The organism is Massilia mucilaginosa (assembly GCF_011682145.1).
Lineage (GTDB): Bacteria > Pseudomonadota > Gammaproteobacteria > Burkholderiales > Burkholderiaceae_D > Telluria_A > Telluria_A mucilaginosa.
In genome coordinates this window covers 1-57,671 of sequence record NZ_WHJH01000024.1, presented here as the reverse complement: position 1 = coordinate 57,671, position 57,671 = coordinate 1, and the positions used below count along the sequence as shown (strand labels likewise).

At 59.4% G+C, this 57,671-nt stretch carries 42 protein-coding genes and 1 pseudogene (1 of these 43 running past the window's edge); 31 read left to right on the top strand and 12 right to left on the bottom strand.

Going from position 1 to position 57,671, the window contains the following annotated elements; genetic code table 11:
• Positions 1 to 3,598: the 3' portion of a DNA repair ATPase gene (locus F2P45_RS18995; protein ID WP_166878529.1), read on the top strand. 1,634 nt of this gene lie to the left of the window's left edge; only the last 3,598 of its 5,232 coding nucleotides appear in the window; its start codon lies off the left edge, out of view; the stop codon is at positions 3,596 to 3,598.
• Between the two features lie 13 nt (positions 3,599 to 3,611).
• On the opposite strand, the gene nhaA is transcribed toward F2P45_RS18995, so the two are convergent.
• From nhaA to F2P45_RS18970, 5 genes are all read right to left on the bottom strand, one after another.
• On the bottom strand, positions 3,612 to 4,856 hold the full coding sequence (nhaA, locus tag F2P45_RS18990) for a Na+/H+ antiporter NhaA (RefSeq protein WP_166878526.1): 1,245 nt from the start codon (positions 4,854 to 4,856) through the stop codon (positions 3,612 to 3,614).
• Positions 4,857 to 4,961: 105 nt separating this feature from the next.
• Positions 4,962 to 5,456, bottom strand: a complete 495-nt coding sequence (locus F2P45_RS18985) for a hypothetical protein (protein ID WP_166878523.1) — start codon at positions 5,454 to 5,456, stop codon at positions 4,962 to 4,964.
• Between the two features lie 151 nt (positions 5,457 to 5,607).
• The gene (locus F2P45_RS18980) at positions 5,608 to 8,850 is read right to left on the bottom strand and encodes a di-heme oxidoredictase family protein (protein WP_166878521.1); all 3,243 of its coding nucleotides are present in this window, start codon (positions 8,848 to 8,850) and stop codon (positions 5,608 to 5,610) included.
• A 318-nt stretch (positions 8,851 to 9,168) separates the two neighbouring features.
• Positions 9,169 to 10,236 carry an AI-2E family transporter gene (locus F2P45_RS18975; protein ID WP_229505166.1) on the bottom strand — a complete coding sequence of 356 codons (1,068 nt, stop codon included), beginning with the start codon at positions 10,234 to 10,236 and terminating at the stop codon, positions 9,169 to 9,171.
• 17 nt (positions 10,237 to 10,253) lie between these two features.
• Complete coding sequence (locus F2P45_RS18970) at positions 10,254 to 11,813, bottom strand: TerC family protein (protein WP_166878518.1); 1,560 nt, start codon at positions 11,811 to 11,813, stop codon at positions 10,254 to 10,256.
• A gap of 174 nt (positions 11,814 to 11,987) precedes the next feature.
• On the opposite strand from F2P45_RS18970, the gene F2P45_RS18965 reads away from it, so the two are divergent.
• From F2P45_RS18965 to F2P45_RS18940, 6 genes are all read left to right on the top strand, one after another.
• Positions 11,988 to 13,151: a tyrosine-type recombinase/integrase gene (locus F2P45_RS18965; protein ID WP_166878515.1), complete on the top strand. Its 1,164-nt coding sequence runs from the start codon at positions 11,988 to 11,990 to the stop codon at positions 13,149 to 13,151.
• 40 nt (positions 13,152 to 13,191) lie between these two features.
• A complete protein-coding gene (locus F2P45_RS18960; RefSeq protein ID WP_166878513.1) occupies positions 13,192 to 13,800 on the top strand; it encodes a TetR/AcrR family transcriptional regulator in 609 nt (202 codons plus the stop codon).
• A 99-nt stretch (positions 13,801 to 13,899) separates the two neighbouring features.
• Positions 13,900 to 14,706, top strand: a complete 807-nt coding sequence (locus F2P45_RS18955) for an oxidoreductase (RefSeq protein ID WP_166878510.1) — start codon at positions 13,900 to 13,902, stop codon at positions 14,704 to 14,706.
• Between the two features lie 53 nt (positions 14,707 to 14,759).
• A complete protein-coding gene (locus F2P45_RS18950) occupies positions 14,760 to 15,554 on the top strand; it encodes an SDR family NAD(P)-dependent oxidoreductase (RefSeq protein WP_166878508.1) in 795 nt (264 codons plus the stop codon).
• A gap of 38 nt (positions 15,555 to 15,592) precedes the next feature.
• A complete protein-coding gene (locus tag F2P45_RS18945; protein ID WP_166878505.1) occupies positions 15,593 to 16,663 on the top strand; it encodes an alkene reductase in 1,071 nt (356 codons plus the stop codon).
• A 28-nt stretch (positions 16,664 to 16,691) separates the two neighbouring features.
• Complete coding sequence (locus F2P45_RS18940; RefSeq protein WP_166878503.1) at positions 16,692 to 17,699, top strand: NADP-dependent oxidoreductase; 1,008 nt, start codon at positions 16,692 to 16,694, stop codon at positions 17,697 to 17,699.
• Positions 17,700 to 17,730: 31 nt separating this feature from the next.
• Here F2P45_RS18940 and F2P45_RS18935 read toward each other — a convergent pair whose 3' ends face one another.
• Positions 17,731 to 18,054, bottom strand: coding sequence for a hypothetical protein (locus F2P45_RS18935; protein ID WP_223164784.1), 324 nt, complete (start codon positions 18,052 to 18,054; stop codon positions 17,731 to 17,733).
• A 209-nt stretch (positions 18,055 to 18,263) separates the two neighbouring features.
• Here F2P45_RS18935 and F2P45_RS18930 point away from each other — a divergent pair, with 209 nt between their 5' ends.
• From F2P45_RS18930 to F2P45_RS18900, 7 genes are all read left to right on the top strand, one after another.
• A complete protein-coding gene (locus tag F2P45_RS18930; RefSeq protein ID WP_223164783.1) occupies positions 18,264 to 19,391 on the top strand; it encodes a hypothetical protein in 1,128 nt (375 codons plus the stop codon).
• On the top strand, positions 19,384 to 20,598 hold the full coding sequence (locus tag F2P45_RS18925) for a cation:proton antiporter domain-containing protein (protein ID WP_166878494.1): 1,215 nt from the start codon (positions 19,384 to 19,386) through the stop codon (positions 20,596 to 20,598). Before F2P45_RS18930 ends, F2P45_RS18925 begins: the two co-directional genes overlap by 8 nt.
• Positions 20,591 to 21,799 (top strand): YbdK family carboxylate-amine ligase, encoded by a 1,209-nt coding sequence (locus F2P45_RS18920; RefSeq protein WP_166878491.1) that lies wholly within the window; start codon positions 20,591 to 20,593, stop codon positions 21,797 to 21,799. The genes F2P45_RS18925 and F2P45_RS18920 overlap by 8 nt, the downstream gene beginning before the upstream one ends.
• Positions 21,796 to 22,461: a response regulator gene (locus F2P45_RS18915; protein WP_166878488.1), complete on the top strand. Its 666-nt coding sequence runs from the start codon at positions 21,796 to 21,798 to the stop codon at positions 22,459 to 22,461. The genes F2P45_RS18920 and F2P45_RS18915 overlap by 4 nt, the downstream gene beginning before the upstream one ends.
• Entirely contained in the window at positions 22,437 to 23,786 is a 1,350-nt protein-coding gene (locus tag F2P45_RS18910; RefSeq protein WP_166878485.1) for a sensor histidine kinase, read from the top strand. Before F2P45_RS18915 ends, F2P45_RS18910 begins: the two co-directional genes overlap by 25 nt.
• A 46-nt stretch (positions 23,787 to 23,832) precedes the next feature.
• Complete coding sequence (locus tag F2P45_RS18905; RefSeq protein WP_166878482.1) at positions 23,833 to 24,819, top strand: serine hydrolase; 987 nt, start codon at positions 23,833 to 23,835, stop codon at positions 24,817 to 24,819.
• Between the two features lie 109 nt (positions 24,820 to 24,928).
• Positions 24,929 to 25,252, top strand: a complete 324-nt coding sequence (locus tag F2P45_RS18900; protein WP_166878478.1) for a BON domain-containing protein — start codon at positions 24,929 to 24,931, stop codon at positions 25,250 to 25,252.
• 65 nt (positions 25,253 to 25,317) lie between these two features.
• On the opposite strand, the gene F2P45_RS18895 is transcribed toward F2P45_RS18900, so the two are convergent.
• The 4 genes from F2P45_RS18895 to F2P45_RS18880 form a co-directional block, all read right to left on the bottom strand.
• Positions 25,318 to 25,947 (bottom strand): hypothetical protein, encoded by a 630-nt coding sequence (locus F2P45_RS18895; protein WP_166878475.1) that lies wholly within the window; start codon positions 25,945 to 25,947, stop codon positions 25,318 to 25,320.
• Positions 25,948 to 25,955: 8 nt separating this feature from the next.
• A complete protein-coding gene (locus F2P45_RS18890; protein ID WP_166878473.1) occupies positions 25,956 to 26,657 on the bottom strand; it encodes a HupE/UreJ family protein in 702 nt (233 codons plus the stop codon).
• Positions 26,658 to 26,903: 246 nt separating this feature from the next.
• Positions 26,904 to 27,341, bottom strand: coding sequence for a hypothetical protein (locus F2P45_RS18885; protein ID WP_166878470.1), 438 nt, complete (start codon positions 27,339 to 27,341; stop codon positions 26,904 to 26,906).
• Complete coding sequence (locus F2P45_RS18880; RefSeq protein WP_370663279.1) at positions 27,308 to 27,652, bottom strand: gamma-glutamylcyclotransferase family protein; 345 nt, start codon at positions 27,650 to 27,652, stop codon at positions 27,308 to 27,310. Before F2P45_RS18880 ends, F2P45_RS18885 begins: the two co-directional genes overlap by 34 nt.
• A gap of 115 nt (positions 27,653 to 27,767) precedes the next feature.
• Here F2P45_RS18880 and F2P45_RS36790 point away from each other — a divergent pair, with 115 nt between their 5' ends.
• From F2P45_RS36790 to F2P45_RS18860, 5 genes are all read left to right on the top strand, one after another.
• Entirely contained in the window at positions 27,768 to 27,893 is a 126-nt protein-coding gene (locus F2P45_RS36790; protein ID WP_267877361.1) for a hypothetical protein, read from the top strand.
• A gap of 140 nt (positions 27,894 to 28,033) precedes the next feature.
• Positions 28,034 to 29,215 (top strand): tyrosine-type recombinase/integrase, encoded by a 1,182-nt coding sequence (locus tag F2P45_RS18875; RefSeq protein ID WP_166878467.1) that lies wholly within the window; start codon positions 28,034 to 28,036, stop codon positions 29,213 to 29,215.
• Positions 29,212 to 30,699, top strand: a complete 1,488-nt coding sequence (locus F2P45_RS18870; protein ID WP_166878464.1) for a tyrosine-type recombinase/integrase — start codon at positions 29,212 to 29,214, stop codon at positions 30,697 to 30,699. The genes F2P45_RS18875 and F2P45_RS18870 overlap by 4 nt, the downstream gene beginning before the upstream one ends.
• Positions 30,692 to 33,028, top strand: a complete 2,337-nt coding sequence (locus F2P45_RS18865; RefSeq protein ID WP_166878462.1) for a hypothetical protein — start codon at positions 30,692 to 30,694, stop codon at positions 33,026 to 33,028. The genes F2P45_RS18870 and F2P45_RS18865 overlap by 8 nt, the downstream gene beginning before the upstream one ends.
• Complete coding sequence (locus F2P45_RS18860; RefSeq protein ID WP_166878459.1) at positions 33,018 to 33,521, top strand: hypothetical protein; 504 nt, start codon at positions 33,018 to 33,020, stop codon at positions 33,519 to 33,521. Before F2P45_RS18865 ends, F2P45_RS18860 begins: the two co-directional genes overlap by 11 nt.
• A 1,039-nt stretch (positions 33,522 to 34,560) precedes the next feature.
• Here F2P45_RS18860 and F2P45_RS37280 read toward each other — a convergent pair.
• Positions 34,561 to 35,088: a transposase gene (locus F2P45_RS37280; protein ID WP_370663278.1), complete on the bottom strand. Its 528-nt coding sequence runs from the start codon at positions 35,086 to 35,088 to the stop codon at positions 34,561 to 34,563.
• A 98-nt stretch (positions 35,089 to 35,186) separates the two neighbouring features.
• Here F2P45_RS37280 and F2P45_RS37275 point away from each other — a divergent pair, with 98 nt between their 5' ends.
• The 11 genes from F2P45_RS37275 to F2P45_RS18795 all read left to right on the top strand — a co-directional run bounded on the left by F2P45_RS37275 (position 35,187) and on the right by F2P45_RS18795 (position 56,347).
• Positions 35,187 to 35,345, top strand: coding sequence for a hypothetical protein (locus tag F2P45_RS37275; protein WP_370663277.1), 159 nt, complete (start codon positions 35,187 to 35,189; stop codon positions 35,343 to 35,345).
• 852 nt (positions 35,346 to 36,197) lie between these two features.
• Complete coding sequence (gene mads1, locus F2P45_RS18840) at positions 36,198 to 36,395, top strand: methylation-associated defense system helix-turn-helix domain-containing protein MAD1 (protein WP_187367192.1); 198 nt, start codon at positions 36,198 to 36,200, stop codon at positions 36,393 to 36,395.
• A 65-nt stretch (positions 36,396 to 36,460) separates the two neighbouring features.
• Positions 36,461 to 37,501: a DNA cytosine methyltransferase gene (locus F2P45_RS18835; RefSeq protein WP_166878447.1), complete on the top strand. Its 1,041-nt coding sequence runs from the start codon at positions 36,461 to 36,463 to the stop codon at positions 37,499 to 37,501.
• A gap of 153 nt (positions 37,502 to 37,654) precedes the next feature.
• A complete protein-coding gene (gene drmD, locus F2P45_RS18830; RefSeq protein ID WP_166878444.1) occupies positions 37,655 to 40,795 on the top strand; it encodes a DISARM system SNF2-like helicase DrmD in 3,141 nt (1,046 codons plus the stop codon).
• Positions 40,792 to 45,216, top strand: coding sequence for an Eco57I restriction-modification methylase domain-containing protein (locus F2P45_RS18825; protein ID WP_166878441.1), 4,425 nt, complete (start codon positions 40,792 to 40,794; stop codon positions 45,214 to 45,216). The genes drmD and F2P45_RS18825 overlap by 4 nt, the downstream gene beginning before the upstream one ends.
• Before the next feature lie 79 nt (positions 45,217 to 45,295).
• Positions 45,296 to 46,714 (top strand): ATP-binding protein, encoded by a 1,419-nt coding sequence (locus tag F2P45_RS18820; protein ID WP_166878438.1) that lies wholly within the window; start codon positions 45,296 to 45,298, stop codon positions 46,712 to 46,714.
• Positions 46,714 to 47,709 carry an O-methyltransferase gene (locus F2P45_RS18815; protein ID WP_308613623.1) on the top strand — a complete coding sequence of 332 codons (996 nt, stop codon included), beginning with the start codon at positions 46,714 to 46,716 and terminating at the stop codon, positions 47,707 to 47,709. Before F2P45_RS18820 ends, F2P45_RS18815 begins: the two co-directional genes overlap by 1 nt.
• Before the next feature lie 26 nt (positions 47,710 to 47,735).
• Entirely contained in the window at positions 47,736 to 51,704 is a 3,969-nt protein-coding gene (drmA, locus tag F2P45_RS18810; protein WP_166878432.1) for a DISARM system helicase DrmA, read from the top strand.
• A 2-nt stretch (positions 51,705 to 51,706) separates the two neighbouring features.
• Positions 51,707 to 53,566 carry an MrfA Zn-binding domain-containing protein gene (gene drmB / locus F2P45_RS18805; RefSeq protein ID WP_166878429.1) on the top strand — a complete coding sequence of 620 codons (1,860 nt, stop codon included), beginning with the start codon at positions 51,707 to 51,709 and terminating at the stop codon, positions 53,564 to 53,566.
• Between the two features lie 31 nt (positions 53,567 to 53,597).
• Positions 53,598 to 54,329: a DISARM system phospholipase D-like protein DrmC gene (gene drmC / locus F2P45_RS18800; RefSeq protein ID WP_370663276.1), complete on the top strand. Its 732-nt coding sequence runs from the start codon at positions 53,598 to 53,600 to the stop codon at positions 54,327 to 54,329.
• Between the two features lie 230 nt (positions 54,330 to 54,559).
• Complete coding sequence (locus F2P45_RS18795; RefSeq protein WP_166878423.1) at positions 54,560 to 56,347, top strand: hypothetical protein; 1,788 nt, start codon at positions 54,560 to 54,562, stop codon at positions 56,345 to 56,347.
• On the opposite strand, the pseudogene F2P45_RS18790 reads toward F2P45_RS18795, so the two are convergent.
• Positions 56,326 to 56,785 (bottom strand): annotated as a pseudogene (locus tag F2P45_RS18790) (IS66 family transposase); the annotation flags it as partial. The gene F2P45_RS18795 and the pseudogene F2P45_RS18790 sit on opposite strands and share 22 nt — an antisense overlap.
• Positions 56,786 to 56,979: 194 nt before the next feature.
• Here F2P45_RS18790 and F2P45_RS18785 point away from each other — a divergent pair.
• On the top strand, positions 56,980 to 57,671 hold a 692-nt coding region (locus F2P45_RS18785), incomplete at its 3' end, for a hypothetical protein (protein ID WP_166878420.1).

Below are 57,671 nucleotides of genomic sequence, written 5' to 3'. Positions count from 1 at the left end.
GCTGACCGATACCGCCAGCCGCCTGTGGCAGTCGCCCGCCGACTTCATCGACGCCCTCAACGCGATCCGGCTGGCGCGCGGGCGCCTGGCCAGCCTCAAGGAACAGCGCTACATGGACGTGGCGCAGCTGGGCGTGCTCGACGCCGAACTGGCGGCCGAAGAAGCGCGCGTCTCGGGCAACACCGTCACCTTCCTGGCGCGCGACGACGCCTTTGTCCGCTTCACCGAAGAACTGGCCAAGCAACGCGCCCAGCTGCCCGAGATGCACACCACGGCCGAGCTGGTCCCGCTCAACGACACGCTCGACCAGAACGCCGCGCGCCTGGACGGCCTGACCGAACTGCTGGGGACGCTTGCGGTGGGCGACGCCACCTTGCGCACGCGTATCCTCAACACCATCTCGACCATCTACGCCGACGTCAACAAGCTGCGCGCCCAGGCGCGCCAGCGGCGCAAGCAACTCTCGCAGGGCGAATCGGCGGCCGAGTTCGCCGCCCAGTTCCAGCTGTTCGGCCAGTCGGTCGAAAGCGCGCTCGAGCAAAGCGACTCGCCCGAACGCTGCGACGAACTGCTGACGCGCCTGCTGGCCCAGCTGGAAGACCTGGAAGCCCGCTTCGCCGAGCAAGAAGATTACCTGGCCGAAATCGGCCACAAGCGCGAATCCGTGTACGAAGCGTTCGAAGGGCGCAAGCAGGCCCTGCTGGACCAGCGCGGCCGGCGCGTGCAAGCCATCGTCGAAGCGGCGCGCCGCATCCTGGCGGGCGTGCCCAAGCGCCTGGCGCAACTGAACGACGCGGCCCAGCTGGAAGCGTATTTCGCCTCCGACGCCTTGCTCGGCAAGCTACGCAACAGCATTACCGACTTGCGCAAACTGGGCGGCGCGGTCGGCGCCGACGACCTGGCCGGCCAGTTGAAAGCGCTGCGCGAGCAGGGCCAGCGCTCCCTGCGCGACCGCAACGAGCTGGTCACCGGCAACACCATCCGCCTCGGCAAGCACGCGTTTACCGTCAACCAGCAGGCGCTCGACCTGGCCCTGGTCACGCACGAGGGCCGCCCGGCCTACCACCTGGCCGGCACCGACTACTTCGCGCCGCTGGCCGACGCCCGCCTCGATGCGCTGCAAGCGTACTGGGGGTTCGAGACCGTTTCCGAAAGCAGCCAGATTTACCGCGCCGAATACCTGGCCTGGCAATTCGTGCTGGCCGCGCAGCAAGGCAACGCCGGCACGGAGTGGACTGCCTTGGTGCAGGGCGCGCGCGCCCCGCTTGAGCCGGCGCTGGAAGAGGCCGTGCGCCGCTTCGCCGCGCCGCGCTTCCACGAGGGCTACCAGAAAGGCATCCACGACCACGACGCCAGCCTGATCCTGCGCAAGTTGCTGCCGATGCTGGAAGACGCCAGGCTGCTGCGTTACAGTCCGCTGGCGCGCGCCGTCGCCCTGATCTACTGGCAACACCTGGAAGGCACGCAAGACCTGCAAGCCACGGCGCAAGCCGCAAGGCACCAGGCCCAACAGGCGGCGCTGATGCGCAGCCAGTTCGGTAGCGAACGCATGGGCAAGCAAGTGGCGGTCCAGTTCGGCAACGACCTGCGTGATTTCCTCTCGCAGCACGGGCTCGAGATCGACCCGTGGCTCGACAGCGCTACCGAAACCGTCGGCAGCCTGCTCGACCAGAGCGCCGCCTACCTGCTGGCCGAACTCGGCTCCCACGCCGCCGACGCGCACCACGCGGCGCCGCACGAATGGGTCGCCAGCCGCGCCGGCGCCGAGCTGGCGCACGGCTTGCAGCAGCACCTGGAGCGGCACGCCATCGCGCTGCCGTGGCTGAACACCACGCTTGGCTGGCGTACCCGCTGGCAACTGGCGACCGAATGGCTGCATGCCTTCATGCAGCAGGGCCAACATGACCTGGCATTGCTGCCGGAAGCGGCGGCCAGCCTCCTGTGCGGCATGGCGCGCCACGTTCAGCCGGCCGAGCTGACAGCGCGGGTCGACGGCTTGCTGGGCGAACATGCGCGGATCAACGAGCAAGCGCTGACGCTCCAGCTCAACGACTTCTTGCGGCGCCTGACCTGGCACGCCGACGTGATCGTGCCGGCCTGCGAGCAGTTGCAGCAACTGCGCCAGAGCCTGGTGCAGGAAGAAAAGCGGCGCCTGCGGCTGGAACAGTTCCAGGCCAAGCCGCTGTCGAGTTTCGTGCGCAACCGCCTGATCGACGACGTCTACCTGCCGCTGGTGGGCGACAACCTGGCCAAGCAGATCGGCGCGGCCGGCGACGCCCGCCGCACCGATTCGATGGGCATGCTGCTGCTCATTTCGCCGCCGGGCTACGGCAAGACCACCTTAATGGAATACCTGGCCGACCGCCTCGGCATGATTTTCGTGCGCATCAATTGCCCGGTGCTGGGCCACGCCATCACCTCGCTCGACCCGGCGCAGGCCGCCAACAGCGCGGCCAGGGCCGAGCTCGAAAAGCTGAATCTGGGCCTGGCGATGGGCAATAACGTCATGCTGTACCTGGACGACATCCAGCACACCAACCCGGAATTCCTGCAAAAATTCATCGGCCTGGCCGACGGCACCCGCCGCGTCGAGGGCGTGTGGCAGGGCGGCAGCCGCAGCTACGACCTGCGCGGCAAGCGCTTTGCGATCGTCATGGCCGGCAACCCGTACACCGAGTCGGGCGACGTGTTCAAGATTCCGGACATGCTGGCCAACCGGGCCGACATCTACAACCTCGGCGACGTGCTCAGCGGGCGCGAAGACGTGTTTGCCATGTCGTATATCGAAAACGCGCTGGTCTCGCATCCGGAACTGCAGCCGCTGGCGATGCGCGATCCGCAGGATGTGGTGCGCCTGATCCGCATGGCCCAGGGCGAAGCGCTGGCGACCGGCGAACTGGCGCACCCCTACACCAGTGCCGAGGTGGCCGAGATCGTCAAAGTCCTGCAACGCCTGTTCAAGGTGCGCGACGCGCTGCTGGGCGTGAACATGGCCTACATCGCCTCGGCCGCGCAGGACGATGCCTACCGCACCGAGCCGCCGTTCAAGTTGCAGGGCAGTTACCGCAACATGAGCAAACTCGTGCCCAAAGTGTCGGCGCTGATGAACGATGCCGAACTCGATGCGCTGCTGCGCGACCACTATCGCGGCGAAGCCCAGACGCTCACCACCGGCGCCGAGGAAAACCTGCTCAAGCTGGCGCACCTGCTGGGACAGCCGAGCGAGGCCGAACAGGCGCGCTGGGCCGCCCTGGTGGCCGATTTCGTGCGCCTGCGCAAGCAGGGCGGGGCCGACGCCGACGGCGCCACCCGCGTGGCCAACACCTTGTCCGAGATCGGCAAGCAGATCGCCGCGCTGGGCCAGCACATGGCGCCGGCGGTGCATGTGACCGTGCCGGAACAGGCCCGCCTGCAGGAGGCCGTGCTGCGCCTGGCCGACAGCTACGAACAGGCGTTATTGCCGTTGATCAGTTCCATGAACCACAAGATGCGGCTCGATCACAGCATCTGGGACAATGTGCGCGACAACGGCGCCGACCTCAAGGAGATCGAAAAACGCCTGGCCCGGCTGTTCCCGCCGGAGGGAAACCAGCCGTAAGGCCAGGGCCGCGTCACGCCTTCGCGGGTGACGCGGCTGGATCTTCCTCGAAATCGAGGGTATCGAGGTCGCTGTCGCCGGCCTGCGGCTTGCCGAATATCTTGAGCCACGTGAAACCGATCACGCCTGCCACCAGCGAGGCCAGCAAAATCGCCATCTTCGACGCGTTGACCACCTCGGCCTGACCAACGAAGGCCAGGTTGGTGATGAAAATCGACATCGTAAAGCCGATCCCGCCCAGCAATCCCGCGCCGAACACATGGCGCCAGGCAAGGTCCAGCGGGAGGCGGCAGATGCCCACCGTCACCGCCGCCAGGCAAAACACGGTGATGCCAAGCGGCTTGCCGATCACCAGGCCGGCCAGGATGCCCAGGCTGTTGGCCGACGCCAGGTCGGCGGTCCAGCCCGACGCGATGATGATGCCGGTGTTGGCCAAGGCAAAAATCGGCAAGATGATGAACGCGACCGGCTTGTGCAGGAAATGTTCAAGCCGGTGCGATGGCGAGTCCTGATCGTCCTGTTTGGCGGAGAAGGGAATGGCGAAGGCCAGCAGCACGCCGGCGATGGTCGCATGCACGCCCGATTTGAGCATCAGGAACCACATGATGGCGCCGCCGAGCAGATACGGCGCCAGCGCCATGATGCGCAAAAATCGGTTCATGCACAGCAGCACCCCGAACATGGCGATGGCCCCAAGCAGATACGGCACCGACAATTGCGCGGTGTAAAACACGGCGATCACGATAATCGCGCCCAGGTCGTCCATGACGGCCAGTGCGGTCAGGAAAATCTTGAGCGAGGCCGGCACGCGGCTGCCCAGCAGGGCCAGCACGCCGAGGGCGAAGGCGATATCGGTCGCCATCGGAATGCCGATGCCGGCTTGCGTGGGCGAGCCGTTATTGAAAGCAAAATGGATCAGCGCCGGCACGCAAATGCCGCCCACCGCCGCCACGATCGGCAGCAGCGCATTCTTGAAGTTGGACAGCTCGCCGTTATACAGCTCGCGTTCGAGTTCGAGCCCGATCAGCAGGAAGAAGATCGCCATCAGCGCATCGTTAATCCAGTGCTCGACGCTCATTCCGGCCAGCTTGATGTGCCAGAAAGCCAGATAGTCGGGACCGGCAGCCGAATTGGCCAGCACCAGCGATACCAGGGTGCACACAATGAGGACAATGCCACCGGCTTTGCTCGAAGCAAAGAACTCCTTGAAACTCTTGGAGAGGGATTTGGAAACAGTAGGGGAGGAGTGTGGATTCATAGGTCGCAAGAAAACCGCGTGGCGGCCCGACCATCGCAAAACCTGCCACACGGACGTGTGGACACCCAGCGCGAAGTATACCCTATTTCGGCGTGCGCCCGCTCGTCAATCGATCACCTCGACAAACGCCTTCTTTTCCATGTCCCACGCCCGGCCATTGAATGCGTAGGTGTCATAGCCCAGATAAAAGCCATCGTCCATGCGCAGGTAGTGAACCCGGGAGCCGTATTTGATTCTATTCTTCGACATATCCTTGATATTGTCGGCGACGGCGACTTGCATCAAGGAGTCGGGATAAACGCCCGTCTGCTTCTTGTAGTCATAAATGGACGCTACCACCGCTGTCGCCGCCCGTTCGACAGCGGGATTGAACATCGAGCCGACGAAGGTACTCAACACAAACCCGAACAGTCCGGTGAAAAACAGCTTCCAGTTGGCAAAGAACCGGCCTCTTGACGCCGACCCGACAATCGCGGCCAACAGCAGCAGCATCAACGCCATGCCACTGAACAGTCCCTTGAAGTTGTCCTTTACGTCATACAGCCCGAGCGCCAGGAACGCCATGACGCACGCAACATAGTTGATATACACCGGCTTCATGGATGATTACCGCGATGAAATTGTTCTGATTTGTCGATAGCATCTGTAAATATGCCGCAGAGACAGATCTTAATCGACCCGCGCCTATATAGAAAGAGCGCCGGACAGTAACCCGTCCGGCGCTCTTGCCATTGCCAGGGCGATTAAATGATTACAGCGACTTGAGGAACGCCAGCAGCGCCTCCCGGTCCTGCCCCGACAGCGCCTCGAAACGCTGGCGCGAGCGGTCGGCTTCGCCGCCGTGCCACAGGATCGCCTCGGTCAGGTTGCGCGCGCGGCCATCGTGCAGATAGCCGACCTTGCCTTCCTTGCCCATGACCATATCGGTGTAGCCGATGCCCCACAGTGGCGCGGTACGCCACATATTGCCCTTAGCCTGGCCTTCGGCGAACTTGTCCGCCAGTCCGGCGCCCATGTCATGCAGCAGCATGTCGGTGTACGGACGGATGGTCTGGTTGCGCAGCTCGGCGAACAGGTGGCCGGCACCGGTTTTCATCTGCACCGTATGGCAGGCGGCGCAGCGCATGCCCTGGAACAGCTTGCCGCCGGCGCTGATCTGCTGGGCGTCGACACGGTGCTCGTCGAGCGCCGCCACGCCCTTCGGAAAGCCGCTGGCAACGCTGCGCTGGGCCGGCACGCCGACCAGGGCCAGGTACTGCGCGATCGATTTCAGGTCGGACTCGATGATGCCCTTCTGCGCACCTTTCGTTGCGCAACCGGCTGGGTCAAAGGCGCAGCCGCGGTTCGGATACACCGGCGAGGTGACCGACATGTCGAGCAGCAGCGCGTCGGCGCTCTGGTGACGCAGGGTCGCCTTCGATGCCTTCCAGCCGAAACGCCCCAGGCGCACGGCGCCGCTTTCCGGATCGAACACGAAGTTGGCCGTGCCCTTGACCCCGTCGGCGTCGGCCGGCTGGGCCGCGCGCGCCAGGATATCGGCTTCCGGAATCGCTTCGAGCAGGCCGGTACCGATCATCGGCTGGGCCGCGCGCAGCGAAAAGGCGCTTGGCACCGGACCTTCGAAGCCGAGCGTCGGCTTGCGCAGTTCGACCGTGGTGCCGTCGGCCAGCTTGACCGAGCGCGTCTCGAAGCCGGACACGCGCGCGCCCATGCCCCAGTTCTGCGCGCTGCCGGTTGGCGACACGGCGTTCATCTGGACCGCGGTGCCGTACAGCGGATGCGGCAGTTGCTGGCCGTTGGCGCCGGTGCTTGCCACCCGCACCGACATGCTGTCGAGGCGCTGGCCCAGTGCGGCCGGTGCCGGGCTGCGGCCGTTGTTGACGTGGCAGGCGATACAGGCGGACTGGTTGTAGCGCTGGCCTTGCAGGCCGACCGCCGGCAGGTAGCGGTCGTTGCCGCCCTCGTTATGGTCGCCGCTCAGGAAGCTGGTATGCACCAGGCGCCGGCCTTCGACGAAACGCTGCATGTTCTGCATGCCGACGTTGTTGTGCGGCTGCTGGAACATGAACAGGCCGTTGTCGGTGTAGTTGTACGAAATCGAGCCCTGGCCGCCGGACAGGGTCTCTTCCGGCAGCGGCACCGAGTTCAGGCGCGGCTGCACGCCGTACCACGGTTTCAGGCCCGCGCCGACCACGTACACCCACTCGTAGGAGTAATAGCGGATGCCGCCGGTGTCGCCCTTGGCGGCCATCGACTCCTTGGTCGAGAAGAACGACGGCGAGACCTCGATGATGTCGCCGGCGACCAGCGCGCGTCCCGGCACGCTCTTACCGTTCGGCATGCCGTTGGCGTCGATGCCGCCGTGGCCCGGATAGCCCTTGACCAGCAGGGTGCAGGCGCCGTTGATGCCGTTGGCATTGGTCAGCTTGCTGTTGGCGGGGTAGGCGACCGGTGCGCACTGGGCCACGCTGCGGTCGACCAGTTCGCCGGGATTCATCCAGCCGTAGCCGGTTACGCCGGGCCGGTCGAAGGCACGGAAGAAGGCGATCCCGCCCGACAGAAAGTCGGTCTGCGTGTACTGGTTGACGATCAGCTGCGGCTTGGTGACGCCGGCCACGCGGCTGTTGTCGATGATTTCGACGCCCCAGGTGCGGTTCTTGAAGTATTGCGGCACGAAGGTGAGGTAGTTGCCCGGGCCTTTGTTGACGGCCAGGCCGGTGGCCGGGTCGACCGTTTCGTTCGGGCCTTCGCCGATCTCGTTCCAGTCCTCGCCACGCTCGCGCCCGTGACGGGCCAGGCCGCGCGCGCCGAAGCGGGTGACCAGGGTGCCGTCGGGCAGGGTGAACTGCAGCGTTTCGAGCGGTTCGGCCGCCGCTGGCAGCGGGCTCATCGCACTGCCGTTGGCGGGGAAGGGATGGGCCGAGGTGACCGCCGGCGGCACGGTGTTGTCGCTGCCCGGGCTCTTGAATTCGACTTCGAACAGCGAGTAGCCGTACTGGCTGGCGCGCGCCACGCCCTGCAGGCGGATGAAGCGGGCGTTGACACCGAGATTGAAGAACTCTTCGATGCCGCCGCGGCCATTGCTGACGCTGCGCAGAGCGGTCCAGTTCTGGCCGTCGTCCGACACGCGCAGTTCGTACTGCTTGCCGTAGGCGTTTTCCCATTGCAGCTTCATGTAGCCGACTTGCGTCTTGACGCCGAAGTCGAACGCGATCCAGGCGCCGTCTTCGGCCTTGCTGGCCCAGCGCGTGGCGGCTTTGCCGTCGATCGTCATGGCGGCCGACATGCCCTGGTTTTCCACCGGCGACGAGCTCGCGGCGACCGGCTTGATGGCCACGCCGGGCTGGCCTGGATCTGCCGGGCCGGGGGCGGGGGGCTGGGTCGGCGTCGGGGTGGTTGGCAGCGGCGAGCCCGAAAACGCCTGGATTTCAAAGATCGAATAGCCGTACTGCGAGGAGCGCTTGACGCCCTGCATGCGCAGATAGCGGCCTTTGCCGTTAAGGCCGGCGATGTCTTCGGTGCCGCCCTGGCTGTCGCTCACGGTCTTGATCGTGGTCCAGTTGGCGTTGTCGTCCGACACTTGCAAGAGGTAGGCACTGGCATGGGCGTTTTCCCAGTCGATCCGCACCCGGCTGATGAGTTCGGACTTGCCGAAGTCGAGCGTGAGCGATTCGCCGTCGCCAAAGCCGCTGCCCCAGCGCGTTTTGTCGTTGTGGTCGATGGCGGCGGCACCGGCCAGGTCGGGCCGCTCGGCCGAACTGGCGCTGGCGGTGACGGGGGTGAGGGCGGTTTCCGCCGCCGCTGCCGCGACCATGCGCGATGTGCCGCTCATGCTGCCCTGGCCCGATGGGGCCGCGTCGCCGCCACCGTTGCCATTGCCGCCGCAAGCGGCCAGCAGCAACGTCAGGGCAAGGGGAAGCCCCTGGACTGACAGCTTGCGCAGCTGTCCCTGCGACGCGCCTTGCCGGCGAGCGCCCGATGTTGAATACCTCATGTTTACCTCGTTTTGTCGGACTTCATTAAAAGTGATGCCGCCAGCGCAGGGCCGGGCGGCATGCTTCTCTTGTTTTGTCCAGGGCGACCGGCCACCCTGACGGTGTGCAGTTTCCTGATTGCACTGCATTCAATTTGCATCTTTATAACATGCACATATGACAATCTGGAAACGTTACCATCCACTTTGGTGGTTTTTTGTGAGGAAGTGTTGGAAGGGCGCGACGAATCGCGCACCCATATTGACGCTGAAGGCGGAAAACGGCGACCGTTGCGCGCGCCCGCATTCGCCGCCGGCGAGCGCCGGCGGCGAATGGAATCAGGGAACGGGTGCGTGATCCGATTCGGCCGGGACGATCATCGGTACCGGCTCGGCCTCGCCGCCGCGCAGCCACCAGAACAGCACCGCCATCATGAACGGGCCGATAAACAGGCCGAGCACGCCCATGGTCGAGACCCCGCCAAGCAAACCGAACAGCACTGCCAGGAAGGGCAGGTTGACGCGCTGGCCAATCAGTTTGGGGCGCACGAACTTATCGACCAAAAACAGCTCGAAGGCGCCCCAGCAGAACAAGCCCAGCGCCGCGCCCGCATGGCCCTGGCCCAGCAACAGCAGCGAGACCGAGGTGAATGCCAGCGGCGCACCGCCCGGAATGAGCGCAAGGTAGCCGGTGACGACGCCGAGCAGGACCGGAGCAGGCGCTCCCGCTACCGCGTAGGCCAGCCCCAGGACCAGGCCTTCGAGCAGCGCGACCGAGCACAGGCCGAGCGCGGTGCCGCGCACCGACAGCGGCAGCAGGCGGCGCAGTGCCGCGTAGTGCTTCGGCAGCAGGCGTTCGCCGGCGTGGTCGGCATAGTGCGCGACCGCAGGCCCATGCAAATACAGGATGAACAGCGTGAGGATGGCCAGGAACAGGTAGAGGGCGTTGGTCAGGATGGTGGTGCCCAGCGTTCGGGCGGTACCCGTCAGGAATGGCACGAATTCGCCCGCCGTGGTCTGGATCAGGGCGCTCAGCCCGCCCGGCTGCGCCAGGTTTTCCTGCCACCATTTCATCGCCGGTTCGGCGACCACCGGCAAGCGCGCCAGCCATTCCGGCGCCGCCACGCCGGTCTGGTTGATCTGGCCGAGCAAGCGCTCCACCGTTTCCAGTTCATTACTCAGCGTATTGATCAGGAAGATGGACGGGCCCGCCAGCGTGATCACCAGCAGCGCGACCAGCGTGCTCGCGCTGGCAACCCGCGACCAGCCTCGCTGCAACAGGCGCTCGTGCAGTGGCCAGGTAATCACCGCCAGCAGTCCGGCCCAAGCCAGCGAGCCAAGGAAGTGCTGGAGCAGGAAAGCCAGCGCGATCGCAAAGACGATCGGCAGGAAAGGAAATCTGGACATGCCTTCTACTCCGGTTTTCATGTGGCTTGCGGCTCGCCGTCCGGCGAAAGGCGCGTCACCAGCACCGTGGCGATGCGGCGCTCGACGACTTCCAGCACTTCAAAGCGCAGGCCGTCGACATCGATCGTTTCACCGGCCTGCGGCAGGGTAGTGAAGCGCTCCAGCATGAAACCGGCCAGCGAGGTGTATTCATCGTCGACCGATACCAGCGCGTCGCTGTGCAGCACCTGCTGGAGATACAGCAGGTCGGCGGTGCCATCGATTTTCCACTGGTCCTTGCCGATTGCCTGAATGACAGGCTGCTCATCCTCGTCCGGAAATTCGCCGGCGATCGCCTCCAGGATATCGATCGGCGTCACCAGGCCTTGGATCGTTCCATACTCATCGGCGATCAGGACCAGTTGCCCATGCGAGCGCTTGAGGGTGTCCATCACCTTCAGGACGCCGACCGAGTCCGGCATGATGATCGGATCGCGCAGGCTGGCCGCGTCGATTTTTCCGTGCGCGGACAGATCGGCAATCAGGTCTTTCGCCCTTGCCACCCCGACAATGTCATCGAGCTGGCCCCGGCACACCGGGAAAAAGCTGTGGGGCGTATCGAGCACCTGTTGCCGGATCGTGGCCGCGCTGGCGTTCAGATCGATCCAGGTCAGGTCCGACCTGGTCGTCATGACCGACCGCACCGAGCGCTGCGACAGGCTCAGGACGCCGCTGACCATATTGCGCTCTTCACTGTCGAAGGCGGACGCTTCGGCGGGCTCGACCGTGTTTTCCGCTTCCTGATTCACTTCCGCGCGCGTCCTGCTTCCCAGCAGGCGCAAGATGGCGTCGGCGGTGCGCTCACGCAGGGGCAGGTGCGCGTCTTTCCTGGTGAAGTTCTTGTGGGCAAGCTGGTTGAAAAATTCGATGACGATCGAGAAACCGATCGCGGCATACAGATAGCCTTTCGGAATCTTGAACCCGAGTCCCTCGGCGACCAGGCTCAAGCCGATCATCAACAGGAAACTCAGGCACAGCACGACCACGGTGGGATGGGCGTTGACGAAGCGCGTCAGCGGCTTGGACGCGAGGATCATCACCGCCATGGAAATGATCACGGCCGCCATCATCACGCCCAGCTCATCGACCATGCCGACGGCGGTGATCACGGCGTCGAGCGAGAAGACCGCGTCGAGCACGATGATCTGGGCGATAACGGCACCCAGGCTCGCGTACACGCGGGGCCCGCTGTGCACATGGGTTTTTCCCTCGACCCGCTCGTGCAGTTCCATGGTTGCCTTGAACAACAGGAAGACCCCGCCGAGCAGCAAGATGAGGTCGCGCCCGGAAACCGCCTTTCCCATCAAGGAAATGAGCGGTTCGGTCAGGGTGACCATCCAGGAAATCATGGTCAGCAAGCCGAGCCGCATCAGCATGGCCAGCGACAGGCCGATCAGGCGGGCCTTGTCGCGTTGATGGGGCGGAACCTTTTCGGCAAGGATGGCGATAAAAATGAGATTGTCGATGCCCAGCACGATCTCAAGTACCACCAGTGTCAGCAAGCCGACCCAGATATTTGGGTCAAAGAACCATTCCATATAAAACGCCTGTCGTGATGAAGTGTGTAAAAGGTCGAAGCCGATCCTGGACCGCCAGGCGGAATGGGGTGAAATTATACCTCCTGTCACGGCGCGGATGAGGCCGGAGACGGGTAGAAGGAAGCTGATCAAACTGCTATACTGTACATTCGTACAGTATTGAATCGTCCCCGCATGCACAAATTCACACCGATCAACCTGGAACCGGTGCCGCGCAGCGGTCCGCTGCCCAGCGACACCAAGCGCCCCGACATCGGCATCTTCCACGTGGCCGACGACGCCATCACGAATGCCAGCACCGACAGCGAAATCGCGCGCGAATTCATCGCCCACGGCGAACTGAGCGAAAAATCGATCGCCAACACCCAGAAGGAACTGTTTCGCTTCCTCACCTGGTGCCGCGAAGAAGCGGGCCGCTCCTTCCACCAGCTCAGCGTGGCCGACCTGAACCTGTACAAGGAATTCCTCAAGAACCCGCCGTCCGACTGGGTCGCCAGCACCAAATGGCCGCGCACCGACCCGCGCTACCGCCCGTTCACGGGGCCGCTGTCGGACGCCAGCCGGCGCCAGGCGATGATCGCCGTCAAGGGCTTGCTGGCGTTTGCCGAGCAGACCGGCTACATGCGGCGCAATCCGGCGCGCCTGGTCAAGAACGTGCGGGCGCCGGTGGCCAGCCGCATCACGCGCTACCTGACCCCGCACGCCATCGCCCTGGCGCTCGCCACCGTCTCGGTGCGTCCGGCCGAGACGCCGTCGGCCCTGCGGCGGCGCGCGCGCGACCGCTTCTTGCTGGTGGCGTTCACGCAGACGGGTGCGCGCCTGAACGAGATCGTCAGCGCCAACATGGGCGCGATCTACACCGAGGGCAACGGCCGCTGGTGGCTCGATGTGATTGGCAAAGGCAACAAGCCGCGCCGCCTGCCGGTGCCACCCGAGATGCTGGCCGCCTTGCGCGACTACCGCCAGGCCTTCGGCCTGCTGCCGCAGACCTCGCGCACTGACCGCACGCCCTTGGTGCTGTCGAGCCGCAAGCATTCGCTGGCGCGCATCACCGATGAAGCCGCCGCCCAGGCGCTCAAGGCCGTGTTCGCTGCCGCCGCCTCGGCCGCCGCCGGCCAGGGCGATACCGAAACGGCCGCCGTGCTGCGCCAGGCCTCGCCGCACTGGCTGCGCCACAGCATGCTGACCAACCACGCCAACAATGGCGTGCAGCTGAAAACCCTGCAAGACACGGCCGGGCACGCCAACATTGCCACCACGGCGGCGTATCTGCACAAGACCGATAACGAGCGGCACGACGAAATCATCGCCTCGGTGATCGGCAGGGGTGGCCCGTAATGATGTTGGCGCCGGCGTGCACCCGGTTTCAAAATGGTATATGATGACCGTCATGAAATCGAAACCCGCCAAAAGCCCGACCGCCAGCCGCAAGGAGGCCACCCACGAACGCATCGTGGAAGTCGCTTCGCGGGCGATCCGGCGCAGCGGCTACGACGGCACCGGCGTGGCCGACATCATGAAAGAGGCGGGCCTGACCCACGGCGGCTTTTATGCCCACTTCGACTCGCGCGACGCCTTGCTGGCCGAGGCGGGCGACCGCGCCGGCGCCGACGCGGTGGCGCTGGCCACGCGGGTTGCCGCCAGCGCCCCGCCGGGCCAGGCCCTGCAGGCGCTGATGGATGCGTATCTGTCGCCCCAGCATATCGCCGCCATCGAGAACGGATGCCCGGTGTGCGCGCTGGGCTCGGAGATGCCGCGCCAGGCGCCCGAAGTACGCCACGCCGCCACGGTGCACATCAAGGAAATCATCGACCTGTTCGCCCGCCAGATGCCCGACTGGGGCCAGCCCCGGGCGCACGAGCAGGCCATGGCCACGGTGTGCGCGCTGATCGGCACCACCATGCTGGCGCGCGCGGTGGACGACCCCAGGCTGGCGGCAGCGCTGTGCGCGGCCACCTTGAAACAATTTTCCCCGGATGCGGACTGAGCAGGTCTGCGGCCGGTTTTTTTTGACTGCAAATATGATGAGCGTCATATTTTGAATCGCCGGACGGAGTGTCGTCTCGGTTTTTTGAGAGGAAACACCATGGAGTGCAAGATCGCACTGGTCACCGGCGCCTCGTCCGGCATCGGTCAAGCGACGGCGGCGCGCCTGGCGCAAGCCGGCTGGAAAGTATTCGGCACCAGCCGGCGCGGCGCGCAAGCGGCCGGCGCAGGGTTCCGGATGCTGGCCCTGGACGTGACCAGCGACGCCTCGGTCGCGGCCGCCGTCGAGGCGGTGATCAAGCAGGAAGGACGCATCGACCTGCTGGTCAACAACGCCGGCTTTGGCGTGGCCGCCGCCGCTGCCGAAGAAAGTTCGATCGCCCAGGCCCAGGCCGTTTTCGACACCAATTTTTTCGGCGCGGTGCGCATGACGCGCGCCGTGCTGCCGCACATGCGGGGCCAAAAAGGCGGGCGCATTCTGCACATCGGCTCGGTGCTCGGCTTCCTGCCGATGCCGTATGGCGCGCTGTATGCCGCCAGCAAGCACGCCATCGAAGGCTATTCCGAGTCGCTCGACCATGAATTGCGCAACTGGGGCATCCGCTCGGTGGTGATCGAACCGGCCTACACCAGGACCCCGTTCGACGCCAACCTGATCGAGGCGGACACCAAGCTCGACGCCTATCACGCCGTGCGCACCGCCGTGGCGCGCCGCATCCAGGACATCATGGCCGGCGCCGAAGGCCCGGAAGTGGTGGCCGAGACCGTGCTCAAGGCCGCCAGCGCCGCGCGGCCGAAACTGCGCTACACCGCCGGCGGACTGGCGGCCCGCCTGCGCCTGCTGCGCACCTTCGCCCCGGCCGCCATGCTGGACGCGGGCATGCGCAAAGACCTGCAACTGGCTTAAGAACTTCCCCCGTAACACTTCCACTAGAACTACTTCACTTCAAGGATATGACCATGAGCACGACTTCCCGAAAAATTGCCCTCGTCACCGGTGCCTCGTCCGGCATTGGCGCGGTGTACGCCGAGCGCCTGGCCAAGCGCGGCTACGACCTGGTCCTGGTGGCGCGCCGCGCCGACCGCCTGCACGCGCTGGCCCGGACCATTGCCGCCAGCCATGGCGTGCGGGTGGAATCCATGATCGCCGACCTCGGCACCGAAGCGGGCCAGGCGAGCGTCGCGCAATTTTTGAGCGCAAACCCGGTCGACATGCTGGTCAACAACGCCGGCATCGCGCGCCTGGCCCCGCTGAGCGGCGGCCCGCTGGACGATTCCCTGTCGCAGATCGCACTCAATATCGGCGCGCTGACGCGCCTGGCGCACGCCGTCCTGCCGGGCATGAAAGCGCGCAACGCCGGCACCATCGTCAACGTCGCCTCGGTGCTGGCCCTCAAGTCGCTGGCCTTCAGCGCGGTCTACAGCGGCACCAAGGCCTTCGTTCTCGCCTTCAGCCAGGGTTTGCAGGAAGAACTGGCCGGTACCGGCGTCACGGTGCAGGTCGTTCTGCCGGCCTCGACCGCCACCGACATCTGGGACCAGTCCGGCGTGCCGCTCTCGGCCCTGGCCCCCGAGGCGGTCATGCTGACCGAGCACATGGTCGACGCCGCCCTGGTCGCGCTCGACCGTGGCGAAGCGATGACCATGCCGTCCGTGCACAACAGCGAGCTGGTCGCGCATTTCGACGCCGCCCGTTCAGCCCTGTTCGCCGCCTCGCAAACCGGCAAGGTCGCCCCGCGACTGTTGCCAGCCTGAACCACCTTACCCTTTACACTACATCAAGGAACCCCGACATGTTATTCGACACCTTCTCCCTGCGCGCCACGCCGCTCGCCAACCGCGCGGTGATGTCCCCGCTCACGCGCAATCGCGCCATCGGCAACATTCCGAACAGCCTGATGGCGACCTACTACGCCCAGCGCGCCGGTGCCGGCCTGATCATTACCGAAGGCACCTCGCCCTCACCGAACGGCCTGGGCTATGCGCGCATTCCCGGCTTGTTCAACGATGCCCAAGTGGCTGGATGGAAACAGGTAACCGATGCCGTGCACGCCAAAGGCGGCAAGATCGTGGTGCAGCTGATGCACACCGGCCGGGTGGGGCACGCGGCCAACCTGCCGGCCGGCGCCGTGGTACTGGGGCCGTCGGCGCAGACCTGCCCGGGCGAAATCTTTACCGACAGCGAGGGTAGCCAGGCGCACACGGCGCCGCGCGCCATGGACGGCGCCGACATCGCCGCCACCATCGAGGAATACGTCAACGCCGCGCGCCTGGCCGTTGCCGCCGGCTTCGACGGGATCGAACTGCACGCCGCCAACGGCTATCTGCTCGAACAATTCCTCAACGCCAACGTCAACCAGCGGACCGATGGCTACGGCGGCACGCCCGAGGGCCGCAACCGCATCGTGCTCGACATCGCCCGCGCCACCACGGCCGCCATCGGTGCCGGCCGGGTCGGGATTCGCCTGTCGCCGCATGGCGCCTTCAACGCCACCGGTACGTTTGAAGGCGTGGACGAGCAGTATCTGGTGCTCGTCAAGGAACTGTCGGCGCTGGACCTGATGTATGTGCACCTGCTCGACCACTCGGCCATGGGCGCGCCGCCGGTGCCGGCCAGCCTGAAAGCGAGCCTGCGCGCCGCCTTCGACGGCCCCTTCATCCTGGCCGGCGGCTTCGGCAAGGCCAGCGCGGAACAGGCGCTGACGGCGGGCCAGGCCGACCTGATCGCCTTCGGCCGGCCGTTCCTGGCCAATCCCGACCTGCTTGCGCGCCTGCGCGACGATCTTGCGCTGAACCAGCCGGACCCGTCCACCTTCTACACCCCCGGTGAAAAGGGCTACACCGACTATCCAAGCGCAAGCTGAACGTCACCGCCACATCGGAAAGAGCATCATGAAAGCACTGATATTGAAGCGCTACGGCGGACCGGGCCAGATCGACTTTGCCGACCTCGAACGCCCCACCATCAAGGATGACGAGATCCTGGTGCGGGTGCACGCGGCCGGCCTCAATCCGATTGACAACATGATCCCCAAAGGCGACTTCAAGCCGATCATCAAGTTGCGCCTGCCCGCCACCATGGGCAGCGATCTGGCTGGTGTGGTGGTGGAAACCGGCAGCCGCGTGACCCGCTTCAAGGTGGGCGACGCGGTGTTCGCCAGCCTGTTCGACCTGGGCGCCGGCTCGCTGGCCGAGTTCGCCGCCGTGCCCGAACATGCGGCGGCGTTGAAACCGGCCAATCTCGACTTCGTGCAGGCGGCATCGATTCCCATGGTCGGGCTGACCTCGTGGCAGGCGCTGGCCGAGCGCGCCGCCGTCAAACCGGGGCAAAAGGTGTTCATTCCGGCCGGGTCGGGCGGGATCGGCACCTTTGCGATCCAGCTCGCCAAGCACCTCGGCGCCATCGTCGGCACCACCACCAGCACCGCCAATGTGGCCATGGTGCGCGAACTCGGCGCGGACGAAGTGGTGGACTACAAGGAGCAGGAATTCGAACAAGTCCTGCACGGTTACGATGCCGTGCTCGGCACGATCAAGGAAGACGGGCTGGAAAAGGCGCTGCGCATCGTCAAGCCGGGCAGTGCGGTGGTGTCGCTGATCGGCCCGCCGGACGCCGCGTTTGCGCGCCGGCGCGGGATGAACGTGCTGTTGCGCTTCGTCTTCAGCCTCTTGAGCCGCAAGATCATCGGCCTGGCGAAACGGCGCGATGCGCAGTATTGCTTCCTGTTCGTGCGGGCGGACGGCAAGCAGCTGGCCGGCATCGGCGAACTGCTTGCGCAAGGGCGCATCCGGCCGGTGATCGACAAGGTGTTTCCGTTTGCGCAGGCCAGGGAAGGGCTGGCGTACCTGGAGACCGGGCGTGCCAGGGGCAAGGTGGTGGTGCGGCTGGTGGACGAATGACGCCGCCAGCGGCGGGCTGGCTGGGGCCGGGCTAGCGCGCGGTGCCTGGCCTGTCGTGGATGAGACGGGTGATTTCCACCAGGTGGGTCGAATACAGCTGCGCCAGGGTGGCGAGCAGCCGGTCGCGCTGCGGGCGCAGCCGGTAGGCGCGGGGGGAGGCATCGGCGTCGGCATCGGCATTGAGCATGCCCGCATGGCACAGGTACTCCAGCACCGCGCCGGCAGCGGCGGGCGTCACGTACAGCCGCTGCGCCAGCGCGGGGGCCGACCAGGGCGTGGGCGCACTGGCGCGCAACAGCATCAGCGCTTCCAGATGCGGCACCGAAGGAATGCTGGTCAGAATGAGGCGGCGCACCGCGGGAGGGATCGTTGTTTTCGCCATTGATGCAGTGTGTCGGTACGGTACAAATTGCCGCAGGTACGAGTAATGGGCGCTGATTCTATAGCGATAATGCGCAGCCGAACAGGCGTTTACCCTCGAAAAGTGGCATATTTGCATGCTGCGCGCGCATGTGCGAATCGCTAAGTATTCGCTAAGTGTGCCGCTCTACCATGGCCGGGCCGGTGTCCACCAGGACGCTGCGCGCCCACACGCCGATCACCGAGGAGAGCCGATTGTCCCAACCGTTCCGCGCTGGCAACAGGGCATTTTTTCCCTGCATCCTGCCCGCCATCGCCCTTGCCGTCGCCTTGCCGGGGATCGCCAGCGGCGCGGCGGCGCCGTCGCGCAAGGCGGCGGCCGATGTCGGCACCGAGCTGCGCCTGCTTGCGCAGCAGCGCCCCTGGACCTGCGCCGACCAGCCGGCCACCCCGGCTCCCGGCCCCGGCCTGACCGGCGGCGTGGCTGAATGCGCCTGGCAGAACCGCTTGCGCATGCGCCGCTGGAGCGGGCAGGGCGGCGTCGCGCCGGGTGCTTGCGTCAGCGCCCAGGCGCACTGGTGGGGCTGGGCCCGCGCCGGCGCCGCGCCGTCCGCCAACGTGGCGCCGGTCTGGCGCAGCGCCTGGAACAGCCAGGCCGTCAGCGGCGGGCAGGGCGCGCAACAGCGCATCGTCACCCTGCGCCGCCAGGACGATGGCCAATGGAGCGTGACCGAATGGCGCTGGGACCCGTCCGAGCGCGCCGCCACCCGGCGCTGGCAGGAGCAGCGCTGGGCATTGCTGGCGGCCAGCGCCGCCCGCTGGCGTTCGCCCGCCGAACCACCCTCGGGGCCGGTTGGGGAGCGCATGCTGCACAGCGTGCTCGAAGCGCACCTGGCGCAGCGCACCGGCGAGATCGGCGAGCGCACCTGGCAGTGGCAGGCGGAACGGCTGTGCCTGACCGTCGATGCGGTGGGACTTGGGCAACAACTCATGCAACTGCCGTACGCGGCCGACGACAGCCGCATGGAGCAGCGCGCCGCCATGCAATTGCAACTGGCGCGGCGCTATCCCAAGGCGACCTGGCTCACGCCCTTCAGCCTGGTGCCGAAGGCGCCGCACGCGCGCGGCGGCGCCAAGTTCCTCGCCGTGTGGATGGAAAACGCCACGTTCAAGGGGCAGCTGTGGATTCCGACCCGAGGCGGCGGGCCGCTGGTGCGCCTGCGCATCACCACCGTGCCGCCGGCCGGCGCGCACGGCGCCGCGCGCGCCGAGCAAGTGCTGCAAAACGAATTGACGGCGCTGGCCACGCGCTGGGCGGCCGAACATGAATGAGGACGCCGCAACACTTCCCCTGTGGCTGCTGTCGCCGCTGGCCGTGGTCGGCGCCGGCTTGCTGCTGTCGCAAGTGCTCGGGGTCCTGCTGCAGGCGCGCGGCTGGCCCAAGCTGTACGGCGCGGTCATCGCCGGCCTGGCGCTCGGCGTCAGCGGACTGGGCCTGGTCGATGCGGCGCTGCTGACCCAGTTCCAGGAACTGTTCAATGCGGCCTCGGCGCTGGTCCTGTTCGAAGTCGGGCGCAAGATGGACCTGGCGTGGCTGTGGCGCAGCGGGCGCCAGGGCGGCGCGCTGGCGCTCGGCTGCGTGCTGCGCGGCCTGGGCGCGTGGGCGCTGCTGCTCGCTTTCGGCCTCGGCCGGGCCGAAGCGGCCTTCATCGCCGCCATCCTGATCGCCGTCAACCCGGTGGTGTTTACCTCGATGGTGTCGGATTCGCACGCCAGCGGGGTGGCCACCTACGCCGCCGCCAACACGGTCGGCATCAGCAACCTGCTCGCGCTGCTGGCCCTGGCCGGTTCGCTGGCGTGGATGCGCAGCCACAATATCAACGCCGAGTTCGGCTTTTCGGGCGAACTGCTGCGCCAGGCCAGCCAGCTGGCAATGGGCGTCGGCATTGCGCTGGTCTGCTATGGTTTGTATGCGCTGGCCACGCGCATGGCGAAAGCGCAGGCCGGCTTGCGTCCCGGTATCCTGCTGGCGGCGCTGATGATGGACCTGGGCCTGTGCTCGGTCACCTCGGCCAGCGCGCTGCTGTCGCTGCTGCTGATGGGACTGCTGCTGCGGAATGTCGAAACGCGCGACAATGTGTTCCAGGCGCAGGTCAAGACCGCCCAGGATATCGGCTATGCGCTGCTGTTCATGATGTCGGCCGCGCTGGTCCAGATCCAGCAATTGTTCCAGCTGATGCCCTTGCTGGCCGCGCTGCTGGTGTTCGGCCTGCGCATCGGCCTGACCCGGCTGGCCCTGATGCCGAGCAAGGCCTGGAGCGGCGACAAGAAGCACGCCATCGCGTTGTCGCTGTGCTCGCTGGTCAGTTTCGGCTCGCTGGTGGTCGACAATTCGCTCAGCGGCGCGTCCTACATGAGCGAGGCCGCGGCCAGCATCATGGCGGCCCTGCTGGCCCTGAACGTGCTGGCCGGACCCGGCCTGACCTGGTGGGGACTGAAACTGGCCGACGAAACCCACGAAGGAGACGAACATGGCTGACGCCAACCTGGAACAAGAGCGCCTCGCCGCCGCCCAGGCGCTGGCCGTGGCCGGGCAGGGTCCGGCCTACCTGCCGCCGTTTACGGTCTCGCAGCTGGGCACGATGGGCATCGAACTCGAACTGATGGTGCTCGACCGCCTCACCTACGACCTGATGCCGGCCGCGCCCGACATCCTGCGCCTGCTCGACATGCAGAGCAAGAAATGGATCGCCACGCCCGAAATCACCACCTCGATGCTGGAAGTGGCCAGTTCGATCCTCGGCAGCTACGCCGAGGCGGCCGCCGAGATCGAGGAAATCCGCGCCAGCGTGCAGCGCGCCGCTTTCCAGGTGGGCGCCGCCATCTCGGGCGGCGGGGCGCACCCGTTCCAGAAGTGGAACGAGCAGCGCATCTACCCCAAGGAGCGCTACCGCGAGTCGGCCAAGAAGTACGGCTACCTGGCCAAGATGTTCACGGTGTTCGGCATGCACGTGCACGTCGGCGTGCCCAGCGCCGACGAAGCGATCCGCCTGTGCGCCTGGCTGACCCAGCGCGCGCCGCTGTTCATCGCGCTGTCGGCCAATTCGCCCTGCTGGCAAGGCGAGGATTCCGGCTTTTGCAGCGCCCGCAGCAACGTGGTCGGGGCCTTTCCGATGAGCGGCACGATGCCGGCCCACATTCGGAGCTGGCACGATTTCGAGCAGCACTTCGCGCGCCTGGCCGGGCACGGCATCGTCAACAGCATCAAGGATTTTTACTGGGATGTGCGGCCCAAGCCCGAATTCGGCACCATCGAACTGCGCGTGCTCGACACCCCGCTGCATCCGTCCTACGCCGGCGCGCTGGCCTGCTACGCGCGCGAACTGTGCATCGAGGCCTACGACGCCGCCGGCAGCTGGCCGAGCGACGATTCGCGCGAACTGTACGCGTGGAATCGCTTCAATGCCGCCAAGGACGGGGTCGAGGCGGTCTGGATCAATCCCTGCAGCGGAATCGGCCTGCCGGTGCGGCAGGTGGTGCTGGACGACCTGGAGCGCCTGGGCCGGCGTTCCACCGATCCCGGCTTCGACGAGGCGCGCCGCATGATCGGGCAACTGATGGACAAGGGCGGCCAGGCGCGCTGGCTCACCGCCCACCTGGAGGCCGGTTCCGGCATGAACGACCTGGCGCGGGTGGCCAGCGAAATGTTCGAGCGCGCGCCGCCGGGAACGGCGCCATGAGGGTGTTGCTGGTCGAAGACGACCCGATGATCGGCAATGTGGTGCAGCAGGAACTGCGCGACGCCAGCTATGCGGTCGACTGGGTGTGCGACGGCCAGGCCGCGCTGACCAGCATCGCCACCGGCCTGGGCTACTCGCTCGTGCTGCTCGACCTGGGCTTGCCCAAAAAGGATGGCATGGACGTGCTGCGCGCGATCCGCCAGGCCAAAAACGATGTGCCGGTGCTGGTGCTGACCGCGCGCGACGCCACCGACGACCGCGTGGCCGGGCTCGACAGCGGCGCCGACGACTACCTGGTCAAGCCCTTCGCCATGCGCGAACTGCTGGCGCGCATGCGCGCGCTGACCCGGCGCAAGGAACAGGCGGTCGGCCCGAATCTGTCGAACGGGATCGTGACGCTGGACCCGGCCACCCACGAAGCGCAGGCCGGCGACCTTGAAGTGCGCCTGACGGCGCGCGAATTCTCGCTGCTGCAATCGCTGCTGCTGCGCCCGGGCGCGATCTTGTCGCGCAGCGAACTCGAAAACCGGCTGTACGGCTGGAACGAAGAGGTGGAAAGCAACGCGGTCGAGTTTTTGATCCACAGCCTGCGCAAGAAGCTCGGCGCCGACGTCATCAAGAATGTGAGGGGAGTCGGATGGATGGTGTCCAAGGGCCGCTAGGGGCCTCGCTGCGCTGGCGCCTGTCGCTCTGGCTGTCGCTGGCGATCGTGGCCATCGCCGCCGTGGCCGGGGCGATCTCGTTCCGGTGGGCGACCGAGGAAGCGCACACCTTGCAGGACCTGCAATTGCGCCAGACCGGCTACCTGATCAGCCGCCTCGACGCCGTGCCGGCCTCGCCGCTGGCGCGCGAAAAGGCCGGCGACGTCGACTTCGATGCGCGCGTGGTGGTGCGCTTCCTGCGCACCGGCGACGGCTCGCCGGCCGCCACGGCGCCGCGCCCGCCGCTGTTTTCCAGCCAGCTCAGGGATGGATTGCAAACCGTGTTCGTCGGTCAGGAACAGTGGCGCGTGTTCGTCAAGACCAACGCCAGGGGCGTGCGGGTCGCGGTCGGCCAGCAGACCACGGTGCGCGACGCCGCCGCCCGCGCCAGCGCCTTGCGCACCTTGACGCCGATCCTGCTACTGGTGCCGCTGCTGGTGTTGCTGCTGGGCGTGCTGCTGAAACAGATGTTCAAGCCCTTCGAGACGCTCGCTGCCGAACTCGGCGCCAGGACCGAAGCCGAGCTCGGCCCCCTCGATCACGCCGGCCTGCCGTCGGAAGTGTGGCCGTTCGTGGTGGCGATCAATGCGCTGCTGGTGCGGATGGGGCGCTCGCTGGCGGCCCAGCGCCGTTTCATCGCCGATGCCGCCCACGAGCTGCGCTCGCCGCTGACGGCCATGTCCTTGCAGGCCGAGCGCCTGGGCGCGGCGAATATGCCGCAGGAAGCCCGCTCGCGCCTGGACGCCCTGAGCGCCGGCCTGCAGCGCACCCGCATCCTGCTCGACCAGCTGCTGACCCTGGCGCGCACCCAGGAAGCGCCGCGCGACGCCGCCGCCCGGGTAGCGATCGCGCACGTCATCCGCGAGGTACTGGAAGACATCGTTCCGATCGCCGAAGCGAAACAGATCGACCTGGGCCTGATCGGCGAGGCCGACGGCGACGTCCGGGCCCGCCTGGTCGACCTCAAGGTACTGGTCAAGAACCTGCTCGACAATGCGGTGCGCTACACCCCGCCCGGCGGCCGGGTCGACCTGGCGGTGCGGCGCGAAGGCGGGGCGCTGATCCTGCAGGTGGACGATACCGGCCCCGGCATCGCCGTCAGCGAACGCGAGCGCGTGTTCGACGCCTTTTACCGGGTACTGGGCAATGGCGAAATCGGCTCCGGCCTGGGCCTGGCCATCACCCGCAGCGTCGCCGACAGCATGCAGGCGACGATCGCCCTGTCCGATTCACGCCCCCCGCACACGGGGCTGCGTGTCCTTGTCACCTTCCGGCTAGCCAGTTGAAGCGGCTTGTCGATCAACCAGGGGCGGCGCGGCCGTCGACGATGTCATGAAAATCACTCTTCCCGCCATGCTGGGCGTGGCGGCCATGGTGCTGGCGGTGCTGGGGGCGCCGGCGCTGGCGCGCGGCGGCAAGGCCGGCGCCCACGCGGTAGCAAAAGGGGCGCGCCATATCCAGGTCAAGCCGGCGGCACGGCTCAAGGCAAAGCCCGGGGCCAGGCTGGCGAAGCGCAAGGCCGCACCCGGGCGCACACCCGCCGCGCGTCATCGGGCCTATTCGCCGCAGCAGGCGAAGATGGCGGCGCTCAGGTCGAGCGCGGTGCTGATTCTCGATCCGGCCGCGCGCCAGGTGCTGTACCAGAAGAATGCCGGCGCGGTCATGCCGATCGCCTCGGTCACCAAACTGATGACCGCGCTGGTGGTGATCGGGGCAGGGCAGGCGCTCGACGAGGTGCTGACCGTGAGCGACGCCGATGTCGACCGCCTCAAGTATTCGTCCTCGCGCCTGCGGGTCGGCACCCGGCTGGCGCGCTCGACCATGCTGCACATCGCGCTGATGAGTTCGGAAAACCGCGCGGCTTCGGCGCTGGGGCGCCATTATCCCGGCGGCACGCCGGCCTTCGTGCGGGCCATGAACGCGAAGGCGCGCGAACTGGGCATGCAGCGCACCCGCTTCGTCGAACCGACCGGTTTGTCGAGCCTGAACGTGTCGACGCCCGAGGACCTGGCCAGGCTGGTCATGGCGGCGCAGCGGCAGCCGCTGATCCGGCGCTATTCGACCGATCCCGACCATACCATCGCGCAAGGCCGCCAGGCCACGCGCTACCGCAATTCGAACCGCCTGATCGCCAGCCCGGGCTGGCGGATCGGCACCCAGAAGACCGGCTACATAGCGGAAGCGGGGCGCTGCATGGTGCTGCATGCGAGGGTGCAAGGGCGCGCGGTGGTGATGGTTTTTCTTGACTCCCACGGGAAGTATTCGCGCGCCAGCGACGCCAACCAGGTGCGCTCCTGGCTGGTGCGAGCGCGGCGTTGAGTACGCGTTGCGGCTTCCGTTACCGGACGCAGGAACCGATGGCGATTTTGACGATCGAATCCTGGTCGCCCGTGATTTCGGGCCGATTCGCATTCAACTGGAGAACGCCATGAACCTTGTCAGATCAAGCACATCGACTGTCATCCGCAGCCTGTTCCTTGCCGCCGCCCTGTCGCTCGCAGGCTGTGCGTCCGACCCGACCGACCGCAGCGTCGGCGTGGTCCTCGAAGATACCGCCATCAGCGCGCGCGTCAAGGCGGCGCTGGCGGGCGACCCCGACGTCAAGGCACGCGAGGTCCAGGTCGAGACCTTTCGCGGGGTCGTGCAGTTGAGCGGCTTCGTCGATTCGCCCGAGAACGTGCGGCGCGCCACCGATGTGGCCAAGCGTGTCGACGGCGTGCGCGAAGTCAAGAACGCGCTGATCGTGAAGTAGCGCGCCGGGCGGCGCGCCTGTTCATCCGGCGCGCCGTGGAAGCTGCGGCGCCAGTCCGCATCCAGCTACTTCTTGAAAATATCGCTGTAATAGCCGCTGGCCTGCAGCACCATGGTGACCGGTTCATCGTTCAGGTTTTTCCAATACCAGCCATGCACGCCGGTGAACGGGGCAATCAGCACGCCGCTGGAGTGGCTGACGTCGTCTTCCAGGATGAAGCTCTCGAATTCGTCGCCCTTGGCGTTGACCGGTTCGCCATGAAAATCGTGGTTAAGTACTTCGCCTTTGGTCGTCTTCCACGAAAACATCAGGGCAGACCCTTTCGCCAGATGGGTTTTCACTTCCACGCCCTTGCCGGGCGCCAGGGTAATTTCCTGCGTGTCGGCGCGGTAGGCGACGGTTTGCTTCGATGCGATGGTGATGCCGCGCACTTCGCCCGGCGCGGATACGGTCGATCCTTTTGCCGTCGGCACCGGCGTGGCGGCCGCCTTGGCCGGCAGGGCCGCAGGCGCGGCGGCACTGTGCAATTTGGTCAATCCGAGCGCCTTGCCCGCGCCGGTCGGATCGATTCCGTACTCGGCGGGCAACACGGCAACGACGAGCAGCACGGCGGCGGCCGCCGCGGCGATCAGGCAGCCACGCAAGAGTTCCTTTTTCGGCGCGACGACGCCGGCGTTCGATGGTGGCAAAGACATGGTGTTTCCTATTGACTGAGAAAGCCGGTGAATTGATAGCCGGCCAGGACGAAACCGGCGCTCATGAGCGCAAAGTTGCTGGTGAAGGCATGCCGCGCAAAGCTGGCGGTGGTGCGCCAGTAGCGCATGACGATCAGGATCATGCCGAGCGCGAGCAGCTGGCCGAGCTCGACCCCTAGGTTGAAGGCGATCATGTTCGGGACCAGGCCATCTGGCGAGAGCGAGAAGTCCTGCAATTTCGTGGCCAGTCCCAGGCCGTGGAAGAAGCCGAAAATCAGGACAGCCGCCTTTTTGTTCGGCTGCACGCCGGCCACGGTCTTGAAACCACCCAGGTTGTCGAAGGCGCGGTACACGATCGACAGGCCGATAATGGCGTCCACCAGATAGGCGTTGATATGCCAGCCGTTGAGAACGCCGAGCAGCAGGGTGGTGCTGTGGCCGAGCGCGAACAAGGTGACATAGACGCCGATATCCTTCATCCGGTACAGGAAGAAGATCACGCCGCACAGGAACAGCAGGTGGTCGTAGCCGGTCACCATGTGCTTGGCGCCCAGGTACAGATAGGGCAGGAAATGCACGCCGGTGGCGCCTTGCAGGAAACTCTGGTCCGACTCGGAAACGCCATGGGCAAGGGCGCCGGTAGCTAGCACGCAAAGCGCCATGCCGAGCAGGCACGCACGGGCGCGATTGGCCCGATCATTGAACGACATTGCAGTTTTCTCCTGGTTGACCGGTAAACGAAGCGTGATTATCGCCGATTGCAGCGTGATTGCTGGCTTTGGGCGATGCAGGATCGCTGAACATCCTGAATCTTTAAATCGACATTACCCGAAATATTGTCGATTTAGATTTCGCGTGGGCGAACAGTGGTGGCGGGCTGTCTGCCACTGCTCCCGGCCGTTGAAAGCGCGGAATCGACTTTTACCGGGATTTGCTCTGTCTGGACACAAGGTCGATCAAACATGAGCCTGTTTGACGATTCTCTGTCCGCAGGTGAGATGACGGCCGCCACCCCATCGATCCAGGTCCTGCAGGCAGAATCGGATGCCGCAGAAGGGACACTTCATCCAGCCTGGCGTGTATTCAATGGCCGCAACCGGTTCCCGGTCTTTGGCCGGCCAGTCCGTTTCTTTCTTCAACCAGGCCAGGCGTCCCCTGGCTTCATTTAGCGCGACTTCATGCGATTCAAAGCGTGATGTGGCTTTTGACTCCAGTTTCCATACAGGGCTCGCTGCGGTTTCTGTATTGATGAACCCAGCATAGCCATGGGTGCCGTCATCACGCCTGACAAACGCGACGCGAAAGCGGCTGTCCGCACTGACAATGTCATCGATTTTTCTCATCGAATATCTCGGATCCGTCAGCGAAAAATAGGCGTAGGCAAGAGGATCCATGCTTGCGCCCCTGACGCTAACGTCGCCACAATCCGCTTGCAGGCATCGGCTTCATACGCGTCGGCGTCCACGAGCTCGGCCTCGGAAACTTCGAATACAGTTCCTTGCACCCGATCCTCTGCATTGTCACTAAACCGGACGATTGGGTGGTGCGTCTTGCCGCTCGTGGCGGCGAACTCCGGGTCCTCGCTTTGCACGATTGCCTGCGCAAAGCCAACCAGTGCGTCTGCGCTGCCGGCGAGGCGTCTTCCAAATGTGGCGAGCTGGACACCTTCTTGTTGCAAGCTTCCGTACGAGAACAGCAATGGCACGTGAATCCTATCGATCATTGTTGAGGCAGGGTTCGCCATGGGCGGCAGATTGCCTGAGCGCTGACGTGGCACACCCACCGGATTCTACACACGCCGCGTGGAAGCTGGATTGTTGATGAGCCTGGCTAACCAAGGGCCGGATGCGCACGGTCGCGCCGTCGGCTCGGTCTTCAATGGCAAATCCGCATTCTTTGAGGTCAACGCACCGACCCTGATCGCTGCCGAGCAATCGAACAGATGAGCCGACGATGACGTTTCCATCACCCTTAATTTAACATAATATTGATTATGCGAATGCGATGCAGTTGAGATGGTGTTGCGTTTCGGGACAACTTGTGCGCACAATTAGAAAATATTGTGTACTTTGGGCGTAGCTATTGAATGTTAAGAAAAATCGAACACTTCGGTTATGTCCTGACTGACCAGACTGGCTGGCCTCGCTTCTGGTCGACGGCGTGGAGCCTGCTTGCAGGTGCAGGGCTCGCACCTGCAACTTTGAAAAAAAGGCTCTTACACATCGATGATTTCTATGCACATGTTGAGTCAACGCTTCCTCCAACCCATCTCGACGACGCCCTCAACACGCTGAAATTTGAACAAATCGAGGATCTTTTGGAATCATATTTTGTTTCGTTGCGAAACGTATCTAAAGTGAGTTCTTCAATTGGCGAACGTTGGCGCACAAATCTGAATTTTTGTCGAGACATTTCAGAGCGACTTGCTCGGTCGGATGCGACAGGCGCACGCTTCGCTGATATCGCAGTTCGTTTGGAGCGACTTGAGCGCCTATATGGGCAGCTTCGTCCTCCGAAACCCCAAACCGTAACGTTTGTACGCGCGCTACCTGCTGCCGTATTAGAAGAACTGTATAGCAACGTTGTTCCTGGTGCAGAGAAAAACCCATTTCCCAACCCTACGACTCAATGGCGAGTTTACGCCACCTTCCTACTCCTGCTTCATCAAGGCTTACGCCGTAGTGAGACATTGATTCTCCCCGTCGATTTTCTTAAGCACGAGCGTTCGGCGAAAGGTGTGCAATATTGGTTAAATGTAAAGGCGACGTCCCAGGAAGACGATAGTCGTTATTCAACGCCGAGTATTAAAACGGTTAGTTCTATACGCCAAATTCCAGTGAGTGCCACTACAGCACAAGCATTAATGGCTTACGCTGAGAACTACAGAGGGAATCAAAATCATTCCTACTTTCTGAGTAGTGCGAAAAACCGTCCGCTTTCAGCAGAAGGTGTGAACTATTTCCTGAGACTACTCAGTAGATCTTTATCTAAGACAGCCCTAAAAATGCTTGAAGACCGAACAGGAATGCACAGTATTTCTCCACACGACCTGAGGCATACAGCAGCAGTTATTAGGATGAAACAACTTTTGTCTAAAGGTGACCCCATGCCAGAAGCCTTACAGAAGATGCGCAGTTTTTTTGGTTGGGCCAGGGACTCCACTATGCCTCAACTATACGCAAAGGCAGCCTTTGAAGAGCGGTTGGCGACGGTTTGGTCAGACGAGTTCGATGAGCGTACTGCAATGCTAATGGAGCTTCCGGAATGAAACCTCAAGTAAATTTGAACAGAGAGCAAGTACCGATAAGCATCCCCGCCCTCCTCCTACCGTCGGTTGTCCGATATCACGACGACTACACCGACAAGCATCACAGTTTCTCGGATTTCTCATGTGATATTTGGCCAGTTTATGCTAACGGTGCGATATTAAAGATTAACTTTGATAAATTTATCGAATCCGGACCGTTACTTATAATAATAAAGGCCTTTGTATGTGAAATGATACGCACCACTAGCGGAGTCACCGCTGGCCATTATATTTTCGGGTTGCGCGCAATCGCCCCAAATGACATAACCAGGCTGCTTACAACTGAAGTAAGCCAGTGCCGGTTTATTTGGGACGAATTATTGGCGCAGCAAATGCACCTGCATAGTTATCAAGCTCTAAAGTCTTTACTCAAGTTCTCAGCATCGCAGAAGATCGGAACCTGGGCGCCCTCCTATATATCATATATCTCTTCGTCTCTACCGCTCCCCAGCCGGGACAAACATGCAGCTGTACGGTCCGGTGATGTTTTTATCGACATTAACGCGGAAGCGAAATTAGTGCGATGGATCCAGAACGCTGCTCAAACCGCATCCTCCTTGGCACTTCCTGATCTAATAGATGCTGGCATGGTCATATGTTGCTATCAGTTCGCAATGCGTCCGAAACAGATTGGATTGCTGCGCTATCGTGACATGCGATTTTTTACTTCCCAAGCTGGTGATGAGTCGGTCCATTTGACCTTCCACATGTTGAAACAACGTGCGGCGACGTCCAAACGTTGCCCTCTAATACGGAAGGTAAAAAAGGAGTGGGTACCCATATTCTCCGAACTATTGGCGCGAACAAAATTATCAGGTGACTCTCATCTTTTTGGCATAACAGTTGCCTCAAATGTATCTACGCGGTTGCAAGCTGCACTCATTCGAATCACTGGTGATGAATGGACGCCTACCGACCTAAGACATTCCGGCGCGATGCGACAGGTCGATGCTGGAGCGAGCGCTGAAGAACTTGCTGAATTTATGGGGCACTCCAGTCTAGACTCTGGAACGGTTTATTATGACACTTCCGCGACTCAGGCGGAACGCGTCAACCAAGCGCTAGGAATTTCTCAAACTTATAGAACTGTTGTAAAAATCGCAGCTATGGGCTTCATATCTCCAAACGAGCTCTCAACTTTAAAGGGTGAAAATCAAATAGCCGGTGCCCCGCACGGGATCCCTATCTCGGGTATTGGAGCATGCGAAACTGGCCAGCCAACTTGCCCCTATAATCCAATAACAGCTTGCTATGGATGTCCGAAATTTCTCGCAACGACTGATGTAGAAATCCATAAGCAAGTTCTCAGCGAGTTTCGCGAAATTGTCCGGTTTTTCTATGTCTCGTCAAGAGGAGAGAATCAGTCGCCCGCGTACTTACAGCTAAAGCAAACAATTAATGAGGTGCAAGACGTGATCGCAATTATCGAAGATAGAAATGCTTAATTCCTTGGACATAAGAAGCGATCATACCCCCCTAGAGTTCGACGCATATATTGAACAGGGAAAAAAATTGGCCAAATCTGCTGGGCTTAACTGGACGATGATGGTCAGCGATGATGGATACGCTTCTGAAGGCACAGCATGGGACCTGCGCGCGCTTATCAGCGATGGAAATCCACTTCAGGCAAAACTTCGAAACTTCTCAATCGTAGCCAAAGTCAAAGCTAAATCCGATCGAATTATCAATAGCACGGTTGAGAGCTGTCGTCCGGGAGTTATCTCCGAAAGCTGGCAAGATCTGATCAAGGCATATACCTTGAACCACTTAATGGTGTTAGGTCTGAGTCTGCCTTATCTGGCCGGCGTATGCAATGCTATTCGCCTTCTCGCCACCGTGAAACAAAAGCCACTATGGTTGTTGACTGATGAGGATTTCCGGGAATGTATGGCGATCGCTCGGGATATTCAGCCATCCGGTCAAACAGCAGTCATTATCGGCGCTTTCGTTAAGACAACTGTTGATACGTATCATCTTTCGCCACACTGCCCTCTGTTTTCTAAGATCGACTCTGCTCGCCCAACTTCTCCGCAAAACAAGCGAAGCGCGAAGTTTAAAACCGCGGAAACCACAATCCGAGATTCGCTATCAATTCGTAAAAATGCGGAGAAGCTGCCTGAACAGCGAGCTTTTTGGGAGCTAATCAGAATCATCTTTACTGAATCACCACGCACCTTTATCGACGCAATAAGATTTGCGCAATGTAAATTGCTGGTCCTAACGGGTCTTCGTGTCGGTGAAATTTCGATGGTTCCGCTTGACTGGAAGCGTGTCCTTGAATATAGGGATATCAAAGGGGTGAGCGCTGAAAGATATGGGGGCTTCGGGAGCGCTACTCTTTTGCGTCATTTCGCGGAAAAACAGGGAAGTAAACGGCGGGAAATAGGCGCCCTTTGGGAAAATACCCAGTTTATTCCGTCGGTTTTTGAAACTTTGATCGGCGAAATTCTTGACCACGTAGCGCAGATTACCGGGCCGCTGCGCAAAACATTGAAAATGCAGACGGATTCGGGTCGAATTCTACCGATGTACAGTCCAGAGTCGGTTCAACCCATAAGCGTTCTGTATAGTCGACTTACTGGAAGTGTTTTATTCAAGGACGTTCCCGATAACGTGGTTGGCCCGTACCTTTCACGTTACCGCGAAAGTTTTGATGTCGCACTTTTGGACGAGCTAATGCTCCTACAAAGCGACGTTGGACACCCGGCTAGATCCGCATTTTACACTTTCGCAAATCGACTTCAAACCGAAGGCTTACAGTTTAGGAGTGCTGACGGTAGACCTTGGGCTGGCAGAGGCGTGACCAACCAATTCCTCCGTATTGATGAGATTGAACACTATATACGAGCAAAATTACCAACAAAGATATCTGACACGGCGGCATTCAGGCTGGACGGCGGTGGTAGCCTCCAATCGCATGAGCTGATCTTCCTAATCCCCAAACGTGCTGTCGGAGAAGGTCGCGGCGACAATCCATGTCATATTGGCTACACAATGGGAGTAGGAATAGCGACGCCAGAGATCATTGGAAACGCGTTGACTTCGAATGGGCCGAATGGCCCAAGTATATTTCAGACCTACGGCCAGACAGCGGTGGATCAGAAACTTTTACTACTTCCGCATAGTTTACGACATCTCCAAAATACCGAGCTATTCCGGCTTGGCATTGCCGATACTATTATTACCAAGCGATTTAATCGTAGATCTGTCGCTCAGAGTTACGAGTATGATCATCGAAGTCTTCAGGAGGAGCTAGATCAAGTTTCTTTACCAGACGAGTGGGAGGAGTTTCTCGGCCCCAAGGCTAACACTGTAGCCAAGCTTATCAAGGCAGGTCGGGCAAATGGTCCTATAGTCGCAGAGTTCCGACATTTAGAAAAAACGCAAGGTTCAGAAGTCGCGTATAGCTTTCTAAAAGGCGAGGCGGATGGATTTCATGCAACTCCTTATGGTCATTGTCTGAATTCTTTTACCGTGGCGCCCTGCCCTACGCACCTCGAATGTTTTAACGGCTGCATGCATTTGTCAGCAACGGACCTGCCTGAAAATCGCCGCAATCTCGTCGCGCTGCAAGGAAAACTTAAGGCTGCCGTTGATCTCGCGCGATCGAAACCGCCATCAACTGTGGGCAGGGAGAATCAAATTCAGCACGCTGAGCTTCGTCTAGCAAACGTAGGATTGCTTCTCGCAACAGAACCAGGCGAACGCGTTTTCCCAGAGGGCCGCGATTTCTCAAGCGATACCAAAAGAAAGGACCTACTAGATGGTACGTAAGCGTTCCGACGAGGCTGACACTCAGCTCACAGCGATTTTAGAAAGCCTTTTGGCTGAAAACATCAATATCAGCGCACGTGAGGTCGCAAAGCGCCACCCTGAGGTAGCAAGCGCTTCTACAATCACCCGCGACCGCGCTCGCAGAGAACTACTTGAAATTTATCAGTTGCGCCAAGTTGAGCTAAACAAATGGCAAGATCGCCTCAAGAAAGGGAGCAAAGCTGAGGTCGCTACAAAGCTGGAACAACAACAGAGCCGGATTGAGCAGCTAGAGCGGAACGAGGAAATTCTTCTTCGGGGCCATGTTTCACTTATTGCCGTTATGGCGGAGCTCGGGGGCACCACAAAACTGTCGAGCTACTATAATCGTTTCTCTGAACTACGGGATTCACTGGCACAACTTAATGCACTCCCAGAAAGCGCAAGAAAAATAAGTGGAATTGCAGCAAAAGAACGGAAGAAATCGCCTCCAAAAAAACGTGCGGGAAAGTGAATAATTCTAGAAATCATGGTCGCGCAGTCACTGCCGTTTCGAGGAGGCGTGTTTACCGAGTTTTCCGGATGCGCCCCCCCGCCCCGAGTCAGCCGAAATAGGCGCCGAGCCATTTCGGCCGCCCTAACTCATCAATGGCGGCTTTTTAGCTAAAAATTCCGTTGCCTTGACTCCCAACGAGCAAAACGTCGCAATGCTCACCCTCTTAGGTCAATTGTGACCACCATCGAATCTCGTGCATGAAAGAATCTGGGCTGACGCCAAGGGCAATCAGCCAATCTCTAGTCTCTACCACGTCGAGACGCCGGTCGAGATTCTCTACCTTTGCAACATAGGATTGAGGTCTGGCGAGCAGTTGCGCTAGTTGCCACTGCGTAACTTTCCGTGTCATTCTTGCAGTTATCATGTGTTCAATAAATTCGCAGTAACGAGGATCGTGGATTGATTTCATCCCCCATGTGATCATCACAGCACAATTATCCCAAAATGGGATAATATGTGTGACATGTTCAGCTCTGATGGAGTAAAAAATGGCGTTCCATCGCATCGGCAACTCGATCTATTCCGACGACGAAATCCGGGGCAGAAGCGAGGAGACCATGTCAATTGTGATCCCAGCTATCGTCACGGCGGTCGCCGTTTACTACTTACATGGGTATCTGAGTGGAGTCTCGTACTTTGTCGTGCACACGACGACCGCCAAACTAATTTACGTCCTTCTCGGCCTGACAGTCTTCTGTGTGTCCCATATTTATCACAGAGTAATAGCAGTAGTGGTCGTGTTAGCAATAGGTGGAACACTCATGACGCTTTCTGGCATGGCACTGTGGCACTGGCTAAAGGCATAGGTATGTCTGAGCAGGAAGAATTTCGAGGGCTACCAAACGATTGGATTATCCGCCTTGCACGGGCACGTCAGCTTTCCGCAGAAGGCAAGGAATGCGCCATGTGCGGAGGCACTGGAGGTTGGCCAGGTCTTCAGAAATTTGTAGATTGCATACCATGCGGCGGTTCGGGCGTAGCATGTGCTGCAACCCCATCATACGAAAAATTGGGCTGACTTCATTGATGTAATGTTGTCAACACTGCGGCACTGAGAGTGTAAAACAAGGATGCAATAGGCGTGATTGATGCAGTCGACGGCCCGCAGGTCGGCTTGGTCATGTGCGGTCAGCGCGGCCAAGGTCTGTAGGTTGTCGCACATGATTCTGGCGGCGACATACTGAACCACGGCCTGCTGGGATAGGCCGGAAACGTGCCCCAAGTTGAGGCGGCCCTTGAGCCGTTTGAAGGCTTTCTCGATGCGCCAGCGCTTGTGGTAGAAGTCGCCAAAGGCGGCGGCCGGAAAGCGTGCGGTGCCTAACAAATTGGTCATCAACACACGCACTTTGCCGTTCGGTGCGACGTCGCGCACCAGGAGAACCTGCTGTGGCGTGCAGGCGAACTCGCAATCGGCGGCATCGCGCTGCGATGGTGCACTGAGCGTGACAATCTGCTCATCAAGACCGGAGCGCAAAAACGCCTGCACGCAGGCGAAGCCGCCGTAGCCAGCTTTTTCCACCCGCATGCAGAATGAAATGGCACGCTCATTGAGCAGGGCAACGAGCCAGCGCGACGGATAGCCCGGTATAGCAGCAGCGAGTCGTCGCTGGAGAGCCGGTCCAGATGCTGGACCAACGCCTGGCGCTCGCCGCACTCCTCAATGCCGTGGAGCGAGGTCGCCACCATCAACTCGGCGCCGGGCAGAAACAAGCCAAAGAGAATCTGGTCGGGCGGCGCAGCGTGCGCGCGGCGGGTGGCACGTACGCCGAAGCGCACCGTTGATGCGTCGGCGGCGACCAGGCGCAAGCCGTGCCAGCGCGGCACGAACCCGTGTAGCTCGGCGCGGTTGACGAGCCAATCGTTGAGCAAAGGAATGGCGGTCAAGGACAGTTTGGCGCGCGCTTGTGCGAACGCCTGCTCGGAAACCACGCGCAACAATTGGGCCTGCCCGGCCAGGTGACCAAAAAATGTGTCGAGCTCGGCCTGAATGCTCATGCGCATGCCGCTGAGCATGAGCGCGACGAGCAATGGCAAGTGCGTGTGCACAGTACGGGTGTACCGGTTGGCGTGAAGGTCGTTTTTTTCCGGCCTAGAAAGTTCAGGCTTGCCGCTACGGGCAGCAGTAGCACCGCCTGCGCCTCGGATGGCAAGTTCGACGCAAATTCGCACGATACGCAGCGATGGAACAACCGGCCTTCACGCATCAATGCTCGGCTCCCTACCACCGTCGGGCAATCGCGACGCGAACGCCAACTATTGGGTGCTATGCCAGTGTGCTCTCAACTGGATCTCCCTGCCGCGCGGACTGGGACTTCCGCGCCGGATACTTGGCTCAGGTCGGGCATGATGTCGTGGATCGTAAAGAATTTCGATTCGCTTCGCCAGGACCCAAAAACTCGATACTTGGAGGTCGTCGAAGCGCCCGCCCAACGACCTGCCCCCTCTGTCCTCCAGGCAACCTTTTTTCGGTCGCCAGGACTCGCATTAAACCTTCTGTACGGTCTTAATCAGGCTTAACCAGGTTAAAACAAGCCAATCCATGGCAAACCGCGTCGAAGTTCATTTACATCTTCTCGTGGGCATGCGATCATTCGAAATTGCCCAATTTTCGCTTTTGAGATGGAACCTCCTGTTATGTCAGAACGCTGGTTGTCGGTCGAGGAGATTGCTGAATACCTCGGAGTGAGCAAGGACACCGTCTACGCTTGGATAAGCAAGCGGAACATGCCAGCTCATCGCATCGGCAGGCTTTGGAAATTCAAATCCGACGAAGTCGACGACTGGGTACGCTCTGGTGGCGCTGCTGAGATCGAAAACCGGAGCAAAGGTTAATTTTTGTTAACTGATGGTATGGCTTCGCTATGCGGTAGGAATCAAATCAATCATGGAGATGTAATGTGAAGAAAATTGCTTGTGTCGACTTGTTCTGCGGCGCGGGGGGGCTTACCCATGGATTTGTTTTGGAAGGCTTGCCTGTAACAGCGGGCATTGATTTGGACCCTGCTTGCAGGTACCCCTACGAGTCGAATAACGAGGCGAAATTCTTGGAGCGAGATATCAGCAAAGTATCTGCCGAAGAACTGCTGACACTCTTTGGCAATGCAGATGTGAAGATTCTCGCAGGTTGCGCGCCTTGCCAACCATTCTCAACGTATGCGCACCGATATGAAATAGACGGAAAAGAAGGAAAGTGGGGACTCCTTTACGAATTTGCACGCCTTGCTGAAGGGGCGTCTCCCGATGTTATTACGATGGAAAATGTGCCATCTGTGGCGCGGCACGCGGTCTTTCACGATTTCATTGACACCCTAAAAAGGCTCGGCTACCACGTCTGGTTCGATATCGTCGATAGTTCAAAATACGGAGTTCCTCAGATTCGACGCCGAATGGTCCTGTTAGCCTCAAAGCACGGTAGCATCACGATGGTACCGGCAACTCATGTGAAGCCGAAAACAGTTCGTCAAGCCATCGGTCGCTTGCGAAGTCTGCATGCAGGGGAGTCTGCAACAAGGGATAAGCTCCATGCAACAGCATCGTTGTCGGAAAAAAATCTGCAACGTATTCGAGCCTCGCGACCAGGAGGAACTTGGCGGGATTGGCCCGGACATCTTGTTGCAGAGTGCCACCGGGCTGAGAGCGGACGAACATATCCAGGCGTGTACGGCCGCATGGAATGGAACAAGCCAGCTCCCACAATGACTACGCAATGCTACGGATTCGGAAATGGGCGCTTTGGACATCCAAAACAAGATAGGGCGATCTCATTGCGGGAGGCCGCAATCTTGCAGAGCTTCCCCCGTGACTATGTTTTTGTGCCGGCCGGTGGCGAAGTCAGCTTCACAGCACTTGGACGCCTAATTGGTAACGCAGTACCCGTGGATTTGGGGAGGGCGATCGCAAGAAGTATTAGTGCCCACATCGCACCGCTTTTGAATTAGTCGGGCATAAATTTGATCCGAGTGCCGCGCACCGGTTTAGCAGATGCCAATCACGCGACGCGAACAAGGATTTCTGGTGGTCACAAGAAGCACGTTGTGAATCTACCAGTCTAGACATAGCCTATTTGATCAGACAGAACAAGAAATACTTGCGTGGAAATTACAGTGGATCAAATAAGTCAAGGTTATCGCGCGCCTCCGGAATTGGGACAACTTGTCGAGGTGCGTCGCCGGCAGTGGGTAGTTGCGGATGTCGCTTCCTCTAATTGGGCGGCGAACTCTACTGAGCAGAACTTAGTGACCCTTTCGTCGATTGACGAAGACGGACTAGGCGAACAACTTGAGGTAATTTGGGAGATTGAGCCAGGTGCCCAAGTAATCGAACGGTCCGGTCTGCCGTCGATTACGGGCCAAGATGAGTCCGCCACCCTTGAGGCGTTCCTTGATGCGGTCAGGTGGGGTGCCGCAACGAACGCAGATCGTGGGTTCCTACAGGCCCCCTTCCGCAGCGGGGTTAGCATTGAGGATTTCCAACTGGACCCTCTTGTCCGCGCCATTGATATGGCCCGCGTCAATTTACTCATCGCCGACGATGTTGGATTGGGCAAAACCATTGAAGCCGGTCTCGTCATCCAGGAGATGTTGCTGCGGCACCGCGCCCGTTCCGTCCTGATCATCTGCCCCGCATCGCTGCAAGAAAAGTGGCGGGTGGAGATGCTGGAAAAGTTCGGCCTTGAGTTCAAGGTAGTTGACACCGGATATATCAAACAGTTGCGCCGAGATCGCGGCATCCATGCCAATCCCTGGACTTCGCATCCACGCCTTATTGCGTCTATGGACTGGGTCAAAAGCGGCGAAGGCTTGCGCGCTATGCGTGACGTATTGCCTACGCACACCAGCTATCCGCGCAAATTCGACATGTTGGTCGTCGATGAAGCACACAACGTCGCCCCCGCAGCCGGCGCGAACTACGCGCTTGAGAGTCAGCGCACACGCTTTATTCGCTACATCAGTCCGCACTTCCAGCATCGTCTGTTTCTTACGGCCACTCCGCATAACGGCTACACCGAATCCTTCACTTCGTTGCTGGAGTTGCTCGACGACCAACGTTTCGCTCGAAATATCTTGCCGGATGAAAGGCAGTTGAGTCAGGTAATGATCCGCCGACTGAAAAGCGACCTCGTCGATTCAGAAGGCAAGCCGCTCTATGCACAGCGCAAGCTGCGAGCGCTGCTGGCCTCATACTCCGCACAGGACCGCGCCATCCACCAAAAGCTGAATGACTACTGCGCGAGCCGGGAGCAGGATGCAGCGAAGGTCGGCAATTTGTTGGGCACGTCGTTCGTTAATCAGTTGCTCAAAAAACGACTCTTTTCTTCTCCTGCCGCTTTCGCATCCACCCTTGAGAAGCACATCGCCAGCCTCGTCAATGGAAGCCAACGCAAAGACAAGGATGCGATGGCCGATCGCATTTTGCGCAAAGCCATCCTGCGGGTCGAGGAAGACTACGCCAACGACCAGGAAGTCGAAAATGCGCAAGCAGAGGCCGTTGAAGAAGCCTCGCGTCGCGCGCAACCGCTCACAGCAGACCAGCAACAAATGTTAAATGAGCTGCGGTCGTGGGCGCAATCGGCTAAGAACCAGGTCGACGCCAAAGCCAAAGCCGTCCTCGACTGGCTCACGACTAATCTAAAAACCGACCGTCAGTGGAATGATCGCCGAGTGATCTTGTTCACCGAATACCGCACCACCCACCAATGGATGCACGAAATTCTCGCTAGCCACGATTTTGGCGGCGACAGATTGGCCATCCTTCATGGCGGTATGCCGCAAGATGAGCGAGAGAAAATTAAAGCCGCTTTCCAGACCTCGCCGAAGGATTCACCAGTCCGGATTTTGCTGGCCACCGATGCCGCATCTGAAGGTATCGACTTGCAGAACCACTGCAACTGCCTCATCCATCTTGAGATTCCGTACAATCCCAATGTTATGGAGCAGCGCAATGGCCGTATCGACCGGCACGGCCAGCGTCACAAGGAAGTATTGATTTGGCACCCCGTTGATGGCGGCGAACAGGGCAAAGCGACGATCGGTGGCCACGGCGACGACATTATCCGGGCACTTCGCAAGCTCGAATCTATGCGGTCTGACATGGGCAGCGTTAACCCGGTCATCGCACCACAAATTTCGGGGCTGATAGAAGGCTCGCTCAAGGAGCTCGACACCAGACTCGCTGAAGCCAAAATCGCCAAAGCCAGACGCTTTGTGCGAGCCGAGCGAGAACTGAAAGACCGCGTCGCTAAGCTCCACGAGCGGCTGCTGACCACACAACAGGATTTCCATCTCACGCCAGAGCACATCCTCATGGCGGTCAAGACAGGTCTTCTGTTGGCAGGTCGCCCACCGCTGGAACCCTTTGCCCTGGCTGATGCCCGGACTGGCGCCGTATTCAAGATGCCCGCGCTGTCGGGCTCGTGGGCACGATGCCTTGAGGGGCTGCGCCATCCTCACACGCTGCAAATTCGTCCGATCACTTTCGACCATGCGGTTGCAACCGGGCGTGACGACGTAGTGTTAGTTCACCTGAACCACCGACTCGTACAGATGTGTCTGCGCTTGCTGCGCGCTGAGGTGTGGGCCCAAGACGACGTGAAGAAGTTGCATCGCGTCACCGTGCGTTCGGTACCGGACGCCCTGATCGCCGACCCTGCCGTCGTCGTCGTCTCACGACTGGTCATCACAGGCGGCAACCATCATCGCCTACATGAAGAGCTTACAGTGGCAGGGGGCTATCTGGGGGATAAGTCTTTCCGTCGCGAGGAAGGCGTCACAAAAGTCCAGCAATGGCTGGATATCGCTAAGCCACTTACGGCTCCAGACTCACTCTTCGATGCTATCCGTGTACGTTTCGATCGCACCCAAGGCGTCATCCTACAGTCAGTGGATGCGCGTTCAAAAGATCGGCTCAAATTCCTGACCCACACCTTGCAGTCCCGCGAGCAGCAGGAAGTGGCCGACATTGGCGCCGTCCTTGATGAGCTTGAAAAAGCCATCCACGCCGAACTAAAAAAAGATCAGCAACCTGCCCAGCTTTCCTTGTTCTCCGAAGACGAACGAACACAGCTCAGACGCGACACCGCCGCACTGGAGGCCCGACTTGCCCGCATTCCGGCCGAGCGCCAGCAGGAGGCTAAAGCCATCGAAAGCCGCTACGCCAAACTCAACGACCGCACCTTCCCGGTCGCCGTCATCTTTCTAGTGCCCGCATCTGCCGTGCAGGGAGGTGGTGCATGAGTGCTCCCAGCATGCATGATGATTGGCTGTCGCTGATCGAGATCTCCGGCCCCTTCCTCGCTGTTCCCGTTCTGAAGGAAGCCTTTCCGCAAGGGCTAGAAGAACTTGATGCCACGAAGCGCAAACGTCTGCGTCAAGCCTACGAGGAATGGCGCGAAGCGCTGGAGCTGGAAGACCCGGAGTTCGTCGAGTTGCACGTTGCATGGATCGAGGAAGTGCTTTCGCGTGGCCTTGAGCTTGATGAAGACGGAAAAGGCGCCCTTCTCAAGCGCGCCGACTGGTGCGCCGCCAACCTCCAAGCCAGTTTGGCAGAACCTGGCGTGACACTGTCGCCCGATTATGCGGTGATTGACGAGCAACGTGCCAACACGCCACTGCTGCTGATCCAGAGCTATGCGCAGGAGGTCGACCTCAATGCAACCGTGAAGCAAGATGGCTGGGCTGCCACCCCTGCCGATCGAATGGTGCAGTTGTGCCGCTCGCTCGGTTGTCGACTTGGTTTGGTGACCAACGGTGAGCGTTGGATGCTTGTAGATGCCCCAGTGGGTGCCGTTAGCACCTTTGCCAGTTGGTATGCCCGGGTCTGGAGCCAAGAGCCCATCACCCTGCAGGCTTTCGTTCACCTGCTCGGCATTCGCCGTTTCTTTGTCGATGAATCCGAACAATTGCCTGTGCTGTTCGATCGCTCCCTGAAGTTTCAGGACGAAGTCACCGACGCCCTTGGCGAGCAAGTCCGCCGCGCCGTCGAAGTATTAGTTCAGACGCTCGACAAAGCCGACCAAGACCGCAATCGAGAGCTCCTGCACGACGTCAAAGAACCCGAACTGTATGAGGCCGCGCTGACAGTGATGATGCGCCTGGTGTTCCTGCTCTCGGCTGAGGAGCGTGGTCTACTCCTGATGGGCGACGAATGCTACGAGGCCAACTACGCGCTCTCCACCCTGCGCATGCAGTTGCGCAAAGAGTGCGAGGAAATTCTGGAGCGCCGCTGGGATGCCTGGTCGCGCCTGCTGGCGACCTTCCGCGCGGTGTTCGGTGGCATTGAGCACGAAAACCTTCGCCTGCCTGCATTGGGCGGCTCGCTGTTCGATCCCGACCGCTTTCCGTTCCTCGAAGGTCGGGTGAAGGGCTCCAACTGGCGCACCGGCGCAGCCAATCCACTACCCATCGACAACCGCACTGTGCTGTTGTTGCTGGAAGCCATCCAGCAATTTCAGGGCCGCACACTTTCTTACCGTGCGCTGGATGTCGAACAGATCGGCTACGTGTACGAAGGACTGCTCGAACGCACTGTCAAGCGCATCGATGAGGTCACGCTGGAACTAGATTCCGCCAAAAACGCCAATGCACCATGGGTTAAGTTGGCCGAACTGGATTCGGCACGCTTGGATGGTGCCGTGCGATTGGCCGAGTTGCTGCAAGAGCGCTCTGGCAGTTCTGACAGCCGGGTGCGCAATGATCTAGCGAAAGCCGTCGATGACAACTTGGCCGACCGCTTGCTGACGGCTTGCCAAGGCGACACAAAGCTCCGCGATCGCGTCAAACCCTATGCCCATTTGCTGCGCACCGATCCATGGGGCTATCCGCTTGTTTATCCAGCAGGTGCCTTCATCGTCACCACCGGTTCCGACCGGCGCGAAACCGGCACCCACTACACTCCTAAATCGCTGACAGAGGCCATCGTAAGCGAGACGTTGACACCCGTCGCATACGTAGGCCCTGCAGTAGGAGCGGCCCGCGAGAATTGGAAGCTTAAATCTCCGGCAGAGCTTTTGGCTCTCAAGATCTGCGACCCCGCCATGGGCTCGGGTGCCTTCCTGGTACAAGCCTGCCGTTGGTTCGCCGACCGACTAGTTGAAGCTTGGGCTGTGGTTGAAACTTCAGGTGAAGTGGTGAGCGTCGATGGCGACGTACGTTGTGCTTCCGATGTCAAAGAACCACTGCCACGCGACACCGAAATACGCATCGTAATCGCCCGCCGCCTAATCGCCGAGCGCTGCCTCTATGGCGTCGATGTGAATCCACTAGCCGTTGAACTGGCCAAGCTTTCCATTTGGTTGGTGACAATGGCTAAGGGACGTCCCTTCGGCTTTCTCGATCACAACCTGCGCCACGGCGATAGCCTGCTCGGAATCCACAGGCTGGAACAACTCACGGAATTGTCGATGAATCCGACAGGCAAAGGCCAACAACGCCTATTTGGACAGAACATTGAGATCGCCGTGCGCGAGGCCATTGAATTGCGCTCACGCCTGCGTGAGATACCCATCCGCGACATCCACGACGTCGAAACGATGGCCCATTTGGACGCCGACGCGCGCAGCAGGGTCAAAGTGCCGGAATATATAGCCGATGCGCTTATTGGGGCAGTGTTCACATCACGCGGCAACGGCGCGCCGTTGAATAGCATCCTAGAATCGCTGACTGTACAGGTAGGGCAGGCAATCAACGGCGACCACAACGAACTTAGCCTTATGTGCCAGAGGTCGCTTGTCGCTCTCTCGACCGACGTGCCTGTTGACAAGCCTGCACATCGACCTTTCCACTGGCCGTTGGAATTTCCAGAGGTATTTGCGAACGAGCGCGGTGGCTTTGACGCGATAGTGGGAAACCCGCCATTCCTCGGCGGCAAGCGCATCACAGGTGCAACGGGCGATGCATACCGCAACTGGCTAGTGAACAATCTCGCTGATGGGCGCCGCGGATCGGCGGATCTGGTCGCATACTTCTTTCTGCGGGCTTGGAGCATACTTCGAGAAGGCGGCGGGTTTGGGCTGCTTGCGGTCAACACGATCGCAGAAGGTGATACGCGACAAGTAGGGCTTGAAGCAATGGTCGGTTCGGGCGCTGTTATCCATGCTGCCTATCCGAACGAACCTTGGCCAGGAAAAGCGGCGGTCATCACCAGTCGAGTTCATGTCCATAAAGGTGTTTGGCAGGGCGAACGCTCGCTGCTTGGGCGACCGGTTTCCTACATTTCGGCCTTTCTGTCCGATCGTGAGGAGTGGAGTCCGATGCGATTGAAAGCAAACGAAGGTAAAGCGTTCATTGGCTCCTACGTACTTGGAATGGGCTTCGTGCTAACGTCAGACGAGGCGCAGCGGATGCTCGACGCGGACCCGAAGAATGCCGAGGTGATCTTCCCTTATATAAACGGCGATGACCTCAATTCCGACTGCGAGCAGCGACCGAGCCGCTGGGCAATCAACTTTTGGGATTGGCCAGAGGAGCGCGCACGAAAATACGAGATGCCGTGGCAGTGGATTGAAGATCGAGTGAAGCCGGAACGGCAACGCCGCAACGAACGTGGTGATTTTGTGCTCCGAAAACCGCTCCCTGAACGTTGGTGGCACTATGCTGACAAGCGCCCTGCCCTATATCATGCCATTGGTCATGGTAGCTATTTCGAGCGCCATCCGGAAGGCTGGTCGGCCAACTCGAGTGAAGCCCCAAGAGTGTTAGTGATCACACGCGTCAGCAAGACGCTGGCGTTCTCGTTTGTCGACCGTAATATTATATTCTCGGATGCCACCGTCGTATTCTCGCTTAGCCGGGCAAGAGATTTTGCGGTGTTGCAATCAAGTGTCCATGCCGGCTTCGCCTGGCAGCACGCCTCGCGTCTGAAGAGCGACCTTCGGTATACCCCGACCGATGCACTCGATCCGTTTGCTTTCCCTCCTGGATTCTATGACGCACCCGTGGGGGCGCTTGATGACTTGGGTGATCGACTCCACCAGGGTCGCATAGATTTAATGCGAGTCGATCGTATCGGTCTAACCAAACTCTACAACCGCTTCCATATCGAGACTGAGGACGATCCTCGCATTGAGAAGTTGCGCGCGGTGCAGCGTGCATTGGACGATGCTGTCGCGCGCGCCTACGGCTGGGATGACCTTGATCTCCAACACGGCTTCCACGAAGTGCCATATCTGCCGGAGAACGACCGCGTCCGCTTCACCATTTCGGAGAGAGCACGCGTCGAAGTGCTGCGGCGACTGTCGGAGTTGAACCGCATTCGGCACGAGGAAGAAGTCGCCCAAGGTTTGCATATGAACAAGATCAATGGTGCGGCTGTCCGCAAATCTCGCGTCCAGCGCACCGAAGATAGGCCTGCATGGCAATCATCGTTTGGCTTCGATACTCCTCAAGCAAATGAAGAGACCTACTATAAGGCCGCCGAATCCCACGCAGAGTATAACGCGGGACCGACCCCCGTCATCGTTGAATACCTGAGAACCCATCTCGGCTGGCACTCGAAATCGGACATTATCGCCGCCACTGGCGTCACTGACGGCCAATGGAACACCGCGATCTCGGAGCTAATCTTGACCGACAGGGTTAAGCGTCAAGGCGAAAGGCGCGGTGCACGCTATCATTTCCAGCCCAGCCAGAGGGACGAACAGCCGAAGGGAACACCATGATTCGGCCCTAAGCGTCATTGCCGTGCGAGACGGTTTGCTTGCCTAAAACGAAGTCGCCACACCAACAGAAAGCCAGCCCATGACCAAACCGAGTACAGACCAGGCTCAGGCCAGCCCGACAAAACAATTCTTCGTGTCGATGCTCACGCGGGACATCAGCCTCGCAGATGCGATACTCGACTTGCTTGACAACTGCCTCGACGGAGCGATGCGTCTGGCGAACGGTGGGGCAGTCGACTACACCAAGCATTTCGTGAATATCGAAATCAACGGTGACCACTTCTCTATCGTCGACAACTGCGGGGGAATTCCACGCAATGTCGCTAAGAACTACGCATTCAAGATGGGGCGGGAGCCAGACGACGATCGTGATTCGGACGCCGAAACCATCGGCATGTACGGAGTCGGAATGAAACGTGCAATCTTCAAGATGGGGCGTAACGCTCTCGTGCGCACCCGCTATGAGAATGATACGTTCGAAGTGCCGATTACCTCGCATTGGTTAGAGGCTAAGAACTGGGAGCCTCTGCCGATCAACGAACCGACCGAAGCAAGCGAACAATTGGAGGAGCCAGGCACGACGATCTACGTTAACGACCTATACGAAGGCGTTTCGCGTCATTTCTCCAACGTAGCCTTCGAGAACGAAGTGCGAACTGCTATTGCTGAACATTTTACGATGTTTATCCAATGGGGATTGAGGGTGGTCCTCAACGGCACACCTGTGGCGTCCGTTCGAGTCGAGGTGCTTGTTTCGACGGACGAGAATCGTCCAGCTCCATACATTTATCAGAGAACAATTGATGGCGTGTCTGTCTCGATTGCCGTCGGTCTAAACACGGGAAGGAGCCTTGGCGACGATGAGGAGGATGATGCTGGCTTTGAGAGTGACCGCTCATCTGCAACCGCAGGTTGGACGGTGCTTTGCAATGATAGGGCGGTCATCGTTGGTGACAAGAGCCGCTTGACGGGCTGGGGGGACGGCATTCCGCTCTACCATCCACAATTTGCTGTCATCACCGGCATCATCGAGTTTCGCTCCAAGCACGCGGATAAACTGCCAGTCACCACGACGAAGCGGGCGCTCGACACGTCGTCGAACGTCTGGCTAGAGTCCCTCGTGAAAATGAAGGAAGGTATGCGCATCTGGATTACATACACGAATCATTGGAAAAACCATCCGCGCACCGATCAGTCGAGTCATTGGGATACCGCTACGCCGATGCCATTAAGCAAAGCCATTGAGGCGGTTTCCGCACGAAGCGCAACTAGGAAACTAGCGGACACCATTGAGTTTAATCCGCAGAAGGCGAAAGTGCTACCTGCTCCGGAGGACAAGAAGCCCTCGTCCAGAAAGATTGGATTCTCTCGCCCTGCCGAGGAGGTCCGGCTCGTTTCAAAGATGCTGTTCGACGATCCTGATGAGAAACCGGGCATCGTCGGTGATAAGTGCTTTGAAATGCAGCTCACTAAGGCTAAGAAGCAGGAGGCTGAATAATGGGTGCAGGCTCGTCTTTGCCGTATCGACTACGACCCAACAAGGCAGTAGATCGAGAGTTGTTTCTGTCATTGTTAATGCGGTTGGCTCCCAAGCTCGCACTCAACAGATATCACTATGTTGGGTTAGGGGGGCCATTCCTTGAAGACTTCCGCCTAATCCATGGTCGGCTCGGAATTGCAAAGATGACTTGCATTGAGACCGAGGAGCAGGTGCATAAGCGTCAGCTCTTCAATCGCCCCGTCGCTTCGATTGAGTGCGTCCACAGGAGTCTCGAGGATTATCTCGACGAAACCGATCTCGATTCTCCAGCAATTATCTGGTTCGATTATACCGAGCCAAAGGGCGTCACTGCGCAAATCGAGCGGTTTGCGCGAACGATTGGCACAGTTCCGATCGGGAGCATTCTGCGCATCACGCTTAATGCCAATCCTGAGTCCCTGGGAAAGCCTGACCCGAAGGAAATCTCCGTCGAGGCGGAGGGTGAAGTCTCGACGGATCGAGCACAGAAGCCGACGACTCAGGAATGGCGTCTTGCACGCTTTAAAGAACGTCTCGGCTCGCTCTATCCGAGTGGTTTGTCCGCTGATGGCATGACACAAAAGAACTATGGCAAGAGCGTACTGCGCGCCCTCAAGTTGGCGGTCGAAAAGGAGGTACTCAGTTTTCGGGATCGCCGTATCGTTTGGGCCTTGGCCACACACTATGCCGACGGTCAAGCTATGGTGACCGCCGCACTCGTCGTTTGCCAGAACGAAGACGATACTGTCGAGGAATTGGTAACTGGCTGGGAGTTCTATACGACGACAGACGCTCCCCATCGATTAGACCTGCCTGCGCTTTCGACGTTGGAAAGGCTTACTATGGAATCGAACGCAGATGCGCGGGTCAAGATGGGCTTCGAGTTGCCGAAATCAGCAATGGGTGAAAATCCGTTGGAAGTGTTCCAGAAATTCTATCGCATCTACCCGCATTTCTCGCGGGTCGAGCTTTAACGCATACGTATCAAGGTACCAAGCACATGACGAAATCTCCCAACGCATGGATCGCAATCAATCAAGGTCTCGGCACTGATCACCGCTTCGGCTCCTATACCTTAGCCTTAGAGGGCGATCGTTCCAATTATCAGGCTATCACCGAGGATGATTGGGTATTGATCCTGAGCACTGCTGGCTATATCACACGAGTCGGTCGAGTGCTACGGATTCGTTCAAATCTGGAAACCACTACGATTTATTTCGATCGTATGTTGCTGGCTGATCAGGCAGTTTCGATTAATCTTACATCGCTCGCCCCGCCCTCCTCTGGCGGCGTCGGTCGTATCCAATGGACGGATTTTCTTGAGTCACTTCCAAAGGTGCTGCATAAGACTATCGCCGAAGTGCCAACGATCGAGGATCAGACTTATATCCGCGAACTGCTTCAATTTTCCGTGATGGACGACCTGCTCGGCCCGGCTGGCGGCGCTAATGAGCGCATTGTAGACATGGGTGTTCGCGACCGCTACTTGGTTGGAAAGCTGGCCCCCCGTGAGGCGGCACAGGGTGGCATTGAGGGGCTAGATGGCCCATTGGCCAATGAGGACGCCGAAGAGCCAACCGAGGTGAAGGCGCCCGGTCGACATGAACCCGGTGCGGAGTTTGGAACGGCTACCGGCCGCGTTGAGCCAGAGTCAGATTCGGCTGACGAGATTGACGCTGCCAGCAATCAGTCGCTGGTGCCCAGCAGCCTCGGCATGACCTTTTGCGTAGACGGCGAAGTAGACGAGATCGAAATCGAAGCGCGGTGGGGCCGGTATGAACGAGTACCCAACGATGAGCATGAGATGCTCAAGTCAAACGGTCAAAAAGCCAAGGTATGGCAGCGCATACCCTCGGGCGGCAAGATCGCTCTACGTCTTACCAAGGGTGTCATTCCACATCAGGCACCTGACCCTGAATACCCGGATGTCCGAGTGCAGGGCTCTATACGGGCCAAGAATGCGAATGGCGATCGGCTAGTCACCCTGTTCTTGGTGAATGCGCAAGAAGAGCCAGACACTAACCGCGACATGGCGTGGGTTTTCCAGCCCGAGTTAATCGTTCGTTCGGAGAAGAATGCCGCCAAGCGCACCATTTTTCGGCGCCGACCGGTGCTGGATTCAGACGGCCTTGACCCCGAGCGTGAAGCTCTGGAGATGATCTATCGTAACCGCGTCGAATTCGCCGTGGGCCATGGTGTTGCCATCCATGCAGAGATAGCGGACGACGTGACGCTGGCCACGGAGGTGCGGACCACCGTGATGCCTCAATACGAAGTGCAAGTTACGGAAACGCCAGGACTTGATCCGTCCGATCGCCCGGCGATGCGCGAGATGGTCAGCAGTGGTCTGCTCGATATGCAGCGACTGGCAACTTTAGCAATCGACCCGCTGGTCCATGCATTGAGCATGCTGACCAAGGACTACGCAGCCTGGATCAATTCCCAGCGCGCTCGTATCGGGGCAGAAGTCACAGGGTACGACACGCAGTCGCAACAAGCGATGGATCGGTGTCAAGAGATCCAAGCACGCCTGCAGCAGGGTATTAATACGCTGAAGAACGATGAGAAAGCGCTGGCTGCCTTCCGGTTTGCCAATCAAGCAATGGCGACACAACGTGTGCGTAGCCAATACGCATTGGCCATGCGTCGCGGGGAGGATGTCACCATCAGCAAGTTCGATGTGTTGAAAAACCGCAGTTGGCGGCCATTTCAGTTAGCGTTTCTCCTGCTTTCGATCGCTTCGCTGGCAGATCCGAGTCACCCGGATCGTGTTGAACCTGTCGAAGCATACGCCGATCTTCTGTGGTTCCCTACCGGCGGCGGTAAGACAGAGGCATATTTGGGGGTGGCCGCTTTCACCATGGCCATCCGGCGAATGCAGGGAAATCTCGGCGGATACGACAGTTCACGTGGGTTGGCCGTAGTAATGCGTTACACGCTTCGCTTGCTGACGCTACAACAGTTCCAACGTGCCACTGCATTAATCTGCGCAATGGAAGTTCTGCGACGTGAAGCGCTCGACAAGGGCGAGAAACCGCTGGGCACGGAACCTTTCACCATTGGACTCTGGGTTGGCAATAAGGTGACACCCGGCACGACCGAGGACAGCCACCGCGCCATTGAAGATACTCGGAATCCCGGCAAATACAACGCTGGAGCGGCATCGCCCGCCCAACTTACCAGTTGCCCATGGTGCGGCTCTGAAGTCGCTCCCGGTCGGGATGTTGAGGTCGATAGAGGGGCTGGCCGCACCTTCGTTTATTGCGGTGATAAGAAAGGCCGCTGCGATTTTTCCAAGGGCAAGTCCAGCAAGCAGCCGCATCCGGGACTTCCGGTATTAGTTGTTGATGAAGAAATCTATCACCGCCCTCCAACCATGATGATCGCCACAGTCGACAAGTTCGCCATGATGGCATGGCGAGGCCAGGTGCGCACCCTGTTTGGACGTGCGAGACAGGAATGCGAGCGCCATGGTCTGCTTTGGCAAGGTTCTGATTGCAATGGAAACCACCAAGCGAGTAAAGGTCAAACTTCGACAAAAGTAAAAACCATCAGTCCGATTCGCCCGCCAGATCTAATCATTCAAGATGAGTTTCACTTGATCAGTGGACCGTTGGGCACTATGGTTGGTTTGTACGAAGCTGCCGTTGATGAGCTGTGCGGTTGGAGATTAGGCGACAAGACTGTCAAGCCAAAAATCATTGCCTCAACTGCGACAGTACGAAAGGCAAAGGAGCAAGTCAACAATGTCTTCATGCGCCGGGTCTCGGTGTTTCCACCGCACGGCCTAGACATTGAGGACAACTTTTTCTCCGTCCAGCGGCCAATAAAGGAAAAGTCGGGCCGACGTTACATAGGTGTGTGCTCACCGGGCAGCTCACGGCCTGCGATGCTGATCCGCGTCTACACTGCGTTCTTAACTGCGGCACAGGAATTGTTCGACCACTTTGGGGAACCTGCTGACCCGTACATGACCATGGTCGGCTATTTCAACTCCCTGCGTGAATTGGGCGGGATGAAGCGATTGGCAGAGGATGACGTGCAAACTCGTTCTTACCGCGTGCAGATGAGTATGGTCGAGCGGCCGGCGCTCGCTCAGCGTAGTATCAACAATATTCGAGAACTGACATCAAGGGTATCTAGCCAAGATATTCCTAAGTACTTGGACAATCTTGAGGTCAAGTTTAAGTCTGAATTCGATGTCGCAAAAGGCAAGTATGTAACCCGCTGGCAAGAAGGCGACACGCGTGCCATTGATGTCGTGCTTGCGACGAACATGTTGTCTGTAGGTGTCGACGTGAATCGGCTCGGTCTGATGGCAGTGAACGGACAGCCCAAAGGCACTGCTGAGTACATTCAGGCTACCAGTCGTGTCGGACGATCGTTCCCTGGCTTGGTCTGCACAGTGCTGACTTGGGCTAGGCCCAGAGATTTATCCCATTACGAAACCTTCGAGCACTACCACGCCACGTTCTACAAGCATGTCGAAGCGCAATCGGTAACGCCATTCTCACCTAGGGCGATGGACCGGGGTTTGACTGGAGCATTGCTGAGCCTCATGCGTCTTGATAACGACATGTTCAGTCCAAACGAAGGTGCTGGGCAGTTGAACATGTCGAATCAAATTGAAATGATCGACGCGATTAAGGTACTGGCGACTCGCGCCGGCAATGTTGCCGAGGACAATTCCCGCAAACAGTTAGCTGAGGCTGAACTGAAAGAGCGTTCCGACGAGTGGGCGAAAGAAGTAAGCAAAGGTGGCCGTATCCTGGCCTATGAAAAACGTGGCCCTCAAAAAGACATGACTGTTGCGTTGATCAAGTCTCCTGGCTTGCAGGCTTGGGATAACTGGACTGTGCCAATGTCAATGCGAGAAGTTGAGCCCGGTGTGCGTCTGATTATGAATACAAGTCATATCGTTGACGAACACGATTGGAAGCCGCGCCCTACAACGACGGACGAGGATTGAGCATGATAATCAACAACAAGACTCCAGTGGGAGAGGTTCGCCCCAGCCAATTGCTGTGGACCTATGGACCCGGCGCATTGATTGACCTGCCTAGCCTGTCTGTGGTGACGCTCGGCATCGACAGATGGGAAAAAGACCGCTGCCAACCGATTCAAGAGGCCCGACTGCTAGCTGCCGTTCGGAAGGTTTTAGGCTCGCAGGTCGAGAGTTTGCGGATGCCTCCATTCCAGAAGAGTGAACTGGCCGACGTCTGGTCTGCCGAGGCAAACATTGGCGTACCAGTGCGACCGTTTCCGCGCTGGATGCGGTGCGTGAAGTGCGGACTGCTGTCGCCCTTTGATGCCGCGCTGTTCGACATAAAGGAGAACCGCTTCAGGCCGGAAAGAACTCGCTTTGTTCATAAGGGTTGCCGTGGCTCCAAAGGCGACCAGCCAGCCAAAGATGCGGACGCCGTGCCCGCACGTTTTCTGCTGGCGTGCCGCGACGGCCATCTTGACGATTTCCCATGGCACTACTTCGTCCACGGCGGTAGTAGCTCGTGCAAAGGAACGCTACGTTTCTTCGAGAGTGGCGCGTCCCTTCAAACGGAAAATTTGTGGGTGAAATGTGATGCGTGCGGTGCCTCAAGAAGCATGGCGCATGCATTCGGCAAAGCAGGAAAAGAGAATCTGCCTGCTTGCCGTGGACGCCATCCACATCTTGATCATTTCGATAACGAATGCGGCGAAGAGGCTCGGGCAGTCCTTTTGGGGGCTACAAATAGCTGGTTTCCGATCACGCTGTCCGCACTTGCCATCCCACAAGCAAAAAATCCGCTCAGCCAATTGATTCAAGACGGCTGGGAGTTTTTCGAGGAGCTAGAGTCGGAAGCCGAAGTATCGTTGACGGTAAAGACTTTAAAGAAAACGGGCGCGCTACCTGGAATCGACAAGTTCCAGCCCTCGGCGGTTTGGAACGCCATTGAGGCGCGGCTCTCAGGTGCAGGACAAGCGGTGGTGGGTGAAGCCGATATTAAGGGGCCAGAGTGGGATGTTCTGACAGAACCAAACCCGCCCACCGACTATCCGCATTTTATGAGCAGAAAAATCGGAACGCCACCAGGATTCAGCGATCGTATAAGTCGAGTGCTGCTCCTTGAACGCCTGCGGGAAGTGAACGCGTTGTTGGGATTTACTCGCGTGGAAGCTCCAGAAGAATCGGGTGATACTGGTGCACGGCCACAAATGGCCGCCCTATCGCGCAACAAACCTGATTGGATCCCGGCAAACCAGGTCCACGGCGAAGGCATTTTCATTCAATTCGACGAGACTGCTCTCATGAATTGGGAATTATTGGATGACGTCAAAAAAATTGATTTAATGCTCCGTGGCGGACATCGGGGATGGCGTAACTCCCGTCGTCTTGATCCAAATACCGGCTATCCTGGCATTCGCTATGCGATGTTGCATACGCTTTCACATCTCCTTATCCGCGAGCTAGCACTTGAATGTGGCTACAACGCAGCCAGCATTCGAGAACGAATTTACGCGGACACCACCAACAAACAGCAACAGGCTGGTATTCTCATCTATACCGCTGCTGCTGATTCAGATGGAACTCTTGGAGGGCTAGTCGACCTCGGCAAGCCAGAAAATCTCGGCAGGTTACTGGCACAGGCGTTGAGTCGTTCGAAGATTTGCTCATCTGACCCTCTTTGTTCAGAGCACGACCCACAAAAAGACCGCTCATTGCATGTGGCTGCATGCCACGCTTGCTCCTTCGTCGCTGAAACTTCGTGCGAGCACGGTAACCGTTACCTTGATCGATCGCTGCTAGTGCCAACATTTGAATGCGTGAACGCTGCATTCTTCAGGGGCTTTTGAGATGGAGGAGTTGCTACACGCAATCACGTCAGTGGTACGCCTGCTTTCTCCAGAAAAGGTACGAGCAATCGCAGCGCGAGTCCATCAAACCGATCTGATTAATGGCACCCATACGTTTAATAGCATTGTTGGCACTCCCCATGCCTTTAGCGTTGTCGAGAAGCTGGTCGAGGCGTGGAAAGGCACCGCAGTGACTTCGGCTGAATTGGCCGCCATGCTTGGAGCAGCCAGCCATTTGTACACAACGGTGGCGAACGAACAATCTACGGAGCTTGTCTGGACAGGACCTACGACTCCTCTTATCTCTGCGCGCCGAACAGAACAAGCGCTACTTCAGGTTATCAATACAGCGGATTCGAGACTCCTAATAACAAGCTTTGTGGCTTACGACTTTTCTGCAATTGTTCAGGCATTGAATGCAGCGACTAATCGAGGTGTCGTCGTCTCAATGCTTCTTGAGTCTTCGCAGGATCATGGTGGCAGCATCAATATCGATGTAATAGGCAAGATGAGAGCTCTGGTACCTGCGGCTCGGCTTTACGCTTGGATTGATAAAGTTGGCGACTTCTCCGGGGGACGCGTACATGCAAAGTTAGCAGTCGCGGACGGCGCAATCTGTTTCATCACAAGCGCAAATTTAACCGGTCACGCAATGGAAAAAAACATGGAAGCAGGTGTGCTAATTTCTGGCGGGCATATACCTACGCTGCTTGACGCGCATCTCCGTGCACTTGTTGACCTGCGAGTTATCGTCGCTGTATGAGCAAGGTTGGAATTCGCCCATAGCGATTTTCGGTTCCTATCCGATCCTTTCACTTGATTAGCCGTAAGCGTCAGATCAACGATCAACAATAACTAATCTGAATGGCTTCTGCTGGAAATTAGTGCCCAACGAATTTGGCGAGGAACATTTGGGAAGGGCACAGAAATTTGGCAGGCTGCCGAATGCAGTCAAATACAATTTCCTGCAACTAGCAACCGGGCGATCACTATATGAAGCGAAATCCTGTTTTAACCAAATTCTTTGCTGCGCTAACATCTCAAGAAGCGAAGATCGCTGAACTCTTCAAGCACGATAATATTGGCCAGCTGCTGAAAGCAGCGATTTCGGAGATGGACTGGTATAGGTACAACTTTCTACGTATTGACGAAATGTCGCGGGAACAAGAAGAGCATTCTTACATTTTGCAAATCGGAATCACGCGCCTTGTGCAACTGGCACTTAAAATGCGACCTTCGTTCGATTTTCCGGTAATAACCTTCGTGCGTCATCCATCGGTTTCCCTGCCCACTTTGCAAATTCTCGGGGCACTAGGAATGATTGAGCACGGTCGTCGTGTAGCTCAGTCGGTCCTTGCCGGGATCGGCCAAATAGAACAGATCGGTGATAACGAATTTCGTATTATGTTGCCAGAAAAAGTACTCGATGATGAGCACTACGAACGCGCTGTTGTAGCCCACTACAGCAACCAGTCGCGGCAATTCTTCTCCGAGATTTTCAAGAAAAAAGTTGCAGGCAAGATCCAGGGCGAGGTGGAAGACGCATTGCACGAGCTCGTGTACCCATGGAAGGAGCATTTTATTGGATACGGCGCAACGCCAATCCTTGATGAGTATTTTTTCAGTGTTGCATATGCGGAGCTCCAGGTGCATGATGGGTTCGATTCCTTCAACGGCGAAATCGAGTTCGGTGGAATTCCTTATCAAACCTATTTATTAGCGTTGACTTTCTTGGTCGCTATTTTCATCCGCCATGAGCAGTTTGCTGAGGCACTGGTACGCAAAAATCCGACCAGTAAATTGGAAAACGTTCTGACCATTACATCGGATACTCCTGAGTTTTTGCAAAACTTGGTAGAGGCATTGAACCACTTCGGGCAACCAATCCAAGGCTACAAGAGAGTTGGATTGGGCGATGCTCAGAAGATTTTCGCGGTACTGTCCGTTAGTCGGGATAACTTGGCTTTACTGGAAAATCCCGGCAGCGCTGTGCCGCTTCTCATTCAGAGCTCGGAGCAAGGATTCATACGTTGCCTTGCAGGAGCTCAGCTAAGCCCAGTGAAGTTCCTCCTGGATTCGCTACGCCATCGCTATCCTGGTGACTATGACAGGAACCAGCAGACTCGCGAAAAATCCATGCAAATCGGGCTTGCGCGTGTGCTTGATGGCGCGATCCCGAACTTGATATGTCGTGAAAATATTAAAATCAAAGTTGATGGCAAACTGTTGACCGATTTGGACGCTGTAGTGATCGATGGAAAAGCGGGCATCGTTTTCCTTTGCCAGCTCAAGTACCAAGAACTATATGGGGCAGATCTCCATGCAAAGAGAGAACGCACGACGAGATTAAAAGAGCAGGTCGTAAGTTGGCTTGGCGCTTTGGATCATTGGGCAAAGTCTGTGGACGACGCGACGATGCGAGCAACCTTAGGTCTGCCGAAGTCGCTCGGGAATTTTTCGATACTGCGTGTCGTAATCTCTAGGCACTACGCCTATCCACTGAAGGACGTGGCATTGGGTGACGGCACGACATACGCGAATTGGGCTCAGTTCTACAATGCAGTCGAGCTGGCGAAAAAAGATGCAGGTGATAGCGCTTCATTGGGAGTGGTGTTCGATAAAATTGAAGAGATGATCAAACCAGAGCAACCTCATGAGCATGAGGTGGAAACCCGTACACGATGGACGATAGATGATCTTGTCTTCGTTACCCAACAGAAGGGAGACGGCGATGGTGATTCGCGCGGTGCGACTGCCCTTAGCGCGTTAAAGCTTGCATAAGCATCGGCGTGCAGCACGCCCCCTGAAGCACGCTAGGTGGGTTTGCGGATGAATGCCCTTGCGATCAGGCGTTTAGGCAAACCACACGTCCGGGGGCGCCGTGTCGCCACTCGGCCTGTCGTCTCGCACGTAGGTCCACAGACGAGCCGTCTTGGTTTTTTCGATACCCGGCGCCACTACCGGAATCGGCGTGTCGTCCGCGTGCAGCTTGGCCCCGGCCAGCACATGGCGCCGGATCGCATCAACCAAGGGCCGCAGCAACGCGCTGGCGGCACCGACCGAGCTGGTCAGCAGGGTGCGATTCAGATTGACACCGTCGCGTGCGTAAATGACGGCCTGCCGGCACAGCAGCAGACGATCGGCGAACTTTGCTACCAGCACGTGCGCCAGCAGACCCGGCCTGGCGATGCCGCGCTTGATGGGACGGCTCGGCGCCGGCGGCGATCAAAGCGGTGAAGCCCGAAGCCAATTATTGCCTTGCTGAACATATTAAATCGACAAATCTGCAGTTATCGTCGATACTTTATCAATCCGTTTTAACCGATACCATCAACTGTTCCTGAGCCAGCCAGAGCTGTCGATGGAGGAGAGATCAGCAGTAGAACTTAATACAAACGAGACAACTATAAAAAATGGCAGAAATCAACTCCAGCAAATTAGTACTTTTTCCGATCGATCAAAGCGAACAGGCAAAACAAGCCAAGGCCGAGCATCTATTGGCCAGAGATGTCTACGCAAAGATCGGCGATATGCTAGAACGCGGGCTCGCGCGCGCCATACCTGCAGAAGACAGTGACGATCTTGACGAGCACCGCGCGCACGAGGCAATCCTGCTACAAGGGGCGCGCGGAACTGGCAAGAGCGCTATTTTGGTCAATCTCGAACTCTATCTGCAGCAATGGCGTGCAGACATGGTTCATAAACTTCTTATACTCAAGCCGATCGATCCAACCTTGCTGGAAGACGGGGACGAATTGTTCCTCAATATATTTATCGCTGCGCTGGTGCGCGACAAGCAAATTAAATCGCGGCTGGACCGGGGAGGAAAGGAAGCTGAGGACTTCTATGATCAACTCGATCGGTTGGCAAGCGCCATTGAGGGCGCGCAAACCCAGCACGACAAGCAGGGCATGGATAAGGTCAGAGCCGTAATCGGCAGTGCGAGCATTGCAGGCCATGTGCATAAGCTATTTCAATGTAAGCGATCCATCAACCCCAGACTGTTCAGGAAGTCACGCCGCTGGTTAAATCGGGGGTATGCAAATCCTTCATATTCCACGGCAGCAGCGCCGCGACGTCATCCACGGTTTTCGCCGCTGGCAAG

Coding starts and splice junctions, on each gene's coding strand:
- nhaA (WP_166878526.1), bottom strand. CDS start 4,856: ATGAATCCACACTCCTCCCCTACTGTTTCCAAATCCCTCTCCAAGAGT.
- F2P45_RS18985 (WP_166878523.1), bottom strand. CDS start 5,456: ATGAAGCCGGTGTATATCAACTATGTTGCGTGCGTCATGGCGTTCCTG.
- F2P45_RS18980 (WP_166878521.1), bottom strand. CDS start 8,850: ATGAGGTATTCAACATCGGGCGCTCGCCGGCAAGGCGCGTCGCAGGGA.
- F2P45_RS18975 (WP_229505166.1), bottom strand. CDS start 10,236: ATGTCCAGATTTCCTTTCCTGCCGATCGTCTTTGCGATCGCGCTGGCT.
- F2P45_RS18970 (WP_166878518.1), bottom strand. CDS start 11,813: ATGGAATGGTTCTTTGACCCAAATATCTGGGTCGGCTTGCTGACACTG.
- F2P45_RS18965 (WP_166878515.1), top strand. CDS start 11,988: ATGCACAAATTCACACCGATCAACCTGGAACCGGTGCCGCGCAGCGGT.
- F2P45_RS18960 (WP_166878513.1), top strand. CDS start 13,192: ATGATGACCGTCATGAAATCGAAACCCGCCAAAAGCCCGACCGCCAGC.
- F2P45_RS18955 (WP_166878510.1), top strand. CDS start 13,900: ATGGAGTGCAAGATCGCACTGGTCACCGGCGCCTCGTCCGGCATCGGT.
- F2P45_RS18950 (WP_166878508.1), top strand. CDS start 14,760: ATGAGCACGACTTCCCGAAAAATTGCCCTCGTCACCGGTGCCTCGTCC.
- F2P45_RS18945 (WP_166878505.1), top strand. CDS start 15,593: ATGTTATTCGACACCTTCTCCCTGCGCGCCACGCCGCTCGCCAACCGC.
- F2P45_RS18940 (WP_166878503.1), top strand. CDS start 16,692: ATGAAAGCACTGATATTGAAGCGCTACGGCGGACCGGGCCAGATCGAC.
- F2P45_RS18925 (WP_166878494.1), top strand. CDS start 19,384: ATGAATGAGGACGCCGCAACACTTCCCCTGTGGCTGCTGTCGCCGCTG.
- F2P45_RS18920 (WP_166878491.1), top strand. CDS start 20,591: ATGGCTGACGCCAACCTGGAACAAGAGCGCCTCGCCGCCGCCCAGGCG.
- F2P45_RS18915 (WP_166878488.1), top strand. CDS start 21,796: ATGAGGGTGTTGCTGGTCGAAGACGACCCGATGATCGGCAATGTGGTG.
- F2P45_RS18910 (WP_166878485.1), top strand. CDS start 22,437: ATGGATGGTGTCCAAGGGCCGCTAGGGGCCTCGCTGCGCTGGCGCCTG.
- F2P45_RS18905 (WP_166878482.1), top strand. CDS start 23,833: ATGAAAATCACTCTTCCCGCCATGCTGGGCGTGGCGGCCATGGTGCTG.
- F2P45_RS18900 (WP_166878478.1), top strand. CDS start 24,929: ATGAACCTTGTCAGATCAAGCACATCGACTGTCATCCGCAGCCTGTTC.
- F2P45_RS18895 (WP_166878475.1), bottom strand. CDS start 25,947: ATGTCTTTGCCACCATCGAACGCCGGCGTCGTCGCGCCGAAAAAGGAA.
- F2P45_RS18890 (WP_166878473.1), bottom strand. CDS start 26,657: ATGTCGTTCAATGATCGGGCCAATCGCGCCCGTGCGTGCCTGCTCGGC.
- F2P45_RS18885 (WP_166878470.1), bottom strand. CDS start 27,341: ATGGATCCTCTTGCCTACGCCTATTTTTCGCTGACGGATCCGAGATAT.
- F2P45_RS36790 (WP_267877361.1), top strand. CDS start 27,768: ATGAGCCTGGCTAACCAAGGGCCGGATGCGCACGGTCGCGCCGTCGGC.
- F2P45_RS18875 (WP_166878467.1), top strand. CDS start 28,034: ATGTTAAGAAAAATCGAACACTTCGGTTATGTCCTGACTGACCAGACT.
- F2P45_RS18870 (WP_166878464.1), top strand. CDS start 29,212: ATGAAACCTCAAGTAAATTTGAACAGAGAGCAAGTACCGATAAGCATC.
- F2P45_RS18865 (WP_166878462.1), top strand. CDS start 30,692: ATGCTTAATTCCTTGGACATAAGAAGCGATCATACCCCCCTAGAGTTC.
- F2P45_RS18860 (WP_166878459.1), top strand. CDS start 33,018: ATGGTACGTAAGCGTTCCGACGAGGCTGACACTCAGCTCACAGCGATT.
- F2P45_RS37280 (WP_370663278.1), bottom strand. CDS start 35,088: ATGCGGGTGGAAAAAGCTGGCTACGGCGGCTTCGCCTGCGTGCAGGCG.
- F2P45_RS37275 (WP_370663277.1), top strand. CDS start 35,187: ATGCTGGACCAACGCCTGGCGCTCGCCGCACTCCTCAATGCCGTGGAG.
- mads1 (WP_187367192.1), top strand. CDS start 36,198: ATGTCAGAACGCTGGTTGTCGGTCGAGGAGATTGCTGAATACCTCGGA.
- F2P45_RS18825 (WP_166878441.1), top strand. CDS start 40,792: ATGAGTGCTCCCAGCATGCATGATGATTGGCTGTCGCTGATCGAGATC.
- F2P45_RS18820 (WP_166878438.1), top strand. CDS start 45,296: ATGACCAAACCGAGTACAGACCAGGCTCAGGCCAGCCCGACAAAACAA.
- F2P45_RS18815 (WP_308613623.1), top strand. CDS start 46,714: ATGGGTGCAGGCTCGTCTTTGCCGTATCGACTACGACCCAACAAGGCA.
- drmA (WP_166878432.1), top strand. CDS start 47,736: ATGACGAAATCTCCCAACGCATGGATCGCAATCAATCAAGGTCTCGGC.
- drmB (WP_166878429.1), top strand. CDS start 51,707: ATGATAATCAACAACAAGACTCCAGTGGGAGAGGTTCGCCCCAGCCAA.
- F2P45_RS18795 (WP_166878423.1), top strand. CDS start 54,560: ATGAAGCGAAATCCTGTTTTAACCAAATTCTTTGCTGCGCTAACATCT.